This is a genomic window from Sphingomonas sp. Leaf62 (genome assembly GCF_001421915.1).
GTDB lineage: Bacteria > Pseudomonadota > Alphaproteobacteria > Sphingomonadales > Sphingomonadaceae > Sphingomonas.
Genome location: NZ_LMLN01000030.1, coordinates 451,877 through 509,404, shown reverse-complemented (window position 1 = coordinate 509,404; position 57,528 = coordinate 451,877). Strand labels below are relative to the sequence as shown.

At 67.5% G+C, this 57,528-nt stretch carries 53 protein-coding genes (2 of these 53 only partly in view); 35 read left to right on the top strand and 18 right to left on the bottom strand.

All coding sequences use genetic code 11. The features are described from left to right. From ASE91_RS17700 to ASE91_RS17680, 5 genes are all read left to right on the top strand, one after another. Positions 1-1,010, top strand: partial view of a carboxyl transferase domain-containing protein gene (locus ASE91_RS17700; protein WP_056628592.1) — the 3' portion only. Its footprint begins 586 nt before the window's first position; 1,010 of the gene's 1,596 nt are visible here — the last part of the coding sequence; its start codon lies beyond the left edge, outside the window; its stop codon occupies positions 1,008-1,010. A 193-nt stretch (positions 1,011-1,203) separates the two neighbouring features. Further along, a complete protein-coding gene (locus ASE91_RS20780; protein ID WP_235530550.1) occupies positions 1,204-2,109 on the top strand; it encodes a DUF3088 domain-containing protein in 906 nt (301 codons plus the stop codon). 112 nt (positions 2,110-2,221) lie between these two features. Beyond that, positions 2,222-4,084, top strand: a complete 1,863-nt coding sequence (locus ASE91_RS17690; protein WP_056628589.1) for an acetyl/propionyl/methylcrotonyl-CoA carboxylase subunit alpha — start codon at positions 2,222-2,224, stop codon at positions 4,082-4,084. Continuing rightward, entirely contained in the window at positions 4,081-4,530 is a 450-nt protein-coding gene (locus ASE91_RS17685) for a MaoC family dehydratase (protein WP_056628586.1), read from the top strand. The genes ASE91_RS17690 and ASE91_RS17685 overlap by 4 nt, the downstream gene beginning before the upstream one ends. Continuing rightward, on the top strand, positions 4,527-5,390 hold the full coding sequence (locus ASE91_RS17680; RefSeq protein WP_056628583.1) for an HpcH/HpaI aldolase/citrate lyase family protein: 864 nt from the start codon (positions 4,527-4,529) through the stop codon (positions 5,388-5,390). The genes ASE91_RS17685 and ASE91_RS17680 overlap by 4 nt, the downstream gene beginning before the upstream one ends. A gap of 17 nt (positions 5,391-5,407) precedes the next feature. On the opposite strand, the gene ASE91_RS17675 is transcribed toward ASE91_RS17680, so the two are convergent. From ASE91_RS17675 to ASE91_RS17640, 8 genes are all read right to left on the bottom strand, one after another. Next, positions 5,408-6,076, bottom strand: coding sequence for a hypothetical protein (locus tag ASE91_RS17675; protein WP_056004387.1), 669 nt, complete (start codon positions 6,074-6,076; stop codon positions 5,408-5,410). 70 nt (positions 6,077-6,146) lie between these two features. Further along, a complete protein-coding gene (locus tag ASE91_RS17670; protein WP_056628581.1) occupies positions 6,147-7,916 on the bottom strand; it encodes a sensor domain-containing diguanylate cyclase in 1,770 nt (589 codons plus the stop codon). 47 nt (positions 7,917-7,963) lie between these two features. Further along, the gene (locus tag ASE91_RS17665) at positions 7,964-8,857 is read right to left on the bottom strand and encodes an RDD family protein (RefSeq protein ID WP_056628897.1); all 894 of its coding nucleotides are present in this window, start codon (positions 8,855-8,857) and stop codon (positions 7,964-7,966) included. Further along, entirely contained in the window at positions 8,850-9,836 is a 987-nt protein-coding gene (locus tag ASE91_RS17660; RefSeq protein WP_056628578.1) for a stage II sporulation protein M, read from the bottom strand. Before ASE91_RS17660 ends, ASE91_RS17665 begins: the two co-directional genes overlap by 8 nt. Beyond that, complete coding sequence (locus ASE91_RS17655; RefSeq protein WP_056628575.1) at positions 9,833-11,062, bottom strand: DUF58 domain-containing protein; 1,230 nt, start codon at positions 11,060-11,062, stop codon at positions 9,833-9,835. The genes ASE91_RS17660 and ASE91_RS17655 overlap by 4 nt, the downstream gene beginning before the upstream one ends. Then, positions 11,059-12,015 carry an AAA family ATPase gene (locus ASE91_RS17650; protein WP_056628574.1) on the bottom strand — a complete coding sequence of 319 codons (957 nt, stop codon included), beginning with the start codon at positions 12,013-12,015 and terminating at the stop codon, positions 11,059-11,061. The genes ASE91_RS17655 and ASE91_RS17650 overlap by 4 nt, the downstream gene beginning before the upstream one ends. Beyond that, complete coding sequence (locus ASE91_RS17645; protein WP_056628571.1) at positions 12,012-13,223, bottom strand: hypothetical protein; 1,212 nt, start codon at positions 13,221-13,223, stop codon at positions 12,012-12,014. The genes ASE91_RS17650 and ASE91_RS17645 overlap by 4 nt, the downstream gene beginning before the upstream one ends. Next, positions 13,220-13,870, bottom strand: a complete 651-nt coding sequence (locus ASE91_RS17640; RefSeq protein WP_056628568.1) for a DUF4129 domain-containing protein — start codon at positions 13,868-13,870, stop codon at positions 13,220-13,222. The genes ASE91_RS17645 and ASE91_RS17640 overlap by 4 nt, the downstream gene beginning before the upstream one ends. Before the next feature lie 154 nt (positions 13,871-14,024). Between ASE91_RS17640 and ASE91_RS17635 the strand changes: the two genes are divergently transcribed. From ASE91_RS17635 to ASE91_RS17510, 26 genes are all read left to right on the top strand, one after another. After that, positions 14,025-14,849, top strand: a complete 825-nt coding sequence (locus tag ASE91_RS17635; protein ID WP_056628565.1) for a hypothetical protein — start codon at positions 14,025-14,027, stop codon at positions 14,847-14,849. A 43-nt stretch (positions 14,850-14,892) separates the two neighbouring features. Further along, positions 14,893-16,302 (top strand): amidohydrolase, encoded by a 1,410-nt coding sequence (locus ASE91_RS17630; protein WP_056628562.1) that lies wholly within the window; start codon positions 14,893-14,895, stop codon positions 16,300-16,302. Then, positions 16,299-17,600, top strand: a complete 1,302-nt coding sequence (locus tag ASE91_RS17625) for an amidohydrolase family protein (protein WP_056628558.1) — start codon at positions 16,299-16,301, stop codon at positions 17,598-17,600. The genes ASE91_RS17630 and ASE91_RS17625 overlap by 4 nt, the downstream gene beginning before the upstream one ends. Before the next feature lie 78 nt (positions 17,601-17,678). Next, the gene (locus tag ASE91_RS17620; RefSeq protein ID WP_056628555.1) at positions 17,679-18,029 is read left to right on the top strand and encodes a hypothetical protein; all 351 of its coding nucleotides are present in this window, start codon (positions 17,679-17,681) and stop codon (positions 18,027-18,029) included. Between the two features lie 420 nt (positions 18,030-18,449). Then, positions 18,450-19,094: a flagellar hook-basal body protein gene (locus ASE91_RS17615; protein WP_056628551.1), complete on the top strand. Its 645-nt coding sequence runs from the start codon at positions 18,450-18,452 to the stop codon at positions 19,092-19,094. Next, the gene (locus tag ASE91_RS17610; RefSeq protein WP_056628549.1) at positions 19,094-19,867 is read left to right on the top strand and encodes a flagellar hook-basal body protein; all 774 of its coding nucleotides are present in this window, start codon (positions 19,094-19,096) and stop codon (positions 19,865-19,867) included. Before ASE91_RS17615 ends, ASE91_RS17610 begins: the two co-directional genes overlap by 1 nt. Before the next feature lie 21 nt (positions 19,868-19,888). After that, positions 19,889-20,833: a flagellar basal body L-ring protein FlgH gene (locus tag ASE91_RS17605; RefSeq protein WP_056628547.1), complete on the top strand. Its 945-nt coding sequence runs from the start codon at positions 19,889-19,891 to the stop codon at positions 20,831-20,833. After that, positions 20,833-21,957, top strand: a complete 1,125-nt coding sequence (gene flgI, locus ASE91_RS17600) for a flagellar basal body P-ring protein FlgI (protein ID WP_082454099.1) — start codon at positions 20,833-20,835, stop codon at positions 21,955-21,957. Before ASE91_RS17605 ends, flgI begins: the two co-directional genes overlap by 1 nt. Before the next feature lie 10 nt (positions 21,958-21,967). Continuing rightward, positions 21,968-22,312: a flagellar basal body rod protein FlgB gene (locus ASE91_RS17595; protein ID WP_056628544.1), complete on the top strand. Its 345-nt coding sequence runs from the start codon at positions 21,968-21,970 to the stop codon at positions 22,310-22,312. Further along, a complete protein-coding gene (locus ASE91_RS17590) occupies positions 22,312-22,698 on the top strand; it encodes a flagellar basal body rod protein FlgC (protein ID WP_056628542.1) in 387 nt (128 codons plus the stop codon). The genes ASE91_RS17595 and ASE91_RS17590 overlap by 1 nt, the downstream gene beginning before the upstream one ends. Then, positions 22,695-23,000, top strand: a complete 306-nt coding sequence (locus ASE91_RS17585) for a flagellar hook-basal body complex protein FliE (RefSeq protein ID WP_082454098.1) — start codon at positions 22,695-22,697, stop codon at positions 22,998-23,000. The genes ASE91_RS17590 and ASE91_RS17585 overlap by 4 nt, the downstream gene beginning before the upstream one ends. Beyond that, positions 22,997-24,193 (top strand): flagellar basal-body MS-ring/collar protein FliF, encoded by a 1,197-nt coding sequence (gene fliF, locus ASE91_RS17580; protein ID WP_056628539.1) that lies wholly within the window; start codon positions 22,997-22,999, stop codon positions 24,191-24,193. Before ASE91_RS17585 ends, fliF begins: the two co-directional genes overlap by 4 nt. Further along, on the top strand, positions 24,180-24,470 hold the full coding sequence (locus tag ASE91_RS17575; RefSeq protein WP_156357907.1) for a hypothetical protein: 291 nt from the start codon (positions 24,180-24,182) through the stop codon (positions 24,468-24,470). The genes fliF and ASE91_RS17575 overlap by 14 nt, the downstream gene beginning before the upstream one ends. A 1-nt stretch (position 24,471) precedes the next feature. Next, entirely contained in the window at positions 24,472-25,089 is a 618-nt protein-coding gene (locus ASE91_RS17570) for a hypothetical protein (protein ID WP_056004434.1), read from the top strand. After that, positions 25,086-26,381, top strand: a complete 1,296-nt coding sequence (locus ASE91_RS17565; RefSeq protein ID WP_056628537.1) for a FliI/YscN family ATPase — start codon at positions 25,086-25,088, stop codon at positions 26,379-26,381. Before ASE91_RS17570 ends, ASE91_RS17565 begins: the two co-directional genes overlap by 4 nt. Beyond that, entirely contained in the window at positions 26,374-26,817 is a 444-nt protein-coding gene (locus ASE91_RS17560; RefSeq protein ID WP_056004441.1) for a hypothetical protein, read from the top strand. Before ASE91_RS17565 ends, ASE91_RS17560 begins: the two co-directional genes overlap by 8 nt. After that, complete coding sequence (locus ASE91_RS17555) at positions 26,814-27,506, top strand: hypothetical protein (RefSeq protein WP_156357906.1); 693 nt, start codon at positions 26,814-26,816, stop codon at positions 27,504-27,506. The genes ASE91_RS17560 and ASE91_RS17555 overlap by 4 nt, the downstream gene beginning before the upstream one ends. After that, the gene (locus tag ASE91_RS17550) at positions 27,506-27,940 is read left to right on the top strand and encodes a flagellar hook assembly protein FlgD (RefSeq protein ID WP_056628531.1); all 435 of its coding nucleotides are present in this window, start codon (positions 27,506-27,508) and stop codon (positions 27,938-27,940) included. Before ASE91_RS17555 ends, ASE91_RS17550 begins: the two co-directional genes overlap by 1 nt. Next, positions 27,940-29,106, top strand: coding sequence for a flagellar hook protein FlgE (locus tag ASE91_RS17545; protein ID WP_056628527.1), 1,167 nt, complete (start codon positions 27,940-27,942; stop codon positions 29,104-29,106). The genes ASE91_RS17550 and ASE91_RS17545 overlap by 1 nt, the downstream gene beginning before the upstream one ends. A 5-nt stretch (positions 29,107-29,111) precedes the next feature. Further along, positions 29,112-29,810, top strand: a complete 699-nt coding sequence (locus ASE91_RS17540) for a FliM/FliN family flagellar motor switch protein (protein WP_156357905.1) — start codon at positions 29,112-29,114, stop codon at positions 29,808-29,810. An 8-nt stretch (positions 29,811-29,818) separates the two neighbouring features. Further along, positions 29,819-30,085, top strand: a complete 267-nt coding sequence (locus tag ASE91_RS17535; RefSeq protein ID WP_156357904.1) for a FliM/FliN family flagellar motor switch protein — start codon at positions 29,819-29,821, stop codon at positions 30,083-30,085. Beyond that, complete coding sequence (locus ASE91_RS17530) at positions 30,073-30,384, top strand: hypothetical protein (RefSeq protein WP_156357903.1); 312 nt, start codon at positions 30,073-30,075, stop codon at positions 30,382-30,384. The genes ASE91_RS17535 and ASE91_RS17530 overlap by 13 nt, the downstream gene beginning before the upstream one ends. Then, positions 30,381-31,034: a flagellar type III secretion system pore protein FliP gene (fliP, locus tag ASE91_RS17525; protein ID WP_056004461.1), complete on the top strand. Its 654-nt coding sequence runs from the start codon at positions 30,381-30,383 to the stop codon at positions 31,032-31,034. The genes ASE91_RS17530 and fliP overlap by 4 nt, the downstream gene beginning before the upstream one ends. Continuing rightward, a complete protein-coding gene (locus ASE91_RS17520) occupies positions 31,031-31,762 on the top strand; it encodes a sigma-70 family RNA polymerase sigma factor (RefSeq protein ID WP_056628516.1) in 732 nt (243 codons plus the stop codon). The genes fliP and ASE91_RS17520 overlap by 4 nt, the downstream gene beginning before the upstream one ends. Before the next feature lie 4 nt (positions 31,763-31,766). Continuing rightward, positions 31,767-32,309 carry a hypothetical protein gene (locus ASE91_RS17515; RefSeq protein ID WP_235530548.1) on the top strand — a complete coding sequence of 181 codons (543 nt, stop codon included), beginning with the start codon at positions 31,767-31,769 and terminating at the stop codon, positions 32,307-32,309. Next, entirely contained in the window at positions 32,306-32,641 is a 336-nt protein-coding gene (locus ASE91_RS17510) for a hypothetical protein (protein ID WP_056628508.1), read from the top strand. Before ASE91_RS17515 ends, ASE91_RS17510 begins: the two co-directional genes overlap by 4 nt. 50 nt (positions 32,642-32,691) lie before the next feature. Here ASE91_RS17510 and ASE91_RS17505 read toward each other — a convergent pair whose 3' ends face one another. The 5 genes from ASE91_RS17505 to fliQ are packed head-to-tail and all read right to left on the bottom strand — an operon-like array spanning position 32,692 to position 37,935. Next, positions 32,692-33,795, bottom strand: a complete 1,104-nt coding sequence (locus ASE91_RS17505; protein ID WP_162233681.1) for a tetratricopeptide repeat protein — start codon at positions 33,793-33,795, stop codon at positions 32,692-32,694. Next, positions 33,795-35,840: a flagellar biosynthesis protein FlhA gene (locus ASE91_RS17500; RefSeq protein WP_056628502.1), complete on the bottom strand. Its 2,046-nt coding sequence runs from the start codon at positions 35,838-35,840 to the stop codon at positions 33,795-33,797. Before ASE91_RS17500 ends, ASE91_RS17505 begins: the two co-directional genes overlap by 1 nt. Positions 35,841-35,846: 6 nt before the next feature. Then, positions 35,847-36,911, bottom strand: a complete 1,065-nt coding sequence (locus ASE91_RS17495) for an EscU/YscU/HrcU family type III secretion system export apparatus switch protein (RefSeq protein ID WP_056628499.1) — start codon at positions 36,909-36,911, stop codon at positions 35,847-35,849. Beyond that, complete coding sequence (locus tag ASE91_RS17490; protein WP_056628495.1) at positions 36,911-37,666, bottom strand: flagellar biosynthetic protein FliR; 756 nt, start codon at positions 37,664-37,666, stop codon at positions 36,911-36,913. Before ASE91_RS17490 ends, ASE91_RS17495 begins: the two co-directional genes overlap by 1 nt. Next, complete coding sequence (gene fliQ, locus ASE91_RS17485; RefSeq protein ID WP_056628490.1) at positions 37,666-37,935, bottom strand: flagellar biosynthesis protein FliQ; 270 nt, start codon at positions 37,933-37,935, stop codon at positions 37,666-37,668. Before fliQ ends, ASE91_RS17490 begins: the two co-directional genes overlap by 1 nt. A gap of 176 nt (positions 37,936-38,111) precedes the next feature. On the opposite strand from fliQ, the gene ASE91_RS17480 reads away from it, so the two are divergent. Then, on the top strand, positions 38,112-49,376 hold the full coding sequence (locus ASE91_RS17480) for a LysM peptidoglycan-binding domain-containing protein (RefSeq protein ID WP_056628487.1): 11,265 nt from the start codon (positions 38,112-38,114) through the stop codon (positions 49,374-49,376). Beyond that, positions 49,373-50,017, top strand: coding sequence for a hypothetical protein (locus ASE91_RS17475; protein WP_056628481.1), 645 nt, complete (start codon positions 49,373-49,375; stop codon positions 50,015-50,017). Before ASE91_RS17480 ends, ASE91_RS17475 begins: the two co-directional genes overlap by 4 nt. Positions 50,018-50,050: 33 nt before the next feature. Here ASE91_RS17475 and ASE91_RS17470 read toward each other — a convergent pair whose 3' ends face one another. Both ASE91_RS17470 and mutS read right to left on the bottom strand, forming a co-directional pair. Then, positions 50,051-50,347 (bottom strand): hypothetical protein, encoded by a 297-nt coding sequence (locus tag ASE91_RS17470; RefSeq protein ID WP_156357902.1) that lies wholly within the window; start codon positions 50,345-50,347, stop codon positions 50,051-50,053. A gap of 458 nt (positions 50,348-50,805) precedes the next feature. Further along, the gene (gene mutS, locus ASE91_RS17465; RefSeq protein ID WP_056628474.1) at positions 50,806-53,376 is read right to left on the bottom strand and encodes a DNA mismatch repair protein MutS; all 2,571 of its coding nucleotides are present in this window, start codon (positions 53,374-53,376) and stop codon (positions 50,806-50,808) included. A gap of 167 nt (positions 53,377-53,543) precedes the next feature. Between mutS and ASE91_RS17460 the strand changes: the two genes are divergently transcribed. Continuing rightward, positions 53,544-55,799 (top strand): NADP-dependent malic enzyme, encoded by a 2,256-nt coding sequence (locus tag ASE91_RS17460; RefSeq protein WP_056628472.1) that lies wholly within the window; start codon positions 53,544-53,546, stop codon positions 55,797-55,799. Positions 55,800-55,844: 45 nt separating this feature from the next. Here the strand turns inward: ASE91_RS17460 and ASE91_RS17455 are convergent, their stop codons facing one another. After that, positions 55,845-56,129, bottom strand: a complete 285-nt coding sequence (locus tag ASE91_RS17455) for a helix-turn-helix domain-containing protein (RefSeq protein ID WP_056004488.1) — start codon at positions 56,127-56,129, stop codon at positions 55,845-55,847. Continuing rightward, positions 56,126-56,467, bottom strand: a complete 342-nt coding sequence (locus ASE91_RS17450; RefSeq protein ID WP_056628468.1) for a type II toxin-antitoxin system RelE/ParE family toxin — start codon at positions 56,465-56,467, stop codon at positions 56,126-56,128. The genes ASE91_RS17455 and ASE91_RS17450 overlap by 4 nt, the downstream gene beginning before the upstream one ends. Positions 56,468-56,574: 107 nt before the next feature. On the opposite strand from ASE91_RS17450, the gene ASE91_RS17445 reads away from it, so the two are divergent. After that, positions 56,575-57,285: an SDR family NAD(P)-dependent oxidoreductase gene (locus tag ASE91_RS17445; protein WP_056628887.1), complete on the top strand. Its 711-nt coding sequence runs from the start codon at positions 56,575-56,577 to the stop codon at positions 57,283-57,285. Between the two features lie 141 nt (positions 57,286-57,426). On the opposite strand, the gene ASE91_RS17440 is transcribed toward ASE91_RS17445, so the two are convergent. After that, positions 57,427-57,528: the final stretch of an SDR family oxidoreductase gene (locus ASE91_RS17440; protein ID WP_056628885.1), read on the bottom strand. 681 nt of this gene lie beyond the right edge of the window; the window shows 102 of its 783 coding nt (coding positions 682-783); the start codon falls outside the window, past its right edge; its stop codon occupies positions 57,427-57,429.

Sequence of the window (57,528 nt, the reverse complement as noted above, 5' to 3'; positions counted from 1 at the left end):
CCGCCATGTCCGACGAAACGGTGATCGTGCGCGGGCAGGGGACGATCTTTCTAGCCGGCCCGCCGCTGGTCAAGGCCGCGACCGGGGAGGTCATCAGCGCCGAGGAACTGGGCGGGGCCGACACCCATGGCCGCAAATCGGGCGTGGTCGATCATGTCGCCGACGATGACGAAGCGGCGCTGCTGATCGTCCGCGACATCGTCGCGACCCTGCCGCCGCCGCGCCGCGCCGAACTGGCGCTGACCGACCCGCGCCCGCCGCTCCACGATCCCGCCGACCTTGCCGGGATCGTGCCCACCGATGTCCGCGCGCCCTATGATGTGCGCGAGGTGATCGCCCGGCTGGTCGACGGCTCCGAACTGCACGAATTCAAGCCGCTCTACGGCACGACGCTGGTGTGCGGCTTCGCGCGCATCTGGGGAATGCCGGTCGCGATCCTTGCCAACAACGGCGTGCTGTTTTCCGAAAGCGCGCAAAAGGGCGCGCATTTCATCGAACTGGCCTGCCAGCGCCGCACCCCGTTGCTGTTCCTTCAGAACATCTCGGGCTTCATGGTCGGTGGTAAATATGAGGCGGAAGGCATTGCGAAACATGGTGCAAAGCTGGTCACCGCCGTTGCGACGGCACAGGTGCCCAAGCTCACCGTGCTGATCGGCGGCAGTTTCGGTGCGGGAAATTACGGCATGTGCGGCCGGGCCTATTCGCCCCGGTTCCTGTTCAGCTGGCCCAACAGCCGCATCTCGGTGATGGGCGGCGAACAGGCGGCCAGCGTATTGGCGACCGTCCACCGCGACGCCGACACCTGGACGCCGGACGAGGCCGAAGCGTTCAAGACCCCGATCCGCGACCGCTATGAAACGGAGGGGAGTCCCTGGTACGCCACCGCCCGGCTGTGGGACGACGGCGTGATCCTGCCCGAACAGACCCGCGACGTGCTGGGGCTGGCGCTCTCGGCGACGCTGAACGCCCCGATCGCCGACCGTGCGCAGTTCGGCATCTTCCGGATGTGATTCGGATGCCCGCCGCCCCGCGCCCGTATCCCCGCGCAGGCGGGGATCCAGAGTTCCAAGCGCAAGCCGTTGTTCTGCTTGGCTCTGGACCCCCGCCTGCGCGGGGGTACGGCGAGTTTTTGGCGAAGCTCGCGACATTCGCAAAGGTCTCGCCTGCGCGGAGGAACGGCAGCGCGCGCGTGGAGGGTGCCGCATGACGACCATTCCCAACCTCCCCCCGATCCGCCCGACCAGGCTCACCGAACCGGCCTTCACCCCGGCCAAGACGCCGGCCGCTCCCCCGTCTGGCTTCATCCCCGGACCCAATACCGGCATCGACAGTGTCGCCTATGACGCGATCCTCGCCATGGTCACCCGCGCCATCGCCAGCCTGCCGCCCGGCGCTGCGCTGTCGAACTTCCTCCACACCGTCGCCCGCGTAACGGCGGAGGTCGAGGCGCAACTCGCCGCCTCGCCGGTGCCGATGCGCGATGGTGGCACCCTGTCGGCCGAGGCGAGGGCGACCACCGCCCATGCCGAGGTGATCGCCCAGCGGCTGGCCGCCGCCTTTGCCCCCGATCCCGTTGCCGCCCGCGCCGCGATCGCCGACGCGTTCCAGCCGCAACCCGTTTCGGCACCCGATGTCAGCGCCCGCGACCTCGCCTTCGCGGCCGCCGCCATGTTCGGCACCCGTGCCGATCCGGTGCTGCAACCGCCCGACCCTTTGCCGACCACCGTCGATCCCGACGCCGACCCCCTGTTTTCGGAACATCCCATGCGCGACCGCCTGTACCTGCTCGACCCGCAGTTCGACGATCCGGTCTTGCCCGGTCGCAGCTTCTACTGCCGCGACTGCATCGCCATCGATGGCCTGCTCGCGCGCTTCCCGGACAAGGCCTCGGAACTGGACGTCATCCGCGTCCCCTATCCACGTCCCCGCGACGCGGTGATCGCGGTGGTGGGGGAGGCGCACCAGAACCTGCCGCTGCTGGTCCTTGGCGCCGGTGCCGATGCGGGCCTGTCGGACGGCCGGTACGGCGACACCCGCTTCGTCAGCGATTTCAGGGAACTGCTCCAAGCACTTCACATCCGCCACGGCTTTCCGGAGGCGCATCCATGACGCTTTCCTACACGATCCGCCCGGTCTATCCTGTCCCGCCCGTCGGGCGCACCGCCGTGGCGCTCCGCGAAGTTCGCTTACGTGGCACCTTCGCCAACTTCCGGGACCAGCCATGATCGAATCGCTGCTGATTGCCAATCGCGGCGAGATCGCCCGCCGCATCCTGCGCACCGCCCGCCGCCTCGGCATCCGCACCATCGCCGTCCACAGCGACGTCGACGCCGGCCTGCCCTTCGTCGCAGAGGCCGACGAAGCCGTCTGCATCGGTCCGGCCCCAGCTCGCGAAAGCTATCTCGACGGCGCAAAGATCCTCGCCGCCGCCCGCCGGACCGGTGCGGCAGCGATCCATCCCGGCTATGGTTTCCTGTCCGAAAATGCCGAGTTCGCCGAAGCCGTTACCGCCGCCGGCCTGATCTGGGTCGGCGCACCCGCCGCCGCGATCCGGGCCATGGGCCTGAAGGACGCGGCCAAGGCGCGGATGATCGCCGCCGGCGTGCCCGTCACCCCCGGCTATCTGGGCGAGGACCAGTCCCCCGACCGTCTGGCCGCCGAAGCCGACGCGATCGGCTATCCGGTGCTGATCAAGGCGGTGGCCGGCGGCGGCGGCAAGGGCATGCGCCGCGTCGAAGACCCCGCCGCGTTTGCCGAGGCCCTCGACAGCTGCCGCCGCGAGGCAGCGGCGGCGTTCGGCGACGACCGCGTGCTGATCGAGAAATTTATCCTGTCGCCCCGCCATATCGAGGTGCAGGTGTTCGGCGACACCCATGGCAACGCCGTCCACCTGTTCGAACGCGACTGTTCGATCCAGCGCCGCCACCAGAAGGTGATCGAGGAAGCGCCCGCGCCCGGCATGGACGCCGCCACCCGCGCCGCCGTCTGCGATGCCGCCGTCCGCGCCGCCCGCGCGGTCGACTATGTCGGGGCGGGCACGATCGAGTTCATCGCCGACGGATCGCAGGGCCTCTCCGCCGATCGCATCTGGTTCATGGAAATGAACACCCGGCTGCAGGTCGAACACCCGGTGACCGAGGCGATCACCGGCACCGACCTCGTCGAATGGCAGCTGCGCGTCGCATCGGGCGAACCCCTGCCGCTGCGGCAGGACCAGTTGTCGATCGATGGCTGGGCGATGGAGGCGCGCCTCTATGCCGAGAACCCGGCGACCGGCTTCCTCCCGTCGACGGGCCAGCTCACGCATCTCAAGCTCCCCGACGACGACGTCCGTGTCGATGCCGGCGTGCGACAGGGTGATACGGTGACGCCGCATTACGACCCGATGATCGCCAAGCTGATCGTCCACCGCCCGACCCGCACCGCCGCCGCCGCCGCGCTGGCAAGGGCCGCCGCGTCGGTACAGGTCTGGCCGGTCCGCACCAACGCCGCCTTCCTCGCCCGCTGTGCCGGCCACGCCGACTTCGTCGCCGCCCGGATCGATACCGGCTTCATCGAACGGCATCTCGACGCGCTGGTTCCGACCGGTACCCCGCCCGAAGCGATGGTCAGCGGCGCCGCGGCGGCGTTGGTCGCTACCAACCCCGCCGATCCATGGCACGCGCTTGCCGGCTTCCGCCTCAACGCCGCACCCGACCGGAACGTCGCCGTCGCGATCGGCGGCATCACCCATCTGGCAGAGGCTCGTCCCGCCGGCGAGGTCGCGCAGGTCGGCCCCGACCGTGTCCTGTTCGCGGACGGCGAAGCCTTTCCCTTCGCCGCGCCGGTCGCGGGGCAGGGTGGGGCGGCAAGTGCCGGCGACGGCGCGATCCTGTCCCCCATGCCCGGCCGAATCGTCGCGGTGACGGTCGCCGCGGGGGATCGCGTCACCGCCGGACAGCGGCTGGTGGTGCTGGAAGCGATGAAGATGGAACAGGCGCTGCTCAGCCCGTTCGACGGCATCGTCGCCGACCTGTCCGCGCGCGAAGGCGCACAGGTCGCCGAAGGGGTGCTGCTCGTCCGCATCGCGAAGGACGACGCATGACCGGCCGCTTCTACGACGACTGGCAGATCGGCGACCGGATCGACCATCCGATCCGCCGCACCGTGACCGAAACCGACAATCTGCTGTTCTCGGTGATGACCCACAATCCGCAACCGCTGCACATCGATGCGGAGGCGGCGAGGGCGTCGGAGTTCGGTCAGATCCTCGTCAACGGCACCTTCACCTTCGCGCTGATGGTCGGGTTGTCGGTCGGGGAGACGACGCTGGGGACGCTCATCGCCAATCTCGGCTACGATCAACTGGTGATGCCCAAGCCGGTATTCCTAGGCGACACGCTGCGCGCCACCACCGAAGTCACCGTGCTGAAGGATAGTCGATCACGCCCGAATGCCGGGATCGTCACCTTCACCCATGAACTGCACAATCAGCGGGACGAGGTCGTCTGCCGCTGCCTGCGCAGCGCCTTGCTGAAGCGCCGGCCATGAGGCTGCGGTCGCTGCTGTTCGTACCCGGCGACCGGCCCGATCGCTTTGCCAAGGCGGCGGCGAGCGGAGCCGACGCGCTGATCCTCGATCTGGAGGATGCGGTTGCCACATCGGCCAAGGACAGCGCCCGCGCCGCCGTCGCCGACTGGCTGCGCGAACCAGCCCCGGTTGCGCGCTTCGTGCGGATCAACCCCGTCGATGGTCCGCGCGCGCTCGGCGATCTCGATGCGCTGGTCGGCACCGGTCCCGACGGCATCGTCGTGCCCAAGGCGGAAGGGGTGGCGACGATCCTCCGCGTCGATGCGCTCCTCGCCGATCGCGGTCTGTCCGACGTGTCGTTGCTGCCGATCGCGACCGAAACCCCGGCGGCGATCTTTCAACTCGGCAGCTATGGCACGGTCGCGCACCGCCTCGCCGGACTGACCTGGGGTGCCGAGGACCTGCCCGCCGCGATCGGTGCGGCGACCTCGCGCGAGCCGGATGGGCGATATGCCGCGCCCTATGAACTCGCCCGCTCGCTGACGCTGTTCGGGGCGCACGCCGCCGGGGTGGCGGCGATCGATACCGTCTATCCGGCGATCCGCGACGCGGCGGGACTGGCCGCCTATGCCGCCCGTGCGGCGCGCGATGGCTTCACGGGCATGATGGCGATCCACCCGGCACAGGTGTCCGCGATCAACGCCGCCTTCACCCCCGATGACGAGATGGTCGCGCGCGCGCAGGCGATCGTCGATGCCTTTGCCGCGCAGCCCGATGCCGGGGCGCTGCAAGTCGATGGCCGCATGGTCGACGCGCCGCATCTGAAGCAGGCGCTGCGGGTGTTGGCCTTGCAGGACGGCGCGGCCGACCGTCCGTCCTGAACAGCGGCGGCAAGTCCCTATTCGACCGGAAGCGAGGGCGGCGGCGCGGCCAGCTTGCGCAGGGCGGCTCGTCGTTCGCGCTCGACCAGCGCCCGATCGGTCGTCAGCCGCTTGCGCACCGCGAGATAATGCAGGGCGGCGCGCCGGTCGTCCTCCGACAGCGGCGTCGTTGGCAGGTCGGCAGCAGCTTCCTCCAGCGCGGTCGCGCTCGGCGTCGGCGTTGCATGGGGCAGGCCGGCATGGCCCTGCGACGCGATATCGTACCAATAGGCCGCCGACCGCGAAAAGCCGGGCAGCGCCTGCGCCACCGCCGTGAACTGTTCGATCGCCATCGCGTGCCGCACCAGCTCGGCCTCGATCGGGATCAGCGCACGTTCGGCCAGCAACATGCGCAGCATCGTCGCGTCGCGATCGAACCGGCCCCACGCCGCCTGGTTGAAATTCTGCTGGGCGTTCTGCAGCGTCAGCGCCTGCAATATCTCGCGCCGGTCGGGACGACGCCATAGCCAGCCGACCCCCTGGATCGCGAACCACCCCCATCCGATCAATGCGAACCCGGCCATCGCCAGCAACAGCACCCGCCACAGCGGTTCCGCCGTCGATCCGGCGGCGATGCCGACCGCGATCGCCGCGATCGTCGCTGCCGCCAGTCCCCATCGCGGGTCGCGATACCATGTCTCGCGCACTCCGCGCCTCCTCTGCTCGCTCAACGTCGGCGACCCTATCATCAATTGCGTCGTCGTCGCCACCGCGCGGTCATGCCGCCAGTTGCAATCGGTCGCGGCCCTCTGCCTTTGCGGCGTATAGCGCGCGGTCGGCTGCGCGCAGCACCGCCGCCGCGCTGCTGCTGACGTCGATCGATGCGATGCCGGCGCTGACCGTCAGTCGAACCGACGCCTGCCTATGGCGCAACTGCGTCGCCGCCACCGTCGCGCGCAGCCGCTCGCTCAAAAATTGCGCTTGGGCGATGTCCGCGCCGGGGAAGAGGACGCCGAACTCCTCACCGCCCAGCCGGGCAACGACATCGGTCTCGCGCAGTACGCCGCGCGCGATTCGCGCGAAGGATTGCAGGACGTGGTCGCCGGCATCATGGCCGAACCGGTCGTTGACCGACTTGAAGTGATCGAGGTCGAAGATGGCAACGCAGCCGCCCCGATCGCCTGCCGCTGCGGCATCGATCCGGTGTGCGAGCGCCGCATCGAATGCCCGCCGGTTGGCAAGGCCGGTCAACGGATCGGTCGACGCGGCGCGCGACAATTCGGCCTCCAATGCCTTGCGATGCGTCACGTCGCGGACCATCGAAACCGTGCCCGACACCACGCCATGGTCGTCGGTCACGGCGCGCGTATGCGCTTCGAACCAGTGCAGCGCGCCGCTGGTCACCCGCATCCGGCATTCGACGATCTGCGTCCCTTGCGGCGCAAGGATCGCGTCGCGGTGTGCGACCAGCACGATGTCGCGGTCGAGCGAATGGACCAGCTCCAGCGCGCGCGATCTCAGCAACGCCTCCGGTGTCTTGCCAAGGAGCGGCTCGATCGACGGCGAGAGATAGCAGACCCGTCCGCTGCGATCGACGCTGAGCACGATGTCGGTCGAATGATCGGCCAGCACGCGATAGCGCGCCTCGCTTTCCCGCAACCGCCGGTACAGCGATTGGCGACGGCTGAGGTCGGCTGCGACCGGAAAGGCGGTCAGGACCGTGCAGGCGATGTAGAGTTGCAAGAATTCCAGCCGCAGATTCAAATCATCGCTGACATAATTGGCCGGCCCCATGCCGTGCAGCGTCGCATAACCGCCGATCATGGCCAGCACGATGATCGCGGCTGCCGCGCCGATCAGACCGAGACGGAAGGTCGTGAGCATGACGGGCAGGATCGGGAGGAACAGCAGCGGCAGCGTGCTCTGGCCGAAGACTCCCGCTGCGATGATCGCCGTCGCGGTCAGCAGCACCATCGTCTCGCCGCGTGTCCGTCTGGCCGCGGCGCGCCACCACCGCAGCGTGGCACCCGAAAACAGCAGCGACAGGAGCGGGGTCAGCGCGACCATGCTCAGTCCGTGACCGATGAACCAGGTCCGCCATTGCCCGGCAAAGGACAGGTCGTAGCGCGTGGCGGTAACCGCTGCCGCGACCGTCGCGCCCAGCGCGGGAGCGACGATGCCGACCGCGACGACATAGCGCCAGATGCGATCGAGCGAGCCGAACAACCCGCGCCGGACGTTCAGCCGGTTGAACAACCCGATCGCGACCACGACCTCGCCGATCTTCGCCGCTGCCATCGGGATGGCGTTGACAACGCCGAAGCCGAACAGGCTCGACGCCAGCAGGCTGCCGATCGTCGCACCGATCAGGATCGCCTTCCATTTGCGACGCGAACGGGCGAGCAGAAGCGCCAGCAGAACCGGCGTAGCGGGCCAGAACGTCGCGACGCCGCTGCTATGGACCGGATTGATGGCGATGGCGGACATCACGAAGTAAAGCAGCCCGCTGAACAGTCCGATCCGAAGTCTGGAGGTGCCGATTGCCATCGCGCAGCTTGTGGGTGCGATCGGTTAATACGGCGTATAGAATTACGTCAATCTGATCCGGTATGGTCGAATTTGTCGCGTTTGCGTTGCCCGAACAGCAACCTGCGTTCGAGATGGCGACGGAGGTCGCCATAATATGTTTCGAGGAAAGCAAGGTCCGCGCCGTCGTCGGCGCGGCCCAGCTTGCGACGGATCGCGTTTGCCACCGCGAACAGGTCGGCGCGGTCGTTCCGACGCAGGACGTCCTCCAGCCGCTGCAACTCGAACGCGCCATAGGCGTCGAGTTCGGCAGCGGTGAACGGCGTAACGCGGCCGCGGTCCTTTTCATGGGCGGTCTGGATCAGGAGATCCTCGCCCAGTTTTCGCACCTCGCGCTCGACGACCCAGGTCCCGGCGATCAGGTCGCCGGCGCGCAGACGGTCGCGATTGAACAGGGGCAGGAACAGCAGGATCAACGCCCAGCCGAGCGCCAGCACGGCGGTCCAGCGCGACGCCATCCCTTCGGCAAAGGCGAAACCGAGGAACATCAGCGGCAGGAATACCTCGATCTCTCGCATCAGATTGCGTGCCAGTACCGCCGCGCCGGTCAGCCGCGCGCCGTCACGCGACACGACGCGCAGCTTCATCAGCCGTTTGCCGGGCGTCGCCGCGCGCCGGCCGGCTTCGTGCAGGACGAAGTAGAAATTGCGCAACACGAAAAAGCCGAGCAGCCAGACGATGGCATAGAGCGATTGCGCGCCCTTCGGCCCACCGATCGCCAGCGCGGCGATCAGCAGCGACGTGCCGATCAGGATCAGCAGCATGATGATCGCGTCGATCGTGAACGCGCCCGCGCGCGCGCCGGCCGAACCCAGGCGCAGGTTCAGCGGTACCCCTTCCGGCGTGACCAATTGCCGGTCGAGCGTGCGCGGCTGGCGGGGCTTGCGCGGTCGTTTAGCCACGACGGCCACCAAAGCTGAAATAGACAATCCACAGCGCCAGCATCCCGCCGCCGATCGCCAGACGGGCGCTGTCGTCGATAACCAGTTGCCGCGCGAAGCCCTCCAGCAGGCCGGCAATCAGCAGCATCAGGATGACCCCGATCATCACGATCGCGCCGCGCTGCCCGGCCTCCGCCGCCGCGGCCATGCGCGAACGATCACCCGGAAAGGCGACGGCGCGGCCGATATGGATGCCGGCCGCGCTGGCAAGGGCGATCGCGGCAATTTCGGTCGTCCCGTGGATCATCAGCCACGCGAACAGCCCCCAGCCGAGACCGTGGGGCACGAAGGCGGCGAACATCGCCCCGCCCATCGCGCCATTCTGCACGGCGAGGATGATCGTCGGGATGGCGAACAGAAAGCCGAGAGCGAAGGCGAGGATCGAGACCTGCGAATTATGGGTGAACAGCGATGTCGCGAAGATTTCCAGCGGTGCCTCGCCGGGTTTGCCATAGAGCGACTCCCGCAGTGTCGCGGCGGTGGCATTCATGTCGCGGCCGTTGGCAAGTTCGGGAGAGATCATCGCCGAATACCATGCGGGATCGGTGCGGACGAGGTGATAGGCGGCGACAGCGCTGAGCAGCAGCAGCGCGGTCGACAACAGCAATTCCCAGCCGACCGCCCGGACCGCACGCGGCCAATGCGTTGTGAAGAAAGCCTTTACCTGTCGGCCCCACGGTTCGCGGGCGGAATAGAGCGCGAAATAGGCGCGGGTCGACAGCGCCTCCAGATACCCGACCAGCGATGCGTCGAGCGAGGTGGCGCGGGCGATCGAAAGTGACGAAAGTGTCGCGCGGTAGAGTCTCGGGAGGTCGATCAGGTCGGTGTCGGACAGGCGGCGGGGGCTCTTTGCCTCCAGCTTGTCGAGGAGTTCCTCAAGGCGCGCCCAGTCGGCTTCGCGTTCGGTGCGGAAATGATGGGCGCCGAAGTTGACACTCATCGTCCGCGCTCCCGGTGGCTGACATAGCGTTCGACCAGCGCGAGCGGCATCGCGTCCGCCGCCGCCTCGATCACGTCGATGCCCATCCGCCGCAGCCGTTCGACGACGATCGCCCGGTCGCGAAGCAGCAGATGCGCGACGTTGGCGCGGACCAGATCGTCGGCGGTGTCGGGCACGGCATCGCGCAGCCCCTCCAGTTCGAGGTCGCGGAACAGGACGAACAGCACGCGGTGGCGCTTCAGCATCCGCTGCGCCGCCGTCAGCAACAGTTCGGCGCTGGTCGTGTCGGTAAATTCGGTGAACAGCACGACCAGCGCGCGCCGGTCGAGCTTCTGGTCGAGGGTGACGAGGCCGAGTGTGTAATTGCTTTCCTCCACCCCGTAATCAATGTCGGCGGCGGCGTGGTGCAACCGTGCGAAGCCGCGCGTGCCGCCGGCGATGCTGCCGCTGTCGACCTGCGGCCGGGCGGCGAAGGAATAGAGCCGCACCCGGTCGCCCGACTTGAGCGCGACGAAGGCGGCGAGCAGCGCCGAGGACACCGCGCGGTCGATGCGCGGCATGTCGCCGACCGGATCGGTCATCGCCCGTCCGGCATCGATCGCGAACACGATCATATTGTCGCGTTCGGTATGAAATTCGCGCGCCAGCAGCGATGCGTGGCGGGCCGATGCCTTCCAGTCGATCGAACGGCGTTCCATCCCGGCCTGAAAATCGGTCAGGACCTGAAAATCCTGTCCGTCGCCGTGATCGCGGCGCAGCCGGTTGCCGACCGAAATGCTGTTGAGATACTGGCGCATCCCCTGATCGCGGACCGGGCGGATGTCGGGCAGGATGGCGATGGTGCGATCGGTCCTGCGGCTGACCTGTCGCCATGCCAGCCCCAAGGGGCCGATGCGGCGCGTCCACAGGCGGTGCAGCCGCGCCCGGCCGCGCCGGACCGCCCGATATTCGCCGGGACTGCTGCGTTCGACCGGACCGTCGATCGCGGCGGCAAGGTCGGCGCTGCCCAGCCGGAACGTCTCGCCGATATTCAGGGTCGCCGGCAGGTCGGGCAGGGTCGTCGCCGGCTGTTTCGCCAACCATGCGTCGGCGACGATCAGCGCCAGCACGCCGATGATCCAGACCGGCGCGGCGATCCACGCCGCCGGGGCCAGCACACCCAGCGCGAGACCGACCGGCGCGGCGAGCGCGGTCAGCTGGATCGCACGGGGGCTGGGGACGATCATCGCGGTGCTTCGACCGATGCGATCAGGCCGGCGACGACATCGTCGATGCGGCGGCCATCGATCTCGGCGCTGGGCGACAGGATCAGGCGGTGGCGCAGCAGCGCGGGGGCGAGGGTCTTCACATCGTCGGGCAGGACGTAATCGCGCCCGTCGAGCGCCGCGCCGGCACGCGCCGCCGCCGCCAGCGCCGATGCGGCGCGCGGCGAGGCACCCGACGACAGGTCGCCATGTTCGCGGGTCGCGCGGATCAGGCGGACGATATAGTCGATGACTTCGTCGACCAGCCGCACCTGTCCGACCGCATCGATCGCGGTGGCGATCGTCCCGGCGTCGGCGACCCGTTCGACGCCCGAATCCTGCGGGGCGGGAGTGCCGGTGCGCGTGCCATATTGGGCGACGATCGTGCGTTCGGCGTCGAGCGTGGGCCAGCCGATCGCGATCTTGAACAGGAACCGGTCGAGCTGCGCTTCCGGCAGCGGATAGACGCCCTGTTGTTCGATCGGGTTCTGTGTCGCGACGACGGTGAAACGGTCCGACAGCTGCTCGGTGCGACCGTCGATGGTGATGCGGCGTTCCTGCATCGCCTCCAGCAGCGCGGCCTGCGTCTTGGGCGGGGTGCGGTTGATCTCGTCGGCGAGCAGCACCTCGCAGAACACCGGCCCGCGGGTCAGCGCGAATTGCGACGTCTGGAAATTGAAGAGGTTGGAGCCGATGATGTCGCCGGGCATCAGGTCGGGCGTGAACTGGATACGCCCGAAATCGAGACCCAGCGTGCGCGCGAAACTCTGCGCCAGCAGCGTCTTGGCGGTGCCCGGCGGTCCTTCGAGCAGGACGTGACCGGCGGAGAACAGCGCGATGGTGAGCAGGCGCACCGCGTCCGCCTGTCCCACGACCGCTTTCTGGATCTCCCGGTCGATCGCCGATCCCAGCGACCGTACCTCGTCGAGCGTCATGCGCCTGTTTCCTTCTTCCATATGTGCAGGTCTCTCGCCGCAGCTAATGCCTCGTGTTCGCTGCGGGCATCGCGCAGGCGGCGGTCGATGTCGGAATAGCCGGGGTGGATGCAGTCGAGCCGTTCGGGCGAGGGGATTTCCCCCGCCAGCAACCGCCGCGAGGTCACCTCCAGCATCGTATCGGCATAGCGTTCGCCGGCCTGCGCGGTGCGCCGCGCCAGCCGGGTCAGCGCGACGATATTGTCGATCAGCGCGCGCTTGCCGAGCGCCAGCCCACGCGGATCGGCGACCGGCGGACCGAAGCGCCCGGCAGCGGCGATGCCGGCAAGGATCGCGGCGGCGATCAGGGCGAGGGTCACGCCGAGGAACGGGGGCAGGAACAGCAGCTTGACCAGATTGCGGTCGCCGCGCGTGTAATGCAGCGACCGGTCGAATACGGCGCGGCCGTCATGTTCGGGATCGATCGCGCGCAGCATCGTCAGCGCGGCCTTCGCGTTGCGTTCGTCGGCCATGGCACGGTTGTTGACCAGATCGGGATCGACCAGCACGAAGGTATCGCTGCTGCCGACCTGTCCCAGCACCGCCGCGCCGTCGCGCGCGACGATCAGCGGTTCGACGGTAGCACCCTTTACCGCGTATAACGGCCGGTCGGGGACGGCGAAGGAGCGGATTTCGGGATAGTCGGCGCTGACCCCGACATTCTCGCGGTCCTCGACATGCCAGTCGACGTCGGCGGGAACCAGTTTCTGGATGCGCGCCATGTCGACCGTGCCGGTGCGGCGGACCTTTCCGCCGCCCAGCGGGATCGCCTCCGTCTGCCATTTCGGCAGGACGATGAGGGTCGGATAGCGGTCGAACGGTTCGTCGTCGCCGCTGTCCTCCATCGCCGCGTTGGCGAGCGAGATACGACGGTCGACGATCGTCTTGACGTCTTCGGGACGGGTGGTGTTGGTCGGCGTCAGGATGACGATGGCGGGATTGTTGAGCGTATCGGCATCGTTGCGGCCGGGCGGCTGTACCGCATCGACCAGCCGCTTGAACGCGTGATAGCCCGCACCGTCCTTGCGATCGGCGGCCGGAGCATCGCCGACGGCGCGCGACAGTTCGTCGCCGAACCCCGACATCAGGATCGACGCGAGCAGCAGCAGCGCGCCGCCGATGACGAGGAGGATGACGGTGCGGACCGCGAAGGGGGCGGACTGGTTCACTTGGCCGCCCGCAGCGCGAAGCCGGCATAGTCGGCGCGGGCCTGCAGCCAGTCGACTTCCCCCAGCGCGCGACCGCCGAACAGGCTGCGTTCGACCGCCGCGACGATCCCTGCGAACACGCCGCGCGCGGCCGGGGGCAGCGCATCGGCGCGGGCGATGTCGCGGCTGGTATCGGCCGGGCGGACCACGTCGCCGCGCCATGCGGTGATATCATCGATGCTGCGGAAGAGGAGCAGATGGACCGCTTCGTCGAACTGCCCGGCGGCGGCGAGTGTGTCGGCATCCTCCAGCAGGGCGCGGGCGCGGGTTTCGGTCGGGGCCCATTGCGGTTCGTCCACCGTTGCGGCCGTGCGCCCGAAGCGTTCGCGCACCCAGTCGCGAAGGCCGGGGAAAAGTGCGAAGACCAGCGTAACGGCGATGACGATGCCGATGATCCACAGGATCAGCCGCCATCCGCCGCCGACCCACTGGATGAAATCACCGATCGCGCGCAGGACCGGTTCCAGCCAGCCGGGCGGCGGATCGCGCGGCTCGATCGCCTTTTCGGGCAGGTTGAACTGGATCGACGGATCGGCGTGGATCGCTTTCCACGCGGCGCTGACACGCTCGGAATCGATCGCGGGCGGTGCCGACGCGGCATTGTTCACGCTGTTAGCGATCTGCCCCCGCGCCACGTCCGTCCTTTCGGTACGCCCCCGCGGCGTGTGCCCTGCTTGGAGCAAATCGCCGATTTACATGCAACGCTTTTCCACCCAGACTTTGGGTCGACGCCGGGGGCGGCGTTGTGGGGGGATGTAACGAATGCTGGCATTCGGGGTGCTGATCTTATCGCTGCCGCTTATCTTGCTGGCGATCGCGCTGGGCGGGGCATGGATGGAGGGGCGGCGGTCGCCCTATAGTTTCGGCATCGGTCGGGTGATTTCGAACGCGTTCGGTGCGATCGGTGGTGCCCCATTGGCGCTGCTGGCGGCCAGCGCAGTGCTGAACGCGCCTATGCAGTTCCTCCTGCCGACGATGGCCCAGCACATGGGCGACGCGGCAGCAATTGAGGGGCTGTTCTATTCGATGGCGCCGCTATGGTTGATCTGGTTGTTCGTCTATCCCTTCATCAAGCTGTTCATGATGGGGATCGCCCTCGATACGCTAGCCGGCCGGCCGATTGAGTTCGGTGCGATGCTGCGCATGGCGTTGCGGCGGACGCTGCCGGCGCTGGCGCTGCTTATCCTGTTCGGCATCGCGCTGGCGGTCGGCTTCGTGTTGCTGGTGGTTCCGGGGATTATCCTCGGGCTGACGTGGTTCATCGTCCTGCCGGTCATGGCTGGCGAGGGGCGCGGCATCTTCGACTGTTTCGGACGGAGCGCCGACTTGCTGCGCGGGATGCGGTGGCGGCTGTTGCTGCTGATCCTGATCGCGGTCGTCCTGTGGATGATGGCCAGTGGCCTGATGCAGGGGATCGCGCTGGCGGCCGGGGGCGCGCAGAATCTGTGGCTGGTGGCCGGCGTGCAGGCGGTGTTCGCCACGTTGATCGGCGTACTGACGACGACCGGCACCGCCGCCGTCTATCACGAAGTGCGGACCGCCAAGGAGGGTATGGGCAGCCATGACCTCGAAGCGGTGTTCGCCTGAACGATTTACAAAAGGGGAGTAAGGCGTGATCCGAACATTGACGATGGTGGCGCTCGCCGCCGGGCTGGTCGCCTGTACCGGCGACAAGAACGAGGTGCGTTCTGCTTCGGCCGATGCACCGGCGGGCAAGGGCAAGGGGCCGGGCGCGGGCAAGGGATATGACCACGACCCCTATCCATCGACCTATCACGCCTATCCGGGGCGGGCGACGCTGGTGACCAACGTCACCATCTATGACGGGGAAGGCGGGCGGATCGACCGTGGGTCGGTGCTGTTCCGCGACGGCAAGATCGTCGAGGTCGCGCAATCGATCGCCCCGGCCGAAGGCGTGAGCGTGATCGACGGGCAGGGCAAATGGGTGACCCCCGGCATCATCGACGTGCACAGCCATCTGGGCGATTATCCCAGCCCCGGCGTCGAGGCGCATAGCGACGGCAACGAGATGACCGGACCGGTCACCGCCGATGTCTGGGCCGAACACAGTGTCTGGCCACAGGACCCCGGTTTCTCGCGCGCGCTGACCAATGGCGGGGTGACGACGCTGCAGGTGCTGCCGGGCTCGGCGAACCTGATGGGCGGTCGGTCGGTGACGCTGAAGAACGTCTATGGCCGCACGATGCAGGCGATGAAGTTCCCCGGCGCGCCCTATGGCCTGAAGATGGCATGCGGCGAGAATCCCAAGCGCGTCTATGGGTCGAAGGGGCGGATGCCGTCGACCCGGATGGGCAATCTGGCGGTCGATCGCGCGACGTGGCTGCGCGCAAAGGAATATGATCGCAAATGGGACAAGTATGAGGCCGATGGCGGTGAAGCGCCGTCCCGCGACCTTGCGATGGACACGCTGCGCGGGGTGCTCGACGGCGAGATCCTCGTCCACAACCACTGCTACCGCGCCGACGAAATGGCCATCGTCATGGATATGGCGCAGGAGATGGGGTACAAGGTCACCGCGTTCCACCATGCCGTCGAAAGCTACAAGATCGCCGACCTGTTGAAGGCGCGCGGCGTGTGTTCGGCGGTGTGGGCCGACTGGTATGGCTTCAAGATGGAAAGCTATGACGCGATCGGCGAAAATCTGCCGATCCTCGACCGGCAGGGCGCGTGCGCGATGATCCATTCGGACAGCGAAAACGGCATCCAGCGGCTCAATCAGGAAGTGGCCAAGGTCATGGCGTCGGCCAGGCGCGCCGGCATGGCGGTGACCCCCGAACATGCGTGGACGTGGCTGGGCATCAATCCGGCGCGGGCGCTGGGCATCGACAAGGTCACCGGATCGCTGAAGGCGGGCAAGATGGCCGATGTCGTGCTGTGGAACGGCGATCCGTTCAGCGTCTATACCCGCCCGCAGATGGTGTGGGTCGACGGGGCGCTGCTGTACGATGCGAATAATCCGAAATTGCGACCGGTATCTGATTTCGAACTTGGCCAGCCCGGCGAAGGGGATGTGAAGTGAAGCGCCTGATCCTTGCCGCGCTATTGGCCGGCTGCACCGCTTTTCCCGCCGCTGCGCAGGACGTGACGATCACCAATGCCCGGCTGGTGCTGGGCGACGGATCGGCCCCGGTCGAGGGCGGCACCGTCGTCATTCGTGGCGGGCGGGTCGTGTCGGCCGGACGCGGGACTGCCGCTGCCGGGGGCAAGACGATCGATGCGGGCGGACGCTATGTCACGCCGGGCATCGTCGCGGGCTTCACCCGGTTGGGCATCGTCGAGGTCGACGGCGTGGGACCGACCAACGACGCATCGGCGCGCGAGAGCGTGTTCAATGCCGGGCTGGACGTGACCGCCGGGCTGAACCCGCGCGCGACGCCGATCGCGATCAACCGCACCGACGGCGTCACCCGCGCGGTGGTCGCGCCCGACAATGGCGGGTCGATCTTCGCCGGGCAGGGCGCGGTCATCGATCTGGGCAACGATATGGACGCGGTCACCCGCCCGCGCGCCTTCCAGTTCATGGAATGGGGCGAGGCCGGCGCGCGCGCGGCGGGCGGCAGCCGCCCGGCGGCGATGGCGATGTTCCGCAACGCCTTGTTCGAGGCGCAGGCGTACGGCCGCAACCCGGCGAGCTTCGCCGATCGCGGCAAGGAAGCGCTGCTAACCCGTGCCGATGCGCTGGCGTTGCAGGACGTGCTGTCGGGGAAGGTACCGCTGCTGATCCATGTCGAACGCGCATCCGACATCCTCGGCGTGCTGGCGCTGAAGCGCGAGTTTGCGGGGCTGAAGCCGGTGCTGGTGGGCGCGGCCGAAGGCTGGACCGTGGCGCAGCAGATTGCGGCGGCGGGCGTGCCGGTGCTGGCCAGTGCGCTGGCCGACCTGCCGGCCAGCTTCGAACAGCTGGCGGCGACCCAGTCCAATATCGGCCGGATGAAGGCGGCAGGCGTCACCGTCGGCATCGGCATGATCGGCGACGATGAATCGCGGCAGGCCCGGCTGGTGCGGCAATATGCCGGCAATCTGGTCGCGCTGTCGAAGATTCCGGGTGCGGCCGGGCTCGACTGGGGCGCGGCGTTCGCGACGATCACCTCGCTGCCGGCGCGCGCGATCGGCATGGACGCGGAAATCGGGACGCTGGCTGCCGGACGACGCGGCGACGTGGTGATCTGGGACGGCGATCCGCTGGAAATCGGGTCGGTCCCGACGCAGTTGTTCATCGACGGAGTGGACCAACCGCTGACCAACCGCCAGACACGCCTGCGCGACCGCTATCTCGTGCCGCAGGAACAGGGTCTGCCCAAGGCGTATCAACGCTGATCCGGGAACCGTCGGCGTGGTCGTCGATTGTCCGAAACGGACAGTGGCCGCGCCGGCGGTACCTTTGGGAGATAGACTATGCGTGCGTTGCTCGTGATGCTGGGTGGATCGCTGATGCTGGCGGCTTGCGGACCGAGCGCCGAGCAGCAGGCGGCGGCCAATCAGGCTGCCATCGCGAATTCGCAGGAAGCGCAGGAAATGGCCGCAAAGGTCGATTCGCTGGCACCCGGCCAGCGCGAAGGCGTGTTCATCCGCGCCATCCGTGACGCCGGGCTGCCCTGCCAGGGCGTGACCGCGTCGGAACGGGGTGAAGAGCCGGGCAGCTGGGTCGCGACCTGTCAGGAAGGATCGCGGCATATCATCACCTTCGGAGCGAACGGGATGGCGAACGTGACCAGCTTCACGCCGCAGCCGGCGGCGGCACGGTAGTTTGGGCTGACGTGGTGGCGTTGTTTTTGCCGGCGACCCCGGATCGGGTCGAGTCGTCTGTGAAAGTCGCGCACTTAGCCAGAGAATGATCGTACCCCCGCGCAGGCGGGGGTCCAGAGCCAAACAGAACAAGGACTTGCGCTTGGAACTCTGGACCCCCGCCTGCGCGGGGGTACGGCAAGGGGAGGGGGTCGGGACTTTTGCAAAGGTCTCGGGCAAGTCCGGGGTGACGATGATGAAACGGGCTTCGGTTTCACAAATACAACGGCTCCGCAGGAGCAACGGACCGGTTCGTAACCACCGCCCGACCACTTCGCATCCGGTTCGGAGGTAACGCCGCTCCGAAAGGGACGCGGTTGTCCTGTCCCAACGCTAAACGCTGCGGCATCAGCGTCGCATCGCGGGCTGGTGGGAACGGGCATGACGGGGTTGGTGGATTCGGCGACGGCGGTGATGCGGATGGCGCAGGCCCGGCTGGACGTCGCGGCGCATAATATCGCGAATGTGGCGACGCCGGGATACAAGCGGCGGATCGGCTTTGCCGATACCGTCGCCGCGCGCAGCGAGGTCGCGCTGGCGACGCGGATCGATGGCGCGCAGGCGTCGCTGACCGAAACCGGTAACCCGTTCGATCTGGCGATCAGCGGCGACGGATATTTCCGGGTCCGCGATGGTGAGCGCACCCTCTATACACGGCAGGGGCAGTTTCGCCGCGATGTCGACGGGTTGCTGGTCACGCCGCAGGGCTATGTGCTGCAACAGGCGGCCGGCGGCGATCTGGTGCTGGACGGCGCGAAGATCGACATTGCCCACATCGCCGTCGAACGCAGCGACGATCCCGCCGGGCTGACGGCGGTCGGCGAAAGCTTCTTTGCCGGGCAGGCGATGGTCGAGACCGACGGGGCCGAAGTGCGGTCGGGGATGCTCGAAGCGTCGAACGTCACGCTGGGCGACGAAATGACCCAGACGATGGTCGCGATGCGACAGGCCGAAAGTGGCGCGCGGCTGATCCAGCTGTACGACGAATTGATGGGCCGCGCCGCCGCCACCTTCGGAGGCAAATGATGAGCGACGCCTATCAGATCGGCGCGATCGGGTTGCGCACCCAGCAACTGGCGCTGGACGCGATCGCCAACAATATCTCGAACATCAACACCGCCGGGTTCAAGCGGTCGGAAGTGCGCTTTGCCGATGTCGTCGCCAGCCGGCCCGACGCTACGTTGCTGCCCGCCGACCTGCAATCGGCGGCACCGACCCTGGCCGGGGTGGCGCTGGATTTGCAATTCATGCTGAACGATCCGGGCGAGTTGCAGCGCACCGGCGCGGCGATGGACGTGGCAATCGATGGCGCGGGTTTCATCGAATTGATGGGGCCGGACGGGCAGAGCGTGCTGTGGCGCGGTGGCCGGCTGAAGGTCGGCGACGATGGTGCGCTGACCGGGGCGGGCGGGTTTGCGCTGAAGGCCAACATCACCGTGCCCGACGATGTGACCGCGCTGTCGATCGCCGCCGATGGCACGGTGCAGGCGCAGGGCGCGGACGGTGCCGCCCCGGTCGAACTGGGGCAGATACGGCTGGTCCGGCTGAACGACGCGGATGGCGTGACTCGATTGGACGGCGGGCTGTACCGGATCGCCGATGGCACGCGGCTGGAGGAACTGGTGCCGGGCGAGGATGGCGTCGGGCAGGTGGTTCAGGGCGCGGTCGAGCGGTCGAACGTGCAGCTGACCGAGGAAATGGTGCGGATGATGCTGGTCCAGCGCGCCTATGCGGCGAATGCGCAGATCCTGCAGGCGGCCGACCAGATGATGGGGATCGCCAACACGCTGCGGCGCTGACGCGGACACGGGGAACATGCAATGCTGATGACGGTGGCGGCCGGGCTGATGCTCGTAGCCGAGGCGAAGGTGCGCGTGCGCGAGGTGAGGCTGGCCGATCTGGTGCAGGGCGCCGGGGAGGCGGGGCGGCAGGTGGTGCTGCGCCTGCCGACCGGGCGGCGGCAGTTGACGCTGCCGGCGGCAACGGTCGCGGCGATGGTGCGGCGCGCGACGGGGGTACAGGTCGGCGGGACCGGCAACGTCGCCATCACGTTTCTGGCGCCTGCGCCGGTGCGGCGCGACTGGACGCCCGAGCCGGCGTTGCCAGGCGGCAGCGAACTGACGCTGCGGTCGGTGGCGGGGCCGGTCGCGATCGAGCGGCCGGTGACGTTGCTGCAACCCGGGCGGTCGGGGCGCTCGGTGTTCGTCCGCGACGGGCAGGGGCAGGTGTTCGCCGCGCCGCTCGCGATCGGCGACGACCTCTATCGTCCCGGCGGCTGGGGCGCGCTCGCCACTGATCAGCGCGCGGCACAGGTCGGCGATGCGCTGACCATCGTCGTCTACCAGAGCGCCGATGCCAGCAATTCGGCCCAGAATGCGACGCGCAAGGCGACCGACCTGTCGGCATCGATCGACGCGGGACCGGTCGGCGAGGGTGGTCGCGCGGCATTGGGCGGCGGCTTTACCGGGCGCGGCGAAGCGCGACGCAGCGAGCGGCTGGTCACGCGGCTGAGCGCGACGGTCAGCGCGGTGCTGCCGAATGGCGACCTGATCGTCACCGGGCGGCAACGCATGGCGATCAATGGCGAGCGGACCGAAGTCGGGGTGCGCGGGCGTATCCGCGTGGCGGATATTGGACCGGACAACAGCATATTGTCGTCGCGCATTGCCGATGCCGAGATTGATTATGGCGGGCGCGGTTTCGTGTCGCGCGGCAGTCGGCCGGGACTGCTCAACCGCCTGTTCGGCGCGTTGGGGCTCGGCTGATGCGGTTCGCTTGTCTTCTTGCGCCGCTGTTGCTGCTGGCCGGGCCGGCGGGCGCGCAGTCGGTCCCGATCAAGGCGCTCGGCCGGTTCGATGGCTGGCGGCAGAATGCGCTGGTCGGATACGGGCTGGTCGTCGGCCTGTCGGGATCGGGCGATACGCGGCGCAGCGTGGTGACGCGGCAGGCGCTGCGCAACGTTCTCAACCGGTTGGGCACCAATGTTGCCGAGGCGGAGATCAGCAGCCGCAATGTCGCGGTGGTGATGGTGACCGGCATGTTGCCGCCATCGGCCAATGTCGGTGACCGAATCGACGCGACGATCGCATCGATCGGCGATGCGCGCAGTCTGGCCGGCGGTACGCTGGTGATGACGCCGCTGTTGGGGCCGGATGGCAAGCCCTATGCTCTGGCGCAGGGGCCGTTGCTGGTCGGCGGGCATCGCTTCGACAGCGACCTGAACCGCGAGCAGCGCAACTATCCGACCTCGGCGATCCTCGAAGGGGGCGCGACGATTGAGGCCGCGGTCGACAGCAACATCCTGAAGCCCGGCGGCGAGGTGTCGTTCCTGCTGGCGGACCCGAGTTTCGAGACGGCCGAGCGCGTGGCGGCGGGGATCGTGCGGCGCTTCGGCGCGGGGGTCGCGTGGGCGCGCAATGCCGATGAGGTGCGGGTGCGCTATAATGGCGGTGCCGCGGGGCTGACCGGGTTTCTGGCGGCGATCGAGAATGTCGGGGTCGAACCGGCGGCGACCCGCCGCGTGGTCATCAACGAACGCACCGGCACCGTCGTGGCGGGCGGCGACGTGACGCTGTCGTCGGTCGTGATCGCGCAGGGCGACATCAAGGTGTCGGTCGTCGCGGAGAATTTCGCATCGCAGCCCGATTTCTATGCGGGCTTCGCGAGCGACGTCGAGGCGGGCGCGGGCGTGCGCAGCCTGATCGTCACCAATACCAAGCTGGACGTGCGGCAGGGCAGCGGCGACGCGACGATCCGCTTCGGCAACACCACCATCGCCGATCTGGTGCAGGGATTGTCGCGCGCGCGCGTCGATACCCAGCGGATGATCGGCATCTTGCAGGCCATCAAGGCTGCCGGCGCGCTGCACGCCGATTTGATCGTGAAATGAGGAAGCTGTCATGGACGCGCTGACATCGGTCATCATCGCCAGGGCGCTCGACGGGCTGACCGCCCGTGCCGAGGCGACTGCGGCGAACATCGCCAACGCCAATTCGCCGGGATACCGGCCGATGTGGGTCGATTTCGAAACCGCGCTGCGCAGTGCCGCGGGGCAGGGTGCCGACGCCGTCGCGGCGGTGCGGCCGGCAACGTCGTGGGGCGTGACGCCGGCGTTCGGGACCGAGGCGCGGCTCGACCTCGAACTCGCCACCGCGTCGGAAACGTCGTTGCGCTTCGCCGCGCTGATCGACGTGCTGGGGCGTGAAATGGGCTTGATGCGCGCCGTGATCGTGGGAGGACGCTGATGGACGCCGCCCGGATCAGCCGTACCGGCCTCGACGTCGAATGGCAGCGGTTGCAGGTCATTGCCGCGAACATCGCGAACGCCAACACCACCGGGTATCGCGCGCAGCGGCTGCTGACCGGGCCGGCGGGTGGCTTCGGGTCGCTGGTGCGCTCGGGTGTCAGCGTGATGGGGCTGCAACCGGTCGCGAACGGGGTGCGCCGCGTCCACGAACCCGGCCATCCGCAGGCCAATGCGGAAGGGTTCGTCAGCTATCCCGACATCGATCAGGCGGGTGAGATGGCGCTGATGATCCGTACCGCGCGCGCGTATGAAGCGAACCTGACCGCGATGGGGATCGCGCACCAGCTCTACGCCCGCGCGCTCGACCTTGGGAAGCAGTCATGAGCGGGGCGATACCGCCGCTGGCCGGCGTCACCGCCGCACCGTTGGCGCTGCAACTGGGGCCGGTCGCCGCGCCGCCGCCGGCACAGGGGTTCGGGGCGTTGCTGCTGTCGGGGCTGCACGGGCTGGATGCGAAGCTCGACCATGCCGATGCGCTGGTCCGGCGCTTTGCGGTCGATGACAGTGTGCCGATCCATCAGGTGACGATGGCGCTGGAGGAAGCGCGGCTGTCGGTCGAACTGGCGATGCAGGTGCGCGCGCGATTGGTCGAGGGGTACCGCGACCTGATGAACATGCAGCTATGAGCGAGGTCGCTGCTTCGCCGCGCCGGCAATGGCTGTTGATCGGTGGCGTGTTCGTCGTCGTGCTGGGATTGCTCGGCGGAGCCTATTGGACCTTCCTGCGCGATGGCTATGCGACGCTGGCCGACCATGTCCGGCCGGGCGAGGCGGCGGCGATCGTCGCCGAACTCGACAAGCGCGGCACGCCCTATGAACTGCGCGACGGCGGTACGACGGTGCTGGTGCCGAGCGGCGAGGCCGATGCGACCCGGCTGGCGATGGTGCGGGCGGATGTTGGTGAGGTCGGGTTCGAGTTGTTCAACAAGTCGGACATGGGCCTCACCAATTTCGCGCAGAAAATCAATTACCAACGCGCGTTGCAGGGGGAGCTGGTCCGCACCATCGCGTTGATGGACGGCGTGGAAAGTGCGCGCGTGCACCTTGCGTTGCCCGAACGGACGCTGTTTCGCGACGACCGGATCGAACCGAGTGCGGCGGTGACGGTGCAGATGCGCGGGAGCGTGGTGCCCGATGCGGCACGGGTCGCGGGGATCCAGCGGCTGGTCGCCGCCGCCGTGCCCGACCTGCCCGCCGACCGCGTCGTCGTGCTCGACGCCGATGGCCGGATCGTGAGCGCCAGCGCCGCGCCAAAGCCGGTCGAGGGCGACGCCACGACGGCGGTCGAGAATTATTACAAGGCACGCGCCCGTGCCGCGATTGAGGGCGTCCGGCCCGGATCGCGTTACGACCTGCGCGTCGAAGCGGTGGCGCAGGGCGATACGATTATCGACCCGGCGAACTGGACGCCGGGCGAGGCGGAGGGTGCGCGCAATTTCCGGCTGCACATAACGCTGGTGACGCCGCAGCCGCTGGATGCGGGGGAGCAGGCGGCGCTGGCGGCGGCGATCCGGCCGGCGGTCGGGCTGGACGATGCACAGGGCGATCTGTTGTCGTTCGAAACGGGCATGACATCGCCGCAGGCCGCACCGGTCGTCCCGCAAACGCCGACCTATGTGCCGCCGATCGTGGCGAGCGAACCGGTTGCCGCGCCGTCATGGTGGCCCTGGGCGCTGGCGGGGATGGGCGTGGTCGTTCTGGTGATCGTGGCGATGCGTCGTTCGCGGGCGACGCGACTGTCGGGCGCGGAACAGGAAGCGTTCGCGGCGCTGCTGCGGCGGCGGATCGGGCAGGATGGGGGCGACCATGTCGCCGGCTGACGATGTGATCGCACAGTTGCGGGCGTTGCCGCCGGCCGATCGCCGTGCAGTGCTGGCGCGGCTGACTCCGGCGGAGCGGTTGCGCGTCGAGGCGGCACCTGTTGCGACGCCGTTCGCGGCGGATATCGCGGCGCGGCTGGCCGATCCGGGTGAGGCGATGACGTCGGCCGGGCGCGCGGCGCTGGCAAAGGCGGCGGAGGCGTTCGCCGCGCCGGTCCAGCCGGGGCCGGGGCCATCGTTGCTCGCCCGGTTGCGCAGTGCGATCGGGGGAGGCTGACATGGCGGTACTCAAACACGCCGATGCGGCGGTGGCCCGCGCGCTGATCGCGCCGTCGATGCCGGTCGCGCCGGACGAAACCGTCCTGCTGCGCACCGAAATCGCCGCCTTGCGCGCGGATGCCGTTCGCGCGGCGGAGGCGGCCAAGGTCGCCATCGCCAAGACGCGTGAGGCGGGTCTGGCCGAAGGGCGCAAGGTGGGCATCGCGTCGGTCGACCGTAGCGAGCGCGAGCGGGTCGACCTGCTCGCCAAGGGGCTGGCCGAAGAAGCTACGCGCCTGTCCGACCGGTTGCAGGCGCTCGACGGGCTGGCGGCGGCGCTGGCGCGGGCTTGTCTCGACCGGGTGTTCGCCCGGCCCGAGGCGATGGCGGCGATGGTCGGCAATGCGCTCGACCATCGGCTGGCGCTGCTGCGCGATCGGACCGGGCTGACGGTGCGGGTCAGCGGCGCGGACTTCACCGATGCGGCGGCGCTGGCCGGACGCGGCGAGGTGACGATCGACCCCGACCTGCCGGCGGGGGCGTGCCGGATCGGCGTGCGGCTGGGGCGGATCGATCTGGACGTGCCCGGCCAATGGGCGGTGATCGCTCGCGCGCTCGACGAAATGGCTGGAGCATGACCGCGCACCCGTTCCTGACCCGGATCGCCGACCTCGATCTCGCCTTGCCCTATGGTGAGGTGCGGCGGGTCATGCCCGGCCGGATCGAGGCGAGCGGGCCGACGGCGACGGTCGGTGGGCTGTGTCGGATTGGCGGGCAACTGGCCGAGGTCGCGGCGGTCGATGCCGATACGCTGGTACTGGTGCCGGTCGAGGACGGCGGACCCATCGCGATCGGCACGCGGGTCGAGCCGGTGACGTATGACGGCGTCGGGGTCGGCGACGGCTATGGCGGACGCGCGATCGATGCGCTCGGGCGACCGATCGATGGCGGGGCAGCGATCCGGCCGGACCAGCGCGTCGCCCTGCGCGGGATCGCGCCGGGGCCGCTCGATCGCGTAGCGCCGACCGTGCTGATGGAGACCGGCGTGCGCGCGATCGACGGGCTGCTGACGCTGGGGCAGGGAGAGCGCATCGGCGTGTTCGCGGCGAGCGGGGTCGGCAAGACCAGCCTGATCGAACAGATCGTCGCGCAGACCGCCGCGACGCGCCGCATCGTCTGTCTGGTCGGGGAGCGCGGGCGCGAGGTGTCGGGCTTCTGGCAGGCGCTGTCGTCGCGCGGCGAGGCCGCGACGCTGGTCGCCGCCACGTCGGACGAGAGCGCGGCGATGCGCGCGCGGGCGGTGTCGACCGCGCTGTGCCTGGCCGAACATTGGCGCGACCGGGGCGAGCATGTCCTGCTGGTCGTGGATTCGATCACCCGGCTGGCGATGGCGCTGCGCGAAATCGGGCTGGCGGCGGGCGAGCCGCCGACCGTGCGCGCCTATACGCCCAACGTCTTCGCCGCCCTGCCGCGCATCGTCGAGCGGTGCGGCGCGGTGCGCGGTGGCGGCGCGATCACGGCGGTGCTGACCGTGTTGAGCGAGACCGACGAAATCGACGACCCGATCGTCGAGACGATGAAGGCGTTGCTCGACGGGCATATCCTGTTGTCGCGGACGCTGGCCGATCGCGGGCATTTCCCGGCGATCGATCCGATCCGCAGCATCAGCCGACAGGCGGTGCGGCTGATGAAGCCTGCCCATGCGCAGGCGGCGCGCGGGGTGACCGCGAACCTCGCCACCTATGACGAGGCACGGGTGATGATCGACAGCGGGCTGTATCAGGCAGGAGCGAACCCCGCGATCGACGCGGCCACCGCCGCGCGCGACGGCATCAACGCGTTTCTGCGGCAGGAGCAGGGTGTCACCGTGCCTTTTGCCGAGACGCTCCGCCATCTGAGCACATTGGCGCAGGGGAAGCGGCATGGCTGATCGGATGGGCCGGGCGTGGCGGGCGCTGCGGACGATCGCCGCGCTGCGGATCGATCGGGCGCAGGCCGAACATCGCCGGACCTCGCTGACAGAGCGCGACGCCGAGCGTGCGTTGGCGGCGGCCGATACGGACTTGGTCGAAGCGGCGGACGCGTGGCAGCGGCAGATGGCCGAACGCTTCGATCCGGCGTTGGGTGCTGCCTATGCGGCGGTGCTGACCCGGCGAGCCGATGCGCTGGCGGCGGCGACCGCAGCGCACCAAGCGGCGGGGCAAGATACCGAAGCGGCGGCGGAGACGGCGCGCCGGGAACAGGCAAGGGCCGACGCCGTCGCGACGCAGGTGGATGCCGCCGCACGCCTCACGCGCCGCCATGCCGACGAACGGGCGCTGATGGCGATCGCCGATCGCGCGGCGCTGGCTTGGGTGCGGCGATGATCCCGCCGCTGACCGACCTGCCGACCGGTTTTGCTGGCAGTGAATCGTTGGTGGCGGGCGTGCCGATGGCGGCCGGCCCGACGCTGCGCTTCGCCGACCTGCTGGCGGTGGAGCCGTTGCCGGCGGCCAAGGTCGAGGCTCAGGCCGAGCGGTTCAATCAGGACGGATTCTTCGGCACGTCGGTCGCCGTGCCGGCGGCGTCGGTCGCGGCCGTCTTGCCAGAAGCTTCGGTGGAACCGGTTGCCGACGTGCCGAGGGCATTGGTGGTCGAGGGACCGGCGACCCCTGTCGCGGTGATGCCGGTAACTCTCCAAAACGTTGCGATGGCGGTCGCGCTGCCTGTCCGGCCGACCTTCGCCAAACCGACCGGGGCGCAGCCGATCGCACCCATGCCGATAGCGACATCCGTCGCTCCGCCACGTCCACGGCCGGCCCGGTCGGCGGTGGTCGCGACCGTCCTGCCCCGGCCCCCGATCCGCCAGCGCCCGGTGCCGAGCGGGTCGTTCGTGGCGGTCGCGGTGCACGCCGTCGCCCATGGGATCGAGGTCGTCGCGCAGGTCGCCGGCTTGGACGAACGCGACCGCGCGGCGCTCGCCGACGAGGTCGCCGCGCTGCTCGCCGCGCATGGCTATGCGCCCGCGCACATCACCATCACCGCCCTATCCGGCGCCCGACAGGAAACCCGCTGATGCAGACCGCCCCCGTTTCGTCCGTCACCCCCGGCGGCGAGCAGAGTCCCACCCAGAGTGCGACCAGCGCCTTCGGCCTCGGCTTCGATGCGCTGCTGAAGATCATCCTGACGCAGCTGACCTATCAGGATCCGCTGAAGCCGATGGACAATTTCCAGTTCGTGTCGCAGCTCGCGCAATTCTCGCAGGTCCAGCAGGGGCAGACCGCGAACGAGCGGTTGCAGGCGCTGACCGCGATGCAGGCGACCAATCAGGCGACCGGGCTGCTCGGCAAGCGGGTCGATATCGCCGCCGGATCGGCGACGCTGACCGGCTTGGTAACCGCCATCGCGCTGTCGGGCGGATCACCCAGCATCACCATCGAAACCGACGACAAGCGCACCATCGCCGGCGTCGCCATCGGCAATATCGTCCAGATCCGGGAGAAGAATTGATGTTCGGCGCGATCTATATCGGCCTGAGCGGCCTCAACGCCTATTCGAAGGGGTTGCAGCAGGTCAGCAACAACGTGTCGAACCTGAACACGACCGGGTTCAAGGGGTCGACCGTCAGTTTCCACAACCTGTACGCGACCCCCGATCGCAGCGGCATGTCGCTGACCGGGCAGGGCGGCAGCGACGGCTATGGCGTCGAGGTCGATGACGGAACGCTGAATTTCAAACAGGGCGAGTTGCGCAGCACCGACCGCGATCTCGACCTGTCGGTCGATGGCAACGGCTTCATGGTGCTGCTCGACGGCGACCGGACGCTCTACGCGCGGACCGGCAGTTTCGAGGTCGACCCGGCCGGATACATCGTGCTGAACGGCACGAATTACCGGCTGGCGACGCTGGATGCGAACGGGCGCGCAGTCAGCCTGTCGGTCGATGCCCGGCGGACCAGCGCGCCCAAGGCGACGACCGCCGTGACCTTTGCCGACAATCTGTCGTCGACGGCGAGCAGCTACACCGTCAGCGACATCCGCGTGTTCGACGCGAGTGGTGCCGCGCATGTGTGGAAGGCCGGTTTCGCCAAGGGCAGCGACGGGTGGAGCGTCACCGTCACCGACGACAAGGGCGCGACGGTCGGCACGCAGACGTTGAAGTTTAACGCCGGCATCATCGATCCGGCGACCGCGAGGCTCGACTTCACCGATGCCGCATCGGGACTGACCGTGCAGTTCGATTTCTCGAGCGGGGTCACGTCGTTTTCGGGGGGCGAGGTGTCGACGCTGCGCGCGGCGAAGGTCGACGGCTATGCGGCGGGCACGATCACCGGCATCGCCGCCGATGGCGCGGGCAAGCTGCAACTGACCTATTCGAACGGGCAGAAGGTCGATGGCGGCGCGATCGCGCTGGCCGATTTCCGCGATCCGACGCGGCTGGAACAGCGCGACGGGCTGTTCGTCGAGCGCGAGCCGGGCCAGTCGATGCTGCTCGCCAGCGACGATCCGCGCGTCGGGCAGGTGCGGTCGAAACGGCTGGAGGCGTCGAACGTCGACCTGTCGCAGCAGTTCGGAGACCTGATCCTGATCCAGCGCGGGTTTCAGGCATCGTCGCAGATCGTCAGCGTGTCGAACGACATGATCCAGCAGCTGTTCGGCATCCGGGGGCAGGGGTGAGCGCGGTGGCGTGGCTGCCGGCGGATACGCAGCCGCCCGCCGCGCTCGATGCGCTGTTTGCGGGGGCAGTCGCGGCGTGGGAGGCGCAGTGGTTCGTCGGCGGGGCGGGGCAGGCGCCCCGGTTGCGGCGTGGTGGCGGCGCGGGCTGGCGGCGCAATGCGGCCGGGCTGGCGATCGGGACCGCGCCCGATACCGCGCTTCGCATCGGGGCGCGGATTGTCGGAGTGTCGGCGGATGGGCGTCATGGTGCGGACCGGGCGGTGCTGGAAGGGGTTGCCGAACCGTGCCTGCTCGATCTGCGCACGCGGCTGGTTGCTGTGACGGGTGGCGATGACGGGTTCGTGCCGGTGCCGGCGTCCGACCGGATGGCGATGCTGGGCGACGGGCTGGCATTCGGTCTGTCCGACGCGCTGTTCGCGGTGCTGGTCCGGCGCGTGCTGCCGCCGGTCGTGCTGCCGCGACCGGGGTCGGGAGCGCAGGCGCTGGCGGCGATCCCGGTGGAGGTCGGCGCTGCGGTCGGGCGCGCGGCGATGCGGCTGGCCGACCTGCGCGCGCTGGAGGTCGGTGATGTCGTGGTGCTCGACCGGGCGCTCGCCGATCCGGTGCCGATCGCACTGAACGGGCGGCCCCTGCCGCGCGGGCGGGTGCGGGTCGTGCCCGCCGAACCGATCCCGTCTCTCCAAATCGTCGATGTTGCTGCGTGAGTGTGCCCATGTCCGAAACCATGCCTTCTACCCGCGTCAGCACGACGTTGATCGATAGTGTCGCGGTCGAACTCGACGCGTTGCTGGGGCAGGCGAAGATGACCGTCGGCGCGCTGACCGCGCTTAAACCCGGCGCGGTCGTATCGCTGGAGGCGGCGCTGAACCGTCCGGTCGATTTGCGGCTGGGCGAGGTGATCGTCGCGCGCGGGGAACTGGTCGCAGTCGACGACAAATTCGGCGTACGGTTGACGGAGATCGCACAGTGGCCGGAATGATCCTTGCCGCCGCCCCGGCGCGGCTGGGTGGCGGCGCGGCGCTCGACGTGTCGTTGACGCGGATCGTCGTGGCGCTGCTGCTGTGTCTGACGCTGGCGGTGCTGGCGGTGGTGCTGGTGAAGCGCGGCGGCGGGCGGCTGACCCTGCCCACCCGTGCCGAACGGCGGATCGCAGTGATCGAGAGCCGGCGGATCAGCCCGCACGCCGACCTCTGCCTGCTGCGCTGCGACGGGCAGGAATATGTAATTCTGTCGTCCGCCGCCGGGCAGCAGGTGCTGCGACAGGGGCCGGTGGCATGAACGCGATGCTGGCCGGCGGCGCGATCGGCAACGATGTCGTGCGAACCGCGCTGATCCTGACGCTGCTGGCGGTGATCCCGGCGGTGGTCATCAGCATGACGAGTTTCGTGCGGACCGTCATCGTGCTGTCGATGGTGCGCCATGCATTCGGCATGCCCGAAACGCCGCCGACCCCGGTGCTGGTCGCGCTGTCGATGTTCCTGACCGCGTTCACCATGGCCCCGACGATGACCCGGATCAATGCCGACGCGCTGCAACCCCTGCTCGCCGGGCGGATCGGGGTGGAGCAGGCGATGACCGCCGGTGCCGCGCCGTTGCGCCGCTTCATGCTGGCGCAGACGCGCGATGCCGATCTGGAATCGATCTACGCGATCAGCCGCACGCCGCTCCCCCGCCGGGCCGAGGACGTCGAGACGCTGAAGCTCGCCCCTGCCTTCATCCTCAACGAACTGCGCGTGTCGTTCACGATCGGGTTCGTCATCCTGTTGCCGTTCCTGCTGATCGACCTGGTGGTCGCCAGCATCCTGCTGGCGCTAGGCATGATGATGGTACCGCCCGCGACGATCTCGCTGCCGATCAAGATATTGATGTTCGTACTGATCGATGGGTGGGGACTGGTGCTGCAAGGGGTGCTCGGCAGTTTCCGATGATGCGCCGAACGGGGTTCGACCTGTTGCTGGTGCCGCCGCGCGTCGAGGCGTCGCTGTGGCGGCGGCTGCGTTTCGAGAACGACAAGCGTTGTCGCGAGCAGATCTTCACCCGCTATCGCCTGCTCGCCCGCGCCATCGCCCGGCGGCAGCATGGCCGACGCCCGAAATATGGCGCGGATCTGGGGGATATGGAGCAATTCGCCTATGAGGGGCTGTTGCAGGCGATCGACCGCTACGATCCGCTGCGCGGCATTCCGTTCGGGGCCTATGCCCGGCGGCGGATCGTCGGCAGCATCGCCGACGGTTCGGCGCGGATGAGCGAGAGCGACGCGACCTTCTCACAGCGTCGCCGGGCGGAGACCGATCGCGTCCGTTCGCTGCGGCGGGGCGAGGAGGACGATCCAGTCGCCGCGCTGGCGGCACTGGTATCGGGCCTCGCCATCGGGCTGATGCTGGAGGGCAGCGCACTGGTCGTCGGTGCGGACGGCATCGACCCGCGGCCCAATGCCTATCAGAGCCTCGAATGGCGCGAACTTCACGCGCTGCTGGCCGGCGGCATCGCCGAATTGCCCGAGCGGGAGGCGGTGATTATCCGCCAACATTATGAAGCGGGCGTCAGTTTCGCCCAGATCGCGGACCTGCTGAACCTGTCGAAGGGGCGGGTGTCGCAACTGCACGCCGCCGCGCTCGGCCGGTTGCGGCGACGGCTGCACGGCTATCGGAGATAGGATGATGTGCGAAGACGATGATATCCGCCAGTTGCTTGCCGTGGCGGCGGCTTCCCCCGGCGATGCGCTGCCGCTCGCCGAACGATTGATCGCGGCGCATCCGGGCGATGCGCGGCTGCATTTCTTTCGCGGATCGATGCTGGCCGGCAGCGCCCGCCCGATCGAGGCGCATGCGGCGCTGTCGCGAGCAGTGGCGCTGGCACCCGACTTTGCGCTGGCGCGGTTTCAGCTTGGCTTCTTCGAGCTGACGTCGGGCGAGCCGGCGCGGGCGCAGGCGACGTGGGAAAAGCTGTCGACGCTGCCCGACGACCATTATCTGCGGCAGTTCGTGACCGGGCTGATCCACCTGATCCACGACCGGTTCGCCGACGCGATTGCGGCGCTGGACGGCGGGATCGCCGCCAATGCCGAGACGCCGCCGCTGAACCACGACATGCAGCTGATCATCGACCAGTGCCGGCCGCTGCTGAACCCCGCCGCCGAAGCGGAGGAAGCGTCGCCGACCTCGTTCCTGCTGGGGCAGCTGGGGCGGGGCAGCCTGCATTGAAGGTCGCGGCCACCGACCATGTCCTGTTGCTGTTGCGCGCGAAACTGGCGCGATTGGCGCGCGACCGGTCGGATCGGTCGAGCCGGGCGGCGGGCAGGGGTGATGCCCGTCCGGTCGACCGGTTGCGGGCGATGGCCGGGTTCGACGCGCTGGGCGAGGATGAGCGCCGCCGCGCCGTGGTCCACGGCCTGCTGACCGAGGAACTGGGCGAAGCGGTCGCCAACGACGCGGCATTCGGTGCGGTGCTCGACGACGTCTTGCGGATCGTCGGTGAGATGCCGGGCGGGCATGAACTGATCGACCGGGCGGCGGCGGCGATGCGGGGGCGGTAGGGTCGATGACCCATCGTCGTCGTTCCGGCATAGGCTGGGAGTATCCGCCGCTACCCCCGCCCACCCATCCGGGCCAGCGCCTGCGCGATGGTGGTGCCGCGATCGTCGAGGGGGGTGGAGAGCGCGAGCTTCACGATCCGCTCGGCCGTGGCGACGTCGCCGTCGCCCGCCGCCAGCATCGCCGCCGCCAGTCCGCCGGCGAAACTCTCCCGGTCGAGCCGTAGTGCCACCGCCGTGCGCCGCCGGGCGGCGTCGAGGTCGCCGGCGAGCAGGTCGAGCACCGCCAGCGATCCATGGCCTTCCGCGAAGCTATCGTCGATCGCCAGCGCCCGGTCGAACCGCAACCGCGCCGTCGCTGCATCGCCGGCCAGCAGATGCGCCCAGCCGGCGGCAATCCACGACCCGAGATGCGATCCGAACCCTTCCGCCCCGCGATCGAGATCGGCGGTCGCGGCAGCGGCATCCTGCCCCGATAGCGCCAGCAGCCCGCGCCCGACCCGCGCGCGCGGATGGTTCGGCTGCACCGCCAGCACCCGGTCGAACAGCGCCCCTGCCGCCACCGGATCGGCCGCCTCCATCGCCAGTGTCGCCTGCGTCACCAGCCCCTCCGGATGATCGCCCGCCCGATCGGCGGCAGCGCGGGCGAGGTCGAGGTCTTCCAGATCGATCGCCAGCGTCGAGATCGCAGCGTTGACGCCGGCATGATCGGGAAAGCAGTCGAACGCCATGCGCGCGACCGCCTCGGCGCAGTCCATCTCGCCGCGATCATGGAGCAGGCCGATCAGCAACTTTGCCGCCTGCGGCAACTCGGTGGCGAGATCGTCGTCGAGCAACGCCAACGCCTCGTCGGTTTCGCCCTGCATCGCCAGCGACCGGGCGAGATTATAGCGCACGCCCGGCGCGTCGACACCCGCACCGGTCAGCGTGCGGAATGCGGTGGCGGCTCCGGCCCAATCCCGTTCCGTCATCGCCGCCAGCCCGGTCAGGTGATCGATCGCGGGCGACGGCCCCTCGATCGCGCGCAGCCGCTCGATCAGCGCGCGGGCCTCGGCCGGACGGCCGGCGGCGATGGCGGCGTGGGCGGTGTCGGCCAGCAGCGCGACATTGGCGGGATCGACGGCAAGGAAGCCGGCAAGCTGGTCGTATTCGGTCATCATGTCCCCTGGTCCAACCGGACGATATCGAAGGATTTGAGCGTGATCCGCATCGGAATTTCGGCGACCGACAGGACCGACAGCGTCGGCAGGCTCCGCCGCGTCAACGTCTTCAGGTGGCGGCGCAGTTCCGCCCCGCACAGCAGCACCGGCGCGCGGCCTTGCTGGAACATCGCTTCGGTCAACGGCATCAGTCGGCGGATCAGTTGTTCGGCGAGGCGTGGTTCGACCGCCATCGACCCGCCGCCGCTCGCCGCGCCGATGCTGGCGGCCAGCTGGTTTTCGAGGCGCGGGTCGAGGCTCAATACTGCGAGATCGCCATGGCGACCGCGCAACTGGTGGCAGATCGCATAGCTCATCCGCTGGCGGATCAGCTCGGTCAGTTCGATCGGGTCCTTCTGCGTGCGGGCAAGGTCGGTCAGATGCTCGACGATCAGGTCGAGATTGGCGATCGACACCCCTTCGGCCAGTAACGCCTGCAACACCCGCTGCACGTCGGATACCGACAGCGTTTGCGGCACCAGTTCCTCGACCAGCCCCGGCTGGCGCCGCCGGACCCCGTCGAGCAGGCCGACGACGGTGGCGCGGGTCAGCAGCGTGCCGACCTCCCCGCGCACGATCTCGCCGAAATGGGTGGCGAGTACGGTCAGCGGGTCGATGATCGTGCAGCCCGCCGCCTTTGCCGCATCGGCCTGTGCGGGGTCGATCCACCACGCCGGCAGGCCAAAGGCGGGGTCGGTGGTGGCGATACCGTCGATCGCAGGCTTCTGCCCCTGTCCGGCAACCGCCAGCACCTGATCGGGGTGGATGTCGCCCGCGCCATAGCGCGCGCCGAACAGGCGGATTTCATAGCCATGGCTGCCAAGCCCCGTGCCATCCTCCAGCCGCACGGCGGGGAAGGGCAGGCCGAACTGTTCCTCATGCACCCGGCGCAGTCCGGCGATCCGGTCCATCACCAGCGCGCCATCGCCGACCCATGCGCTCGACAGCGCCTCGCCCAGCCGGATTTCGAGCGCGGGGGACGCGGTCGATTCCGCCGCGACTTCCTCGTCGACCGGCTCCGCCGCCGCCTCTGCCGCCGCCTTGCGGATGCGTCGCCACGCGACGAAGGCGAGGGTGCCGATGACGATGATCGGCCATTTCGGCATACCGGGCAGCAGCAGCAAGGCACTCAACACAGCCGTGACGATCAGCGGGATGCGCGGCACCGATCCGAGCTGGCGGAACACCTCGGTCGACAATTCGCGGTCGGAGGCGGAGCGGGTGACGATGATCCCGGTCGCGATCGAGATGATGAGCGCGGGCAGCTGCGTCGCGATGCCGTCGCCGATGGTCAGCAGCGTGAAATGGCCGAGCGCGTCGCTCCATTCCATGCCCATCTGCGTCACGCCGACGATCCAGCCGGCGATGATGTTGATCAGCAGGATGATGATCCCGGCGATCGCGTCGCCCTTCACGAATTTGGAGGCACCATCCATCGCGCCATAGAAGGACGCTTCCTTTTCCAGCCCCTTGCGACGCGCGACGGCTTCGTCGCGGTCGATCAGGCCCATGTTCAGGTCGGCGTCGATGCTCATCTGCTGGCCGGGCATCGAATCGAGCGTGAAGCGCGCGGCGACTTCGGACACGCGCTGCGCGCCGCTGGTGATGACGACATATTGCACGACGACGAGGATCGCGAAGACGACCAGCCCGACGACGAAATTGCCGCGCACCGCGAACGCGCCGATCGACCCGATCACCGCCCCGGCATCGCCGCCGGTCAGGATCAGGCGGGTCGCCGCGACGTTCAGCGACAGGCGATAGAGCGTCGCGACCAGCAACAGCGACGGGAAGGTCGAGAATTCGACCGGCTTGCCGACATAGAAGGTCAGCAGCATGATCGTCAGCGCCAGCCCGAAATTGGCGATGATCGCGAGGTCGAGCAGCGCCGGCGGGATCGGCGCGAACAGGATGACGAGGATGCCGATCGTCGCGGCGACGAGCGCCAGATCGCGATTGGCGGCGGGGAATGCGGAAAGGCGCGGCAGGATGCCGGTCGACATAGTGGGTCAGCCCAGTGAGACCGCGCGGGCGCGGCGAAGGTCGATATACAGGTCGGCGACCGCAGCGTAGCGGTCGGGCGGAATGGCGCTGCCCACCGTACCGGCGCGGAACAGCGCGCGGGCGAGCGGCGGGTCGGCGATGATCGGCACGCCCCGGCGGATGGCGTCCTCGCGCAGCCGCAGCGCGTGCAGGTTGCGGCCCTTGGCGGCGACTTCGGGCGCGATCATCGCGCCTTCGTCATAGCGCAGCGCCACCGCGAAATGTTCGGGGTTCACCACCAGCAGGTCGGCCCCGTCCAAACTGCCCTTGCCCTGCGCCGCCATCTCGCGGTGCAGTTCCTTGCGGCGCTGTTTCTGGCGCGGTTCGCCCTCGCGTTCGCGGGCCTCGCGCGTCACCTCGCGGCGGCTCATCCGCATCTGCCGGGTGAACTCGTCGCGCGCGAGGATCTGGTCGAGTATCGCGATACCGACCGCGACGATCAGGAACGCGAACACCAGCCGCAGTCCGGCGGCCTCCATCATCGCGACCAGCCGGTCGCCATCGGTCGCATTTTCGGCCAGATGCGCCACCGCCCAGCGCGCGACCATCCATGTGGCGGTCGCATAGAGCGCGAATTTCAGAATGCTCTTCAGCGTTTCCTGGAGCAGCTTGAGCGAAAACAGCCGCTTAATCCCCTTGGCCGGGTTCAGTCGGCTCCAGTCGGGCTTGAGCGGGTGGAAGGTCAGCAGGAACCCGCGTAACTGGAGGAGTTCGAGCAGGATGACGATCCCCGCCATCGTGCCGCCCAGCAACGCGACCGGCGCGATCGTCCGGCGACCGAGCGTGCCGAGCATCTCCGCCGCACCACCCGGCCCGCTCGCGCCGGCAAATCCGCCGGCCAGTGCGATCCGCATCGCCTGCGCCAGCGTCGCGATCAGCGCCGGCCCGGCGATCAGCGCATAGGCGGCGAGCGTCATCAGGCTGGCGAGAAAGCCCAGTTCGATGCTGCGCGCGACATTGCCCTTTTCGCGCGCCTTTTGCAGCTTGAACGGGGTCGGTGCCTCGCCGCGATTCTGGTCCTGTTCGGCCATCAGCCGATCCGCGCCATGGTATCGAACGCGCTCGACAGGATGGTGACGAACAGCGATCCCGACAGCGCCAGCGCGATCGGCAGGACGATCATCGTTGCCAGCGTCTTCACCTGAAAGCCGAGCAGCAGGACGTTCATCTGCGGCAGCGTGCGCGACATGAACGCGATGGCGAGGTCGAGCACCAGCAGCACGACCAGCAACAACCCCGCCAGCCCCAGCGCGATCAGGAACACGCCCGACACATAGCCGATCAGGATCTGAGGATCGGTCGCCGTCAGCGCGCTGCCCATCGGTGCCCGTTCGAGCGACGCCGCCCAGATTGCCAGCAACCGCGCCGGGCCGTCGGTGGCGAAGAAGATCGCGCCGGCGGCATAGGCGAAGATGGTGCCGACCAGCGGCAATTGCGCGCGCGTCGCCGGATCGACCAGCACGGCAAGGCCGTACCCCGCCTGAATATCGATCGTCCGCCCGGCGACCAGCAACGCCGCGAACGCCAGTTGCAACGCCAGCGCCAGTGTCGTGCCGAACAGCAATTCGCCCGCCGCCAGCGCGATCAGCCCGCCGGCTGGCGGCGCGGCCTGCCACGTCGCCGCCGGATTGCCCGCGACCAGCCATGCGGAAAGCGCGATGGCGAGGCCGACCCGCACGATCGCCGGAATGCGGATCAGCGTGAACGGTTGCGCGAACGCCAGCGTCGGCACGATGCGTAGCGACAGCAGCAGCGTCGCCACCGCTTGCGGAAGAAGTGACTCCATCAGTTCACCAGCGCCGGGATGGCAAGGTACAGGCCGCGTGCGAAATCGGTCATCCGCGTCATCATCCATGGGCCGAGCAGGATCAGCAGCCCCGCCGCGACCAGCAGCTTGGGCACATAGCTGAGGGTCGCCTCCTGGATCTGCGTCGCGACCTGAAACACGCTGACGACGATGCCGATCGCCAGCGTCGCGATCAGGATCGGCGCGGCCACCATCAGCGACTGCCACAGCATGTCGTCGAGCAGATTGAGCGCCCGGTCGGCTTCCATCGATCATCCCGCCTGTCGGCGAAGCCCCGGCTCCGCCCCCGCCGTCCATCTACCGCGACGCCGTCGATTGTGCCCGTCGAACTTCGTCCTAAACGAACGAAAAACCTCCCCGACAAAGCTTTCAAGAGCGGTTGGCCCACGCGCCGGCTGCCCATTTTCTTGGGGGATTTGCGACCATGGTGGCCATTTTCACGGGCGCGGGAACGGGGTTCGAGCGCGGTTCGGGCAATGTGCTGGGCGGGGCGGGAACGCTGGGGCAGGCGGCGCTCGGCCGCTCGGGCGAACAGCTGTTGCTGAACGCCGCCAACGGCAATCTGATGCTGATGCAGCAGGACGAATTGCTGCTCGGGCGTGGCCCCGATGCGGCGATCAGCCGGACCTATAACAGTCAGGGCGATCTTTCCGACGAAAATGGAGATAATTGGCGCCAGAGCACCGATCGCAGCCTGTACGGGCTGACCGGAACGGTCAACACCTTCGGCTCGACCGTGAAGCGCGCTTCCGCCGACGGTTCGGTGTTCACCTATGTCTGGAACGGCACCGCCTATCGCACCACCGATGGCGCGGGCGCACACGACACGATCACCTACAGCACCGCCGATGGCTGGAAATGGACCGATGGCGACAGCCAGGTCGTCGAAACCTATGGCTATAACTACCGCAACCACAGCTACATTTCCGAACAGCGCGATCCGAGCGGCAATGCGCTCACCTTCGCCTATGCCGATGGCAAGCTGACCGACCTGCGCACCGCCAACGGCGAACGCATCCAATATGGATACAGCGGCAATGCGATCACCGATATCCGCACCTTCACGATGCAGGGCGGAGTCGAGCGGATGCAGACGCGCACCCGCTACGCCTATGACAGCCTCGGCCGGTTGGGTAACGCGACCGTCGATCTGACCCCGGCCGACAACAGCGTCGCCGACGGCAAGAGCTATGGCAGCGCCTATACCTATATCGGCGATACCCGCCTGATCGCGTCGGTCGCGCAGACCGACGGCACGCGCGTCGATTTCGAATACGACAAGTACCGGCGGGTTACCGCGGTCACGCAGACTGTCGACGGTTCGGCAACGCGCGTGACGCGATTGAGCTATAACGCGGACAATACCACCATCATCGATCCGGCGGGGCAGATGACGCGGCTGGATTTCGCAGGCGGCGACTTCGCGCTTGCCGGCGGAACGTGGGACAGCGGCAATCTGACCCGGCAAGCCGACACCATCAATGGTGCGGCGGCCACGCGCTATACGGTCCAGACTGGCGGTCAATGGGCTGGTATCTCACAAGGTTTTCCCGTTACCGCCGGGGAAACGATGACCTTCGGCATCAGCCTGAAGGCAGTTGGCGACATCACTACCCAGAATTTGGGTTTGTATTCGGACCAGACCGGCTGGGGTGGTCCGGGCATTTCCGTCGCGCGGATCGTATCGGGTCCGGGGACGATCGAACATATCAATGGCGGCTTTTGGCGCGTTGTCGGCCTGTCGCCGACGGAAGGCACGCGGGTCGAGATCACGCGCACCTATGACAAGACCGGATCGGGCGGCGCGTATTTCTACGTCGACGAAGGCAGTAATTACCGCGCCGGAACCTCGCTGATCGCCGGGGGCCAGACGCTGGTTCGCAGTACCGACGCGTCGTCGCTCGACCGGATGAACGCGACCAAATGGACCGCGAGCAACCTGAACCGCGCGACCGAACCCGCCATCAACGGCGCGGCGGCGTATAAATTCACCGTCAAGACCGCATCCACTGCCGCGAACCTGCAACGTACCTTCACCGCCAAGGCGGGCGAGACGTACAGCTTCGTCATCACGTTGAAGGCGACCGGTTTCGATCAGGGCCATCATCTGGGGCTGGGCGGTTCCACGTCGGCGTGGGGGCCGGACGACCTGTCCAGTGCGCGGGTGCTGTCGGGGCCGGGAGCGGTCGATCCGCTGTCCGGCGGCTTCTATTCGGTGCGGGGCCTGTCGGCGACCGAGGCGACCACGATCCTCGTGACCCGCACCTATGCCCGCGACGATTCCGCCTATGCCCGGTTGTTCGTCGCGCTGGGGGCCGATGAACCGGCCGGGGCCGGGGTCATCGTGGCGGGCGTCAACCTGATCGGTCCGGTCGACGAGCCCGAAACGTCGCGCCTGCTGACGAAGATCACCGCACCCGCGACCGAAGCGGGCGCGGCGCAACAGGTAACGCAGTTCAGCTATACCAGCACCGGTAACGTGGCGACGGTCACCGATCCGTCGGGCGGCATCACCAGGATGACGTATGACACGGCGGGCAATCTGCTGACCACCACCGACCGGCTCGGCAACGTCGTCACCCGCACCTATGATGCAAAGAACCAGTTGCTGCGCACCTCCGCCAGCGCCGTGTCCGCAGGTGCCGCCGAGACGGTGGCCAGCAACAACGTCTACGACAGCGCCAATCGCCTGCGGTACACGGTCTCGGCCGAACGGCGAGTCACGCGCTACACTTACAACGCCAACGGGCTGCTGATCCGTACCGACAGCTTCACCGCCGATATCCCGTCGACGTCGGTGGCGATGACCGAAGCCGCGCTGAACAGCTGGGTAAGCGGACTGTCGGCCAAATCGGCGCGGATGATCGTCCGCTACGAATATGACGCGCGCGGCGAAGTGTCGCGGATCGTGCGCGACGGTGCGGCGGACGCCAGTGGCGAACCGCTGACGACGCAGGGCTATACCGAAACCGTGTTCGTCCGCGATGCGTCGGGCCGGTTGCTCGAACGCGTCACCGGCGGGCAGCGCGAACTGTTCGTCTATGACGGGCTGGGTCGGATGATCGGGTCGACCGACGTGCGTGGCGGTCAGACGTCGATCGCGTTCAACGATGCCGGCGCGCAGACGGTCGTGACGCTGGCCAGCGGCGCGGTGCAGACATCGACGTACAATCGCGCGGGCGATCTGGTTTCGGCCAGCGAAGCGGGCAGCTATAGCGGTACCGGCACCACCGGCTATCGCTACGACCGCACCGGCCGGGTGCGCATCGCGACCGACAGTTTCGGCCAGAACCGCTACGTCGTCTACGACCGGACCGGGCGAAAGACGGGCGAGGTCGACCCGCTCGGTCAACTGACCGAATATCGGTATGACCAGAACGACCGGCTGGTGGCGACGATCGGCTGGAGCACCGCGCTGTCCGCCGAACAGATGGCGCGGCTGGCCGATCCGGCGGTCGATATCGATGTCGCCACCATCCGCCCGGCGGCGGGCGCAGCCGATCGCTGGAACTGGGTCGTCTATGACCGCGAAGGCCGCGTGTTGCAGCGGATCGACGCCACCGGGGCGAGCGTCGTCTATGACTATGACGCGTCCGGCCGGCTGTTGCGCGAAACCGGCTATGCCAACCGGGTCGCAGTCGATGCGCTGAAGACGACGCTGCCGACCGCCGTCACCCGTCCCACCGCCGACGCCGCGCGCGACAGTGTCAGCCGCACCTTCTACGACCGCGACGGCAACGTCATCGGCGCGCTCGACGGGGAGGGGTATCTCAGCCGGTCGACCTATGACGCCGCCGGGAACCGCGTATCGGCGACCAGCTTCGCCAAGCGCGTGACCGATACGCTGCGCACCTCCGCCAGTTTCACCGCGCTGCTGTCCGATGTCGGCACCAACGCGAACGATCGCACCGTCCGCTACGTCTATGACGGACAGGGGCTGCTGCGCTTCACCGTCGATACCGTCCAACGCGTCACCGAATATGTCTATGCCGGCGCACGTGCGGGCGATGCGACCGGCAAGGTCCGCCAGACGATCGCTTATGCACGCCCGATCGCGCCGCTCGCCAGCTACAGCATGGCCACGGTCGTACAGGGGCTTGCCACGGTCGGCGCGACCGACGACCCCGCCAATCGCCGCAGCTTCGCGGTGTATGACGACCGCGGCAACCTGACCTTCGCGATCGACGCGGCCGGGTCGGTGACCGGCTATGGCTATGACGGCAGCGGCAATGTCGTGAAGACGACGCGCTTCGTCGCAAGCTACGCCACCACCACCCTGCCGGCGCACGAGACGATGGCCGCGTGGGCGACCGCGAATGGCGGCCATGGTGATACCCGCGTCACCCGCAGCTATTATGCCGCGCGCGGCGAACTGCGCTTCACCGTCGATCCGATGGGCTATGTCAGCCGCTATGATTACGACGCAGGCGGGCGGGTCGTCGCGGTCGTCCGGTTCGACACGGCGATGGCCGGCGCCACCGATGCGACGACGATCGCCAGCGTCGCCGCGTGGCAAACCGGCACCAGCGTCGTCACCACCACGAGCTACGACGCGGCCGGGCGCGTGTTCGAAACGACCGATGCCGCCGGCACGGTCACCCGCTACACCTACAACGTCAACGGCACCGTCCAGTCGACGACCGAGGCCTATGGCACGGTCGATCAGGTCCGCACCCAGCTCGGCTACGACGCCGCCGGCCGGGTCGTCACCCGGATCGCCGATGCCGACGGTCTCCAGTCGACCACGCGCTATACCTATGACGGGTTCGGCAACCTGCTGACCCAGGTCGCGCCCGACGGAACCAGCACCACCAGCTTCACCTATGATCGCGAAGGGCGGATGCTGACGCGCACCAACGCGCTGGGACAGGTCCAGTCCTACGACTATGACTCGTTCGGACAGCGGGTGCGGATCGTCGACGAACGCGGCGGAACGACCTACAGCTATTACGATGCCGCTGGCCGCGTCGTGATGGTCCGCGATGCCGAAAATTACGTCACCGAAACCAGCTACACCGCGTTCGACCAGATCGCGACCGTCATCCGCCGCAAACAGCGCGCGGGCAACGCCGCCGCGATCGGGACGCTGCCCACCGTCGCGGCCGACGCGAAGGACGCGGTCACCCAGTTCGTTTACGACAAGGTCGGCCGCGTCGTGCGAACGATCGATGCGGAGGGGTTCAGCGAGAACAGCCGCTACAACAGCTTCGGCGAAGTCGTGCAGGCCACGAACAAGCTGGGCGGCGTCACCTTCCGCTTTTACGATCGCCGTGGACAGGTATTTGCCGAGAACGTAGCGAAGACGGCATCGGACGCCAGCGGCTTTGCTCGTGCCAAGACATCGAAGATTTCCGAATTCGATCCGTTCTATTACGCAAATACCTATGACGATCTGGCCGGCATCGCCAATGATCCGATAGCGCTGCGCGCGCATTGGCAGAATTCCGGTTGGCGGGAAGGCCGCAATCCGAACGCCGACTTCGACACGCGCTATTATCTGGCGAGCAATCCCGACGTCGCCGCTGCCGGTATCAATCCGCTGGAACATTACGCCAATTATGGTGCGGGCGAGGGACGTGCGCCCAACACTCAACTCGTCGCTGGTGCACAGGAGGCGGGCGGCGTTGTCACCCACTACGAATATGACGCGCGCGGCAATCGTACACGGATGATAGAGGCGTGGAGCCTGACCGAACAGCGGACCACCGACTATAGCTATGACGCCCTCGACCGCCTGATCGAAAAGCGTGGCATGGCCGTCGATTACGGCGTGCCCGGCTCGAGCGCGAACGCGGGTACCGCACAGCCGACCGAGAAATATCTCTACGACCGTCACGGCAATCTCACCCGCCGTACCGACGCCCAGGGGCGTCACAGCTGGTTCTATTACGACGCGCTCGACCGCAAGAATGGCGAGGTCGATGCCGCGGGGGCGTATGTCACCTATGCGTACGACAAGAATGGCGGGCTGATCCGCAGCCGCGCTTATGCGACCGCGGTCACCACGTCGCAATTGACCACCGAAACCCGCCCGGCCGCGACCGGCGACTATCGCGAGACGACCTACGCCAACGACGTGCTCGGACGGCGGTTGTCGAGCAGCATGGCCAATATCCGCACCGGTGCGTGGGATGCGGCCATCGGCACCTATGTCTACGGCTTCGGCACGGTGACGCAGAGCGTCACCTATGATGCGGCCGGCAATGCCGTGCGCAGCACCGATGCGACCGGCGCATCGATCCTGTCCTATTACGACGCACTGGGCCGCAAGACAGCGCAGGTCGATCAGGAAGGGTTTCTGACCGAATGGACCCTCGATGCCGAGGGTAACGCGCTTGCCGAACGCCGGTACGCCGTGGCGGTTACCGATGCGACCGAAGCCAGCCGGCCGCAGGGGACCGTCAACGCCGACGACCGCGTGACCGAATTCAGCTATGACCGCAACGGCCGCCGCCTGACTGAAACGCGCAAGGACGTTGCGGCGTGGAGCGTCGATCCGACGACCGGCGCACTGACCGACGTCAGCGGCGATGCGCGGATCACCTACAGCTATAACGGTCTCGGCCTCGTCACCTCGAAGCGCGAGGCGACCGGCGATACCACCCTCTACACCTATGACCGTATCGGCCGGCTGATCGGTGAACAGCGCCCCAACCTCATCAACAGCACCACCGACGAAGCGATCCCGCAGGTCACCTATTACTACGACGGCAACGACAATCTGGTTCGCACCGTCGAGGGGGTCGTCGGCAGCACCGATCGCGTCACCACCAACCGGTATGACGCGGTGGGTCGCAAGGTCGCGATGACCGACGCGATGGGGTCGACGCGCTTCTATTTCTACGACCGCGTCGGCAACATGGTCGCGGAGGCCTATTCGCGCCGCAACAGTGCCGGTTCGGTCCTGCGCGAAGGGGCCATCTATCGCTACGACAATGTCGGTCGATTGCGCGGACAAATATCCGCCACCAACTGGACGCAGTCGAGCGCCGGTTTCACCAGCCTGACCACGGCCGGCGCGCCGCCGGAAACGACGTTCAGCTACAACGTCTTTGGCGAACTCGTCTCCCGCTCGATCGGCAACTCGGTGCAGGAGCAGCATGAATATGACGATGCCGGACGCGCATGGCGCAGCACCGGCGGCGACGGAACGTGGCGGTATTTCCTGTATGACGGTGCCGGCCGCCAGACGCTGACGCTCGCAAGCGACGGCAGCGCCAATATCCAGAACCTGTCGCTCGGCAATGTCCTGCGCATCTCGACCCTCGACGGACGTGCGCTCGGCGATCCCGCCAACGGCATCGTGGCGACCGCCACCCAATATGACGCGCGCGGACAGGTGACCCGCGTCCACAGCCTGCAACGCGAACTCGCCAGCGGCGTGACCGGTGGTACCGATCTGCGCACATCGCGCAGCTACACCGCGTTCGGCGAAGTCGCGAGCGAGACCGACGCGCGCGATGCCACGACCTATTACGGCTATAACCGGATGGGTCGGGTAACCTCGATCGCCCGCCCGGTCGTGCTGGGTGCCGATATCGACGGAACCGGCATTTTCGAATATCGCTATTATGACCTGTCGGGGCGATTGGCCGGCGCAAAGGACGGCAACGGCAACCTCGCGACCCGGCGGCTGGCGGGTGGCACGGGCTATGGCGGTGCCGCCGAACTGGTCACCGCCGAATACCATGCCGATGGCGGCCGGGTCTTTCAGCGATACGACGATGCCGGGAATCTGGTGAAACGGACCGACGAACTCGGCCGCGCGACCTATATGAGCTATGACAAGCTCGGGCGGTTGCTGAACACCAGCAACGTCGACAGCCGCGACATCGCCCACAGCTATACCTATGACTCGCTCGGTCGCCGCCTGACGCACAGCCAGACCGGCCGCGCCACGACCGACCGCGAGACCACCGATTACGATGTGGCCGGACGGGTCACGACCAGCCGCGCCTTTGGCGGGGAAGTGACGACCAACGCCTATGCGTGGGATAGCGCCATCAACAGCGGTCTGGGCGTCACCGGCGGCTGGCGGCAAACCACCACCTTCTCCAACAGCAAGCAGACGATCGAGTCCAAGGACACGTTCGGCCGCCTGACGTCGCGCACCGACATGGGCGGCAACGTCGCGACTACCAGCTATGATCAGGCCGGACGGGTGGCGACGATCATCGGTCTCGAGACGCAGACCTTCGCGTGGCTCAACACCGGCCTGCTCGCCACGCAGACCAGCGACATGGGGTCGGGCACCGTCCGCTCCGTCGCCACCTTCGGCTATGATCAGGTCGGCAATCGGCTGACCGAGACCTTCACCCGCGACAATGTGGTGTACCGTCGGTCGGAAGCGATCTTCGACATGCAGAACCGGATGCGCAGTTGGGCGGATACCAGTGATGCGCTGCCCGCTGCATCGATGGGCTGGGCCTACGACCGGAACGGCAACATCCTGCAGACGATCGCGACGCGCGCGACGCTGAACCAGTTCGGAGGCGTCGCGTCGACCAAAACCGAGGAACGCTGGTTCCGTTACGATGCGATGAACCGGGTGACGCTGGACGGTGGTCGCATGGGTGCGAGCGGCATCGAACGCGGCAGCGGCACGGAAATTACCTATCGCGTCGATGGCAGCCGGGCGATGGCGCTGACCAGCTTCACCGGCTATGCCTTTGTCCGCGACCCAAACTACGGCGGCGGTAATGACCCCCGCGCAATCCGCGCCGCCGCGTTGCCCGGTGGCGACCGGATCATCCGCGTCGCGTATGCGGCGGAACGGCGCGAAACCTATTCTTGGCGCAATGATGGACAGGTTTCGACCGTCCTGTCCGAACAGACCGGCTATTACGAAAATGAGGACGGGACGGTCACGCCGGACGAGATTTTTACGACGGTCGGAGCGGCCGGCTACGAATATGATGTACTGGGCCGGCTGACCCGTCAGACTGACCGGCGCGGCGGTAATGAGGCGGTCTACGACCGGATCGTTACCTACGACGGCAGTGGCCGGGGCCAGATCGTCGCTGAAACGACCGTGACCAAGCAGGGCACGGACACGATAAACACCAGGACGAGCACCGACTATGGCACCGGCACCGACTATGCACTCGGCGCGGTAAAGAAGGTCACGGCAACCACGACCGTCAACGGTGGCAGCAGTACGACGACGACCACCACCAACAGCTACGAATGGCGCGACGCGGCGCAGCTGATCGGTACCGTCACTACCAAGACGAACGCCAACACCGCCTACACCAGCTATACCTATAGCGGCGTCGGCCAGCTCGATATGGTATCGATCGGCGGTGATCGTGCGCGCACGGTGACCTTCGTCAACGATCTCGCCGGGCAGGTCATCAAGCGTGACGAGGCGGACAGCAACGCCACCACCGGCGACCCCCACGAAATCTGGTACCGCCATGGTGGCCGCGAGATGGGCTATGTCGGCAATAACGGCAGCGCCTCCGACAGTTATTTCGAATCCATCGGCCGCCGCGCAACCAAGCCGAGCGAAACCTCGACCTTCTCCCCCCTTGGCGGCCAGTCGCACGGAAGCGATTTCGCCGAGACGATCGATCGCATCAACAGCTATGAGACCGGCAGCGCCGGGCGCAGCTATACGGTGCAGGCCGGGGATACGCTCAGCGGCATCGCCGATCAGGTCTGGGGCGATGCATCGCTCTGGTACAAGCTCGCGACAGCTAACGGGCTGGGTGCCGACAGCGCGCTGGTGGCCGGTCAGGTCCTGACGATCCCGGCGGGCGTGGTCCGCTCGACGTACAATGCAGATACGTACCGGCCCTATGATCCAACGGATGTCCTCGGCGATCTGAACCCGAACCCGAAGGCGAAGAGCAACAAGTGCGGCGGGTTCGGGCGCATTCTGCTTGCCGCGGTTGCGATCGCCGTCGCCGCGGTGGCCACGGCCGGTATCGGCGCGCTCGCGACGGGTGCGTCGTTCGCCGGGTCGTTTGGCGCGCTTGGTACCGGGAGTTTGGCGACGTTCGCTGCGTCGAGTGGCACCGCGCTGGGCCTGACCGGTACCATCGCGGCCGGCGTCGCCGGAGCGATGGCAGGCTCGGCGGCGAGCCAGGGGCTCGCCATCGGCATAGGATTGCAGGACAAGTTCAGCTGGGGCGGCGTCGCCATGGCCGGCCTGAGTGCCGCGGTCGGCGGTAGCTTGGGGGCGCTTCCGCTGGGCAGCGGTGTCGGCGGTGCGGCCGTGCGCGGCGTAGTTGGCAACGCGGTGATGCAGGGCGTTGCGATCGCAACGAAGCAGCAGAGCCGGTTCGACTGGGCCGGATTAGCCGCAGCGGGCGTAACTGCCGGGATTGGTCAAGCAGTCGCCGGTAGCAGTACGGCGGCGTGGCGTCAGGAACTCGCCGGTTATGCGTCCGGCGTCGCGGGCGCGGCAACCCGCAGCATCCTGACGGGCACCAGCTTCGGCGACAATATCATGGCGGTGCTGCCCGATGTGATCGGCGCGACCATCGGGCGATTGGTGACGAGAGGGATTGCAGATGCGGTGTCCCCGCGTCTCCCGATCGACATGGGACCACTCCTTGCAAATGACAATGTAACTGGTGGCGGCCCTAGTTCGCCAGCCCAGCCACAAAATCTGACAACAGCGATGTCGCAGGCGGCGGCAATTCCGGTGGGTGTCAATGCAACAGCAATAAATATTACCAATGGTAAGCCCGGTACTACACCGACCGGAACAGTTACTGGAGAATATTTGCCAACATATCAAGGTGGGCCGACGAGTGGAAAAGCAGTCGGTGTCGTCGAGTATGTTAACTATTTTGAACCCTATTTCCAAAAAGATGCCGCCGGGCGGATGCAATTTGGACGCTACGAAGGTTTGCCAAATCAGGATCCTGTTTGGTATGATTACGGCAGCCCCGCACAATATAATACGTTGCTACGCGAAAATGCGATAACAACGCTGGTCAGCGGTATTGTTAATCTTGGTACGGATGTCGTGGGTGGTCTCAAGGACCTCGTCATGACGCCGGTCGCGGCTGGACTATACGTGTCTGACCTTCTGCGTGGGGGTCAGGCAGGCGCGGATCGGTTGGCGCAAACTGTACGATTCAAGCAGGCGGTAACCAACGATCCAATGTTGTTGGTGCGTGGCGCGCTCGAGCCATTGAGGCAAATGTTTGACGAGGGCAGTGTCAGGGGCATCACCACTTATGTTGCCGGCGCCGCTGTTACGGGTAGTGTAGGCGCAATAGCTTCGTCCGGGAAAAGTTTAGGAAGGGTATCTGCTGCAGAGAGTGCAGGCACGCGCGGTCTTGGGTTCAGCCCATATGCCACAAGTGGCGATCTGGTGCAGAGCATTGCCACTCGCGCGGACAATTGGGGTATTCGAAATGGACTGGGCAATGGACCTGCCGCTGGAACGGCAAAGCATGGTTATGCTGAAGATGTACTGAACCGTTATCAACGTATGTTCGGCGATCGTGGTCTGACTGCTGAAGCGCGATATGTAGGTGGTAGCCCGTGGATGTCAGGCATGAGCACCAGTGGCTCAATCCGGCTTGATGTGGTCGAGGGGCCACTTGCCCGCCCGACGGGGGTATGGGATTATAAGTTCGGCAATGCCACGCTTTCACGAGGACGTATCACACAAATCCAGAACGGTATCCCCAACGGTGCCAACGTTCCAATCCTGATGGTGAAACCATGACCGACAAGCAAAGTGCTTTGTTGAAAAAATATACACCGATCACCAAGGCGGAGCTGAAGGAGGTCGTTGCAGAATATGCGGCCAGTTTCCCCGAGTGGGTGATGTTTGTTGATGGAACAGCCTTCATCCGTCGCGAAGGCCCAATTCAACAGATGATCTGGTTTCAAAAGATGCGATCGGCTGCCTATCGGCCCACGCATGGGATCAGTTCGCTAGTGCTACCGGAAACACATATACGGATGCTGCCTCAAGTTCTCGATGTTAAGCATCGCGAGATCGAGTACCGCTGGCATGAGCGCAAGTTTGCGTCTACGGTTTCTGCAATGGAGCACCAGTTTCAGCCCGACATTCGCAAGCCTCTGGATATCGCTAAAATCCTAGGGCTGTGTGAGGCAGAGGCTTCGGCAATGCCAGATACGACCAACAACATGGCAATGCTCGCGATTTTGAATGCCTGGCTTGGCCGTGATGCCGAGGCACTCAATTTCTGTGAGCGGACGCAACTCTGTCCGCTACCTACGCTGGCGCCGATGCCCGAATGGGAGGCGGCCATGCGTGCTTTTGGTCGCGACCTAGCGACGGCAGTCGAGGCAGGAACGGGTCGTGCGTTCTTGGAAGCTGCGGCAGGGACGACGACTTGACCTTACGATGACGATGGCTGCCAGTCCGCAATTTCATTCGCCAAGATCAATGCCGGCCTCGCGCGTTGTGGTTTCGTCGATGGAGCCCACCTGCGCGCCGTCACGGATGCCGAGGGCTCCGGTGAGGCTGGCACGGCTGTCGGTATAGACGGCCGCACCGTGTCGGGTGCGACTGATCGCGACATAGACGGAGCGCGAATCGAGGGTGTTCGCCCTGGACGCCTCCAGGTGCGTCCATACCCCATCGCACATTCCCCCTTGCGCGCTATGAATGGTCCGCATCCACCCCGACCGAAGATGCCGGTCTGCAAGGTGGCGCATGTCGAGCATCTCGCGCGTTCCGCCGTCGCGCTGGCGGCAGCAGCACGACGACGACCACCACCAACAGCTATGAATGGCGCGACGCGGCGCAGCTGACCGGTACCGTCACCACCAAGACGAACGCCAACGCCGCCTACACCAGCTATACCTATAGCGGCGTCAGCCAGCTCGATATGGTGTCGATCGGCGGTGATCGTTCGCGCACGGTGACCGTCGTCAACGATCTCGCCGGGCAGGTCATCAAGCGCGACGAGGCGGACACCAACGCACCACCGGCGACCCCCACGAAATCTGGTACCGCCATGGCGGCCGCGAGATGGGCTATGTCGGCAATAACGGCAGCGCATCCGACAGCTATTTCGACGCCATCGGCCGCCGCGCAACCAAGCCGAGCGCGGCGCAGATGTTCTTGGCGGCGTCGGTTTACCGGTCCTGATATAGTAATAGACTGCTGTTCTATTCCACTATCAAACCAACTCCTTCAGCCGATACAACGCCTCCATCGCCTCCCGTGGCGACATCGCATCCACGTCCATCCCGCCCAGCGTCTCGCGCAGCGCATCGACCGGCACTTCCTCCACCGCCGCCACCGCAGCGAACAGGGGCAGGTCGTCCAGTCCGGCGGCGATCCCGCCGGTCTTGGCCTTGCCGGCTTCCAGCTTCGCCAGCACCGCCTTGGCGCGGTGCAGCGTTGCGGGGGGCAGGCCCGCGAGGCGCGCGACGGCGATGCCGTAGCTGCGGTCGGCCGGGCCGTCGGCCAGTTCGTGGAGGAGGACCAGATCGCCCTTCCATTCGCGCGCGCGGACATGGTGGAGCGACAGCGCGTCGCAACGTTCCGCCAGCCGGGTAAGCTCATGATAATGCGTCGCGAACAGGCAGCGGCAGCGATTGTCCTCATGGATCGCCTCGACCACTGCCCACGCGATGGCGAGGCCGTCATAGGTCGAGGTGCCGCGCCCGACCTCGTCGAGGATGACGAACGATCGCGGCGTCGCCTGCGCGAGGATCGCGGCCGTCTCGACCATCTCGACCATGAAGGTCGATCGCCCGCGCGCCAGATTGTCCGACGCGCCGACGCGGCTGAACAACCGGTCGACCAGCCCCAGCGTCGCCGAGGTTGCCGGCACGAAACTGCCCGCCTGCGCCAGCACGACGATCAGCGCATTCTGTCGCAGGAAGGTCGACTTGCCGCCCATGTTCGGCCCCGTGACCAGCCATAGCCGCGAGCGTTCCGACAGGCGGCAGTCATTGGCGACGAACCGTCCGCCGCTCTTCGCCACTGCGCTTTCGACCACCGGATGCCGCCCGCCGACGATCTCCAGACAGGCATGATCGACCAGCACCGGCCGCGCCCAGCCGCCCTCCGCCGCGCGTTCGGCCAGCGCGGTCGTCACGTCGATCCGCGCGAGCGCATCGGCGGTCGCGGCGACGGCTTCCCGGTTCGCCAGCGCAGCCTCGGTGAACGCCTCCAGATGCGCGGCTTCGGCGGCGAGCGCGTGGGCACCGGCCTGCGTCACCTTCAGCGCTGCTTCGTGCAGGTCGGGCGCGTTGAAGCGAACGACGCCGGCCAGCGTCTGGCGATGGGTGAAGCCGCTGTCGGCCGCCATCAGCTTGTCGGCGGCGCGTGCCGGCACCTCGACATGATAGCCGAGCACGCCGTTGTGCCGGATCTTGAGGGTGGGCGTTCCGGTACGCTCGCGATACTGCGCCTCCAGCGCGGCGATCGCCCGCCGCCCGCCCGCCCCCGTATCGCGCAGCGCATCGAGTGCGGCGTCGAATCCGCTGGCGATATAGCCGCCCGCGCTGGCATCGATCGGCGGCATCGGTACCAGCCCGCGCGTCAGCAGGTCGATCAGTTCGCCATGCCCGCGCAGCCGCGGCGCCAGTCCGGCGATCAGCGGCGGTACCTCCGCCAGCTTGTCGAGCCGTTGGCCGAGGGCCCACGCCGCGCCCAACCCGTCGCGCAACTGGCCGAGATCACGGGGCGACCCGCGCCCCGCCGCGATCCGCCCCAGCGCCCGCCCGATATCGGGCAGCGCGCGCAGCGTCGTGCGCAGTTCGTCGCGAAGGCCCGGATCGTCATGCGCCCAGCCGATCGCCGCATGGCGGCCCTCGATCGCCGCCCGGTCCATCAGCGGCGCGGCGATATCCCCCGCCAGCATCCGCGCGCCCGGGCCGGTCACCGTCCGGTCGACTTCGGCGAGCAGGCTCCCCGCCCGCGCCCCGGCGGCGGTGCGGGTCAGTTCGAGGCTCTCGCGCGTCGCCGCATCGATCGCCATGCACTGGCCATCGGCAGCGCAGACCGGCGGGCGCAGGAACGGCATCTGCCCGCGCGCATTATGGTCTAGATACGCGATCAGCCCGCCCGCCGCCGCCAGTGCCGCGCGCGAAAACTGCCCGAACCCGTCCAGCGTGGCGACACCGTGCAGCGCCTTCAACCGCGCCTCGCCGGCCGCACTGTCGAAATCGGCCTTGGCGCGCAGCAACGTCGCGACCTCGGCAAAGGCGCTGGTCTCGGCCGCGACCACCTCGACCGGCTGCAACCTCGCGAGCGTGGCGGTCAGGCCGGCGGCGTCGGTTTCGATCACCTCGAACCGTCCGGTCGACACGTCGGCGGCGGCGATGGCGACCCCGCCTGCCGCCTCGCCGATGCCGACGCACCAGTTGGCGGCGCGCGCGTCGAGCAGTGCTTCCTCGGTCAGCGTCCCCGCCGTCACCACTCGGACGATCGCGCGCGCCACCAACGCCTTGGAACCGCGCGCGCGTTTCGCTTCTTCGGGGCTTTCGACCTGTTCGGCGATGGCGACGCGGTGTCCCGCCTTGATCAGCCGCGCCAGATAGCCTTCTGCGGCATGGATGGGCACGCCGCACATCGGGATCTTCGCGCCCTCATGCTCGCCCCGCGCGGTCAGCGCGATGTCGAGGCAGGCTGCGGCGATCTTCGCATCGTCGTGAAACAGTTCGAAGAAATCGCCCATCCGGTAAAAGAGCAGGCAGTCGTCGGCCTCCGCCTTCAACGCCAGATATTGCTGCATCATCGGGGTGGGGGCGGGGGAATCGTCCGCCCGAGCCTTGGTTGCCATCGCGCGGCGATACCGTCCGGCCGGTGCCCCGCGCAAGCGGGTCAAAGCGGTTCGGCACCGACCTTCACCCTTGCCCGATCCGTCTTCCCCTGCGTAAAGCCGATCCAAACGGGAGATCGCCAGTGTCCGAAACCACCGACCAGTTTTCCGAGCGCGAGGCGCTGCTGTTCCATTCGGAAGGGCGTCCGGGCAAGATCGAGATCATCGCGTCGAAACCGATGGCGACGCAACGCGACCTCGCGCTTGCCTATTCGCCCGGCGTCGCGGTGCCGGTGAAGGCGATCTACGACGATCCCGCCTGCGCGTACGACTATACCGCCAAGGGCAATCTGGTCGCGGTCATCTCCAACGGCACAGCCATCCTCGGCCTCGGCAATCTCGGCGCGCTGGCGTCGAAGCCGGTGATGGAGGGCAAGGCGGTCCTGTTCAAACGATTCGCCGACGTCGATTCGATCGATATCGAGCTGAAGACCGAGGATGTCGACCGCTTCATCGACGCGGTCGAATTGATGGAGCCGAGCTTCGGCGGCATCAACCTCGAAGATATCAAGTCGCCCGAATGCTTCATCATCGAACAGACGCTGCGCGAGCGCATGAACATCCCGGTGTTTCATGACGACCAGCACGGCACCGCCATCATCTGCGCCGCCGGCCTCATCAACGCCTGCCTGCTGACCAACCGCAAGCTGTCGGAGGTCAAGGTCGTGGTCAACGGCGCGGGCGCCGCCGCCATCGCCTGCACTGAATTGATGAAGGCGATGGGCGTGGCGCACGCCAACGTCATCATGTGCGACCGCACCGGCGTGATCTACCAGGGCCGCGACGACGTGAACCAGTGGCAGTCGGCCCACGCCGCCGCCACCGAGCGCCGTACCCTGACCGAGGCGCTGCACGGTGCCGACGTGTTCCTCGGCCTGTCGGCGGCGGGCGCGCTGAAGCCCGAAATGGTCAAGGACATGGCCCCGTCGCCGATCATCTTCGCGATGGCCAATCCGGAGCCGGAGATCCGTCCCGAACTCGCCAAGGCGGCGCGCCCCGACGCGATCGTCGCTACCGGCCGGTCGGACTATCCGAACCAGGTCAACAACGTCATCGGCTTCCCCTTCATCTTCCGCGGCGCGCTCGACGTGCGCGCGACCGGCATCAATGACGAGATGAAGATCGCCGCCGCCAACGCCATCGCCGAACTGGCGCGCCAGCGCGTGCCCGAGGAAGTGGCGCTGGCGTACGGCACGCAGCACAGCTTCGGCCCCGAATATATCATCCCCGCGCCGTTCGATCCGCGCCTGATGGAACTGGTGCCGTCGGCAGTGGCGAAGGCGGCGATGGATTCGGGCGTGGCGACGCGGCCGATCCTCGACATGGATGCCTATCGCCAGCAGCTGCGCGCACGGCTCAATCCGACCACCTCGGTCCTGACCATGGCCTATGAGGGCGCGCGCGCCCATCCGAAGCGCGTGCTGTTCGCCGAGGGCGAGGAGGAAGTGGTGCTGCGCGCCGCGATCGCGTTCAAGGAAGGCGGCTATGGCATCCCGGTGCTGGTCGGCCGCGAAGACGTGCACGACCGGCTGCGCGCGCTGGGCGTCGCGAACCCCGAGGATTACGAAGTCCATAACAGCCGCACCAGCGAGATGGTGCCGCAGATGGTCGACTTCCTCTACGCACGCCTGCAACGCCGCGGCTTCCTGAAGCGCGATGCCGAACGGATGATCAACCAGGATCGCAACACCTTCGGCGCGGTGCTGCTGCAACTGGGCGTCGCCGATGCGATGATCACCGGCATCACCCGCACCTATGCGCAGACCTTCCGCGACGTGCGCCGCGTGATCGATCCGGTCGATGGCAAGGTGCCGTTCGGCATCCACCTGCTGGTCGGGCAGAGCCACACCGTGTTCATGGCCGACACCACGATCAACGAACGGCCGAGTGCCGAGGAACTGGCCGACATCGCCGAGCGCACCGCCGCCGTCGCCCGCCGCATGGGCCACGAACCGCGCGTCGCGTTCCTCAGCTATTCAACGTTCGGCAACCCGTCGGGCCAGTGGATCGACAATGTCCGCGACGGCGTGGCGGCGCTCGACAAGCGGCAGGTCGGCTTCGAATATGAAGGTGAAATGGCCCCCGACGTGGCGCTCAACCCCAAGCAGATGGCGAATTTCCCCTTCGCCCGCCTGTCGGGTCCGGCCAATGTGCTGGTGATGCCGGGGCTGCAATCGGCCAATATCTCGGCCAAGCTGCTGCGCGAACTGGGCGGCGACGACGTGATCGGCCCGATGCTGATCGGCATGGAAAAGCCGGTCCAGATCGCGCCGATGACCAGCACTGCCAACGAACTGGTGACGCTGGCGGTCCTCGCCGCCGGTGGCATGGTGGGGTGAGGGGCAGGGGGGCGTCGCGATCATTCGCGGCGCCCCCCGCTTCCGTTAGACGCGCTGGACGAGGCGCTCGATCGTTTCCGGCTCGGCGCCGATCAGTGCCAACAATATTCGGGCCGGGGCATCGGGCTGGCTCCGGCTCTGCTCCCAGTCGCGTACCGTTCCGATGGGCAGGCGATAGGCACGGGCGAACTGGTCCTGCGTCTTGCCGGTCCGTTTGCGGATAGCCGCCACGTCCAACGGGGCAGCGACCCGACCACGGGCCTGATCGCCTTCGGCATAGGCAATGGCATCGCCAAGTCCCGCCGCGATCTTGTCGAACGCGTTCTTCATCGCTTGCTCCCGAAACTATCGGCCAAGGTTTTCGTCAGTAGCGCCAACGAGTTGCGCTCCGCCTTGGTCAGGTTGGTCTTCTCGTTCTTGCCAAAGACGGTGAGCAGGAACGTCGGCATGTCGTCGCCACCGAAATAGGTAATGACGCGGTAGCCGCCAGACTTGCCGCCGCCCGGTCGCGCCACCCGCAATTTGCGCGCGCCGCCGCATCCTGGCATCATGTCACCCGCCTGCGGGTTGGCCGCGATCAGGTTTACCACCGCCTGCTGCTCTTCGCTGCTCATGCCGACATCGCGCGCCGCGGCAAGATAGGCGTTGGTCTCGACGACAGTTTGCACGATGATAAACTACGGATTACCCGTACCGAGTCAAGGGGGCGCCGGCTCTTTTGACCGATGCCGGCGTTTACGCCAGCCTGACCAACCGCTGCATCCGGAGACAGACGATGGCGACCGCCCTGATCATCGGCGCAAATGGCGGCATCGGCGCGGCGTTGGTCGCCGCGCTCGCCGCTTCCGACCGCTACGACCACGTCATAGCCGCCGCCCGGAGCGAGCCGTCGTCGCTGCCCGACAACGTCGAATATTGCCCAATCGACATCGCCGACCCGGCGTCGATCAAATCCGCCGCCACCGCCATCGACGCGCCGCTGACCCGCGTCATCGTCGCCACCGGCATCCTGCACGACGAAGCCGGTGGCCCCGAACGGTCGCTGCGCGACCTCGACGCCGATCGCCTCGCGCATCTGTTCGCGATCAACACGATCGGCCCGGCGCTGGCGCTCAAACATTTCGCGCCGCTACTGGCAAAGGACCAGCCGTCCACCATCGCCTGTATTTCCGCCCGCGTAGGCAGCATCGCCGACAACCGCCTGGGCGGCTGGTACGGCTATCGCGCATCGAAGGCGGCGCTGAACCAGATCGTCCGCACCGCCGCGATCGAGTTGGCACGCAGCCGGCCACAGACGGTGTGCGTCGCGCTCCATCCCGGCACCGTCGATACGGGCCTGAGCAAGCCGTTCCAGCGTGGCGTCCCGGCGGAAAAGCTGTTCACCCCCGTCTACAGCGCCGAACGCCTGCTCGCCGTCCTCGACACGCTGACCCCGGCGCAGAGCGGCCGCATCTTCGCGTGGGACGGGGCGGAAATCGCCCCCTGACTTTCCTACACGGATGCTGCCTGTCAGGGTCGGTCCGTTCTTTCGCATCGTCCGCCGCCCCCGCGATCGCCGTCCGGTATCGGCGATGCGACCCGCTGTGTGCACGTTGCCCGCGAGTGTGACCTTTGTGACCTTTGGCGGTTATCCGTCGATCGCGCCGCCCATCGACGCGTTCACCAACCCGCCATCGACGGTGATCGTCTCCCCCACGACATAATCTCCGCCGCGCGACGCGAGGTAGAT

Coding starts and splice junctions, on each gene's coding strand:
- ASE91_RS20780 (WP_235530550.1), top strand. CDS start 1,204: ATGACGACCATTCCCAACCTCCCCCCGATCCGCCCGACCAGGCTCACC.
- ASE91_RS17690 (WP_056628589.1), top strand. CDS start 2,222: ATGATCGAATCGCTGCTGATTGCCAATCGCGGCGAGATCGCCCGCCGC.
- ASE91_RS17685 (WP_056628586.1), top strand. CDS start 4,081: ATGACCGGCCGCTTCTACGACGACTGGCAGATCGGCGACCGGATCGAC.
- ASE91_RS17680 (WP_056628583.1), top strand. CDS start 4,527: ATGAGGCTGCGGTCGCTGCTGTTCGTACCCGGCGACCGGCCCGATCGC.
- ASE91_RS17670 (WP_056628581.1), bottom strand. CDS start 7,916: ATGGCAATCGGCACCTCCAGACTTCGGATCGGACTGTTCAGCGGGCTG.
- ASE91_RS17660 (WP_056628578.1), bottom strand. CDS start 9,836: ATGAGTGTCAACTTCGGCGCCCATCATTTCCGCACCGAACGCGAAGCC.
- ASE91_RS17655 (WP_056628575.1), bottom strand. CDS start 11,062: ATGATCGTCCCCAGCCCCCGTGCGATCCAGCTGACCGCGCTCGCCGCG.
- ASE91_RS17650 (WP_056628574.1), bottom strand. CDS start 12,015: ATGACGCTCGACGAGGTACGGTCGCTGGGATCGGCGATCGACCGGGAG.
- ASE91_RS17635 (WP_056628565.1), top strand. CDS start 14,025: ATGCTGGCATTCGGGGTGCTGATCTTATCGCTGCCGCTTATCTTGCTG.
- ASE91_RS17630 (WP_056628562.1), top strand. CDS start 14,893: ATGGTGGCGCTCGCCGCCGGGCTGGTCGCCTGTACCGGCGACAAGAAC.
- ASE91_RS17620 (WP_056628555.1), top strand. CDS start 17,679: ATGCGTGCGTTGCTCGTGATGCTGGGTGGATCGCTGATGCTGGCGGCT.
- ASE91_RS17615 (WP_056628551.1), top strand. CDS start 18,450: ATGACGGGGTTGGTGGATTCGGCGACGGCGGTGATGCGGATGGCGCAG.
- ASE91_RS17610 (WP_056628549.1), top strand. CDS start 19,094: ATGAGCGACGCCTATCAGATCGGCGCGATCGGGTTGCGCACCCAGCAA.
- ASE91_RS17605 (WP_056628547.1), top strand. CDS start 19,889: ATGCTGATGACGGTGGCGGCCGGGCTGATGCTCGTAGCCGAGGCGAAG.
- flgI (WP_082454099.1), top strand. CDS start 20,833: ATGCGGTTCGCTTGTCTTCTTGCGCCGCTGTTGCTGCTGGCCGGGCCG.
- ASE91_RS17595 (WP_056628544.1), top strand. CDS start 21,968: ATGGACGCGCTGACATCGGTCATCATCGCCAGGGCGCTCGACGGGCTG.
- ASE91_RS17590 (WP_056628542.1), top strand. CDS start 22,312: ATGGACGCCGCCCGGATCAGCCGTACCGGCCTCGACGTCGAATGGCAG.
- ASE91_RS17585 (WP_082454098.1), top strand. CDS start 22,695: ATGAGCGGGGCGATACCGCCGCTGGCCGGCGTCACCGCCGCACCGTTG.
- fliF (WP_056628539.1), top strand. CDS start 22,997: ATGAGCGAGGTCGCTGCTTCGCCGCGCCGGCAATGGCTGTTGATCGGT.
- ASE91_RS17575 (WP_156357907.1), top strand. CDS start 24,180: ATGTCGCCGGCTGACGATGTGATCGCACAGTTGCGGGCGTTGCCGCCG.
- ASE91_RS17570 (WP_056004434.1), top strand. CDS start 24,472: ATGGCGGTACTCAAACACGCCGATGCGGCGGTGGCCCGCGCGCTGATC.
- ASE91_RS17565 (WP_056628537.1), top strand. CDS start 25,086: ATGACCGCGCACCCGTTCCTGACCCGGATCGCCGACCTCGATCTCGCC.
- ASE91_RS17560 (WP_056004441.1), top strand. CDS start 26,374: ATGGCTGATCGGATGGGCCGGGCGTGGCGGGCGCTGCGGACGATCGCC.
- ASE91_RS17555 (WP_156357906.1), top strand. CDS start 26,814: ATGATCCCGCCGCTGACCGACCTGCCGACCGGTTTTGCTGGCAGTGAA.
- ASE91_RS17550 (WP_056628531.1), top strand. CDS start 27,506: ATGCAGACCGCCCCCGTTTCGTCCGTCACCCCCGGCGGCGAGCAGAGT.
- ASE91_RS17545 (WP_056628527.1), top strand. CDS start 27,940: ATGTTCGGCGCGATCTATATCGGCCTGAGCGGCCTCAACGCCTATTCG.
- ASE91_RS17535 (WP_156357904.1), top strand. CDS start 29,819: ATGTCCGAAACCATGCCTTCTACCCGCGTCAGCACGACGTTGATCGAT.
- fliP (WP_056004461.1), top strand. CDS start 30,381: ATGAACGCGATGCTGGCCGGCGGCGCGATCGGCAACGATGTCGTGCGA.
- ASE91_RS17520 (WP_056628516.1), top strand. CDS start 31,031: ATGATGCGCCGAACGGGGTTCGACCTGTTGCTGGTGCCGCCGCGCGTC.
- ASE91_RS17515 (WP_235530548.1), top strand. CDS start 31,767: ATGTGCGAAGACGATGATATCCGCCAGTTGCTTGCCGTGGCGGCGGCT.
- ASE91_RS17505 (WP_162233681.1), bottom strand. CDS start 33,795: ATGACCGAATACGACCAGCTTGCCGGCTTCCTTGCCGTCGATCCCGCC.
- ASE91_RS17500 (WP_056628502.1), bottom strand. CDS start 35,840: ATGTCGACCGGCATCCTGCCGCGCCTTTCCGCATTCCCCGCCGCCAAT.
- ASE91_RS17495 (WP_056628499.1), bottom strand. CDS start 36,911: ATGGCCGAACAGGACCAGAATCGCGGCGAGGCACCGACCCCGTTCAAG.
- ASE91_RS17490 (WP_056628495.1), bottom strand. CDS start 37,666: ATGGAGTCACTTCTTCCGCAAGCGGTGGCGACGCTGCTGCTGTCGCTA.
- fliQ (WP_056628490.1), bottom strand. CDS start 37,935: ATGGAAGCCGACCGGGCGCTCAATCTGCTCGACGACATGCTGTGGCAG.
- ASE91_RS17480 (WP_056628487.1), top strand. CDS start 38,112: ATGGTGGCCATTTTCACGGGCGCGGGAACGGGGTTCGAGCGCGGTTCG.
- ASE91_RS17475 (WP_056628481.1), top strand. CDS start 49,373: ATGACCGACAAGCAAAGTGCTTTGTTGAAAAAATATACACCGATCACC.
- ASE91_RS17470 (WP_156357902.1), bottom strand. CDS start 50,347: ATGCTCGACATGCGCCACCTTGCAGACCGGCATCTTCGGTCGGGGTGG.
- mutS (WP_056628474.1), bottom strand. CDS start 53,376: ATGATGCAGCAATATCTGGCGTTGAAGGCGGAGGCCGACGACTGCCTG.
- ASE91_RS17455 (WP_056004488.1), bottom strand. CDS start 56,129: ATGAAGAACGCGTTCGACAAGATCGCGGCGGGACTTGGCGATGCCATT.
- ASE91_RS17445 (WP_056628887.1), top strand. CDS start 56,575: ATGGCGACCGCCCTGATCATCGGCGCAAATGGCGGCATCGGCGCGGCG.